This is a genomic window from Streptomyces sp. NPDC045022, from assembly GCF_056432605.1.
Map to the genome: position 1 here is coordinate 1 of NZ_JBWKIR010000006.1, position 56,309 is coordinate 56,309.

Here is a 56,309-nt window from a genome sequence, read left to right on the forward strand (position 1 = left end):
ATGGTCGAGCCGAACAGGTACAGCCAGTAGGCGAACATGTTCAGCCGCGGGAACGCCACGTCCGGCGCGCCGATCTGCAGCGGCATGATCCAGTTTGCGAAGCCGGCGAACAGCGGCGTCGCGAACATCAGCAGCATGATCGTGCCGTGCATCGTGAACGCCTGGTTGTACTGCTCGTTCGACATGATCTGCAGGCCCGGCCGGGCCAGCTCGGCACGCATGAACAACGCCATCACGCCACCGATCAGGAAGAACGCGAACGCGGTGACCAAGTAGAGCGTTCCGATCGTCTTGTGGTCGGTGGTGGTGAGCCACTGCACGGCCCTGGTGTCTCTGATCCTCTTCACGCCCCGCCTGTGTCCGCGCCCCGCCGGTGGGTCACACTCGGACGGCGCGAGGAGCATCACGGAAGAAGGGTGTGACGATCCGGGGAGTGCCGGACACCAACCGAACATGAGCAACGACGACATCTTCGCCGCTGCCTATCGCGAGCACTACTGGGCGGTCAGCCGCTATGTCGCGAGGCGACTTCAGGGGCGGGCCGGCGAGGTGGAGGAAGTGGTGGCGGAGGTGTTCACCGTCGCCTGGCGGCGCCGCGACGACCTGCCGGACGCGCCGCTGCCCTGGCTGTACGGGGTGGCCCGGAACTGCCTGGCGAACGCGGTACGCGGCTACGGGCGGCGGCGCCGGCTGGTGGACCGGCTCGGCAACGACGAGGCCGCGCACGGCCGGCACATCGTGGACAGTCCCGACGCCGACGCTCCGGGCGCCTGGGTGCACGAGGCGCTGGACCGGCTGTCCCCGGCGGACCAGGAGGTGCTGCGCCTGGCCGCGTGGGAGGAACTCGACACCGAGGGGATAGCGGTCGCCCTGGGCTGCGGCAGACGCGCGGCGGCCATGCGCCTGCACCGCGCGCGCCGCCGCCTGCGGGCCGAGATCGACCGCGAACGACCTGCGGCACCATCGACCGACTCGCCGCCCGAGCATCGCGTTCGGCCTGGGGCGACGTCGGTCGACTCGCCGCCCGAGCATCGCGTTCGGCCTGGGGCGACGTCGGTCGACTCGCCGCCCGAGCATCGCGTTCGGCCTGGGGCGACGTGGGCCGACTCGCCGCCCGAGCACCGCACGTGGCCTGCGGTGTCGGCTGGCGATTCGTTTCCCGAGCATCGCGTTCGGCCTGGGGCGACGTCGGTCGACTCGCCGCCCGAGCACCGCACGTGGCCTGCGGTGTCGGCTGGCGATTCGTTTCCCGAGCACCGCGTTCGGCCTGGGGTGACGTCGGTCGACTCGCCGCCCGGGCACCGCACGCGGCCTGCGGCGCCGTGGGCCGACTCGCTGCCCGAACACACGCGGCCCGCGGTGGCGTCGACCGGCTCCCCGCCCGAGCACCGTACTGTGCCCGCGGTGCAGGCTGTCGACTCGCTGCCCGAGCAGTTGCCCGCTGACGGTCGGCGGGCGACGGATCGCGCCCGCTCCGACGCCCCGGCGGCCGCCGGGGAGGACGGTTCCGGCCGGCGATCGCCGTACCCCGCGCCCACTGCCGACGCATGCCTGCGCAAGGACCCCCGACATGCCTGACGAACTCGACCTCCTCCGCCACGCCAACCCGGTCCCCACGGACGGCCCGCACCTGGGCGACGGCCCGCTGGACCACCGCGCCGAGCGGCAACTGCACCGCCTGCTGCACCAGCCCCGCCCGACGCGCCGTACGCCGCGCGCCCGCCTGCTGCACCAGCCCCGCCCGACGCGCCGTACGCCGCGCGCCCGCCCGCTGCACCAGCCCCGCCCGACGCGCCGTACGCCGCGCGCCCGGCTGCTGTGGGGCCTCGCCGGCACGGGGGTCGTCCTCGCGACCGCCCTGGCCGCGCTGCTCGGCGGACCGAACACCCAGCCCGCCCTCGCCGCGCCCCGGCCGCTGACCGTCCGCGCCCACTCCGCGCCCGTGCCGCTGGCGCAGCTCGCCGAACTGGCGGACGCTGCCGCTGCGGGCGGCTCGCCGGGACTGCGAAAAGGCACGCACGTGCAGTCGTGGAGCCTCAGCATGAGCGACGGCGAACCGCCCGTCACCCTCCCCGAGGAGCGTGTCGTGCGCTGGCGGGCGGACGACAGCCACACCGAACTGGTCGTGGCGACCGACCCGCGCCGTCCCGGCCGCCCGGTCGTCACCGACGAGGGCGGCGACCCGCGTGTGGTCGCGGACGGCCATGTCCTCAGCCGGACCACGTACCCGCCGAGCTGGAGTGATGCCCCGCCCGAGGCGCCCCCGCCGCACACCCCGGCCGCCCTGCGCGCCTACCTCGCCGAAACCGTCCGCGCCGACTCGCCGAACACCCTCGAACTCCTCGACGGCATCGCGGAGTTGCTGGGCCACTGGACGCTCGGTGCCCGGGAGTCCGCGGCTCTGGTGCGGGTCCTCGCGGAAGCCGACGGCCTGCGGCCCGTGGGACAGGTGACGGACCGGCTGGGCCGCCCGGGACAGGCATACGCGTACGAGGGCGACGGCGGGGGCGGCCGGCGGATGCTGATCCTCGACCCGCGCACCGGCGCCGTCCTCGGCCTGGAGACCACCTTCACCCGGGACGACCCCGAGTACGGGGTGAAGGCCGGTGACGTGATGGACTACAGCGCCTGGATGCGCTGACCCCTACGCCCCGAGCTGCCGGGCGGCGGCCTCGACGGTCTGCTCCAGCAGCGTGGCGATGGTCATCGGACCGACGCCGCCCGGCACCGGCGTGATCAGCGAGGCCCGCTCCACGGCCGAGTCGAAGTCGATGTCGCCGACGTTCCCCGCGTTGTAGCCGGCGTCGATCACGACCGCGCCGGGTTTGATGTCCTGCCCGCGGATCAGCCGCGGCCGGCCGACGGCGGCGACGACGATGTCGGCCTCGCGGACCGCCGCCGACAGGTCCCGGGTGCGCGAGTGACAGTACGTCACGGTCGCGTCCCGGGCCAGCAGCAGCATGCCCACCGGCTTCCCGAGGATCGCACTGCGGCCCACCACCACCGCCCGCTTCCCGGCCGGGTCGACGCCGTACTCGTCGAGCAGCCGCAGGATGCCGCCGGGCGTGCACGAGACGAACCCCGGCAGGCCGAAGCTCATCGTGGCGAACGAGGCGAAGGTGACGCCGTCGACGTCCTTCTCCGGCGCGATGGCCTCGAACGCGGCCCGCTCGTCGATGTGGTCGCCGACCGGGTGCTGGAGCAGAATTCCGTGCACCCGGGGATCGGCCGACAACCGGCGCAGGGTGCCGACGAGTTCGGCGGTCGTCGTGGCCGCGGGCAGCGCCACATGGCGCGACTCGATGCCGGCCTTGCGGCAACGGTTCTGCTTCATGCGGACGTACGTCACGGACGCCGGGTCCTCGCCGACCAGCACGGTCGCGAGACAGGGCGCGCTGCCCGTCCGGCCGGTGAGGTCGGCGGCCTTCTTCGCGGTGTCCTCGACGATACGGCGGGCGAGGGCGGTGCCGTCCATGAGACGGGCCTGGGTCATGCTGCACACTCCTGAGCTGGCTCGACTTCTCCTCGCCCAGGCGCGCGGCATCCACCACGGGCCGCTCCCCGGTGGTTCTCCACCTCAGCGCCAGTCACGGCCCGGGTACAGGGTAACCGAGTGTGCGTACGAGGGGTCCGTCCCGTCCGGCGCGGGCGGCGCTCCCCGCCGAAGGCGCCCCAGCGGGCCAGGACCAGGTCCGCCCGGGCCGAGAAGGTCCAGGTCAGCCGTGGCGCTGACCTGGACCCTCGCGACCTTCCCCGGCCGCCGGCCATGCCCGGAAGTGCCTACTCGTCCCAAGCCTGGATGATCAGCTGATCGGCGATCTTCCCGTCACGCAAGGTGACCATCGACTCGGCGAGAACCCGGGTGCCGTCCCCGTACTCGCAGGACTCGCTGAAGGCGGCGCGGTCGCCCTGTACGACACACTGCTCCAGTTTGTGTGTCATGTCGCGGCTGTAGATGTCGTCCAGCAACTCGGCTATCTGGCCCCGGCCGTTCAGCACGGTGGGGTGGCTGGGCTGGTTGTTGTGGTCGACGATGCGGATCTTCGCGTCGTCGGCGTAGAGCGACAGAAGGGTGTTTCCGGTGTTCCCTTCTATGCCCCGGCGCAGTGTCTCGGCGTCGAAGGCGGAGCCTGTCGTGGTGCCCATGGTGACCTCCTTCGGGCGCCCGCGGCCCGACGTGGAACGGACCGCTCGGGCCCCACCTTCGAGACTCCTCCGGCCCGGCGGCCGCGGCAAGCGCGGGCGGCGCGCTCCGCCTCACGGGTGAGCGCGGCCCGTCCCCCGTGTCCGGCCGGGGCCCGCCGCCGTTTGCTGAGGGCATGATCTCAACACGACGCATCGCCGCACCGTCGGTCTGGCCGTCGGGGTCGCGGGCCTCGCCGCACCGTCGGCGAACGCGGCCGACGCCGGCGCACCGCTCGTCGGGAAGCTCGGCGCGATGACCACGCTGGACTCGCTCGCCACCAGTGGCATCCCGGCACCGGAGAAGGACCGGCTCCCGCGGGTCTCCGAGCAGTTGCAGGCGGCGAAACACCTCAACGAGCTGAACCAGCTGAACCAGCTGAACCAGCTGAACCAGCTGGAGCAGCTCATCGCCCCCGCCGCGCCCGTGCTCGGTCTGCTGCCCGCCGTCCACTGGCGTCCGCACCTGGGCACGAGGGCCGTCCCGGCCGGGACGGCCCTCACCGTTGTCGCGGCCCCGCGGCCCCGCGGCCGTGGCGTCCCGTCCGCCGTCACGTCACGCCGGTCCGCTCCCGCGGCGCCTGCCCGTTCCGGACCAGGGCGAAGGCCGACGCCTGGGCGCCTGGCAGGCAGTCGGGCAGCATCCGGGTGAGCGGGTCGCCAGGGCCCGGCTCCAGCCAGGCGCGGGCGCCGTCCCCGTGCAGCCGGCCGGCCGCCTTCCGCGAACCGGACAGGCGCCCGGTGACACCCAGAACGCCGGCTCGGCCGTCTCGGAGCCCACCGGGCGGCCGGTGAGGCCGGAGAGAGGGGGAGACGCGGCGCCCGCGGGTGGAGGGTGGTCGGCGTACAGCCGTAGGCGTGGAGGGCCGGGCCGGGTCGCGGGGGTCCGCTGCCGGGCCGGGGGAGGCCGCCCCAGCAGCCGCGCCGGGATGCCGACCGCGTGGCCGGCGCCCGCCATGGAGAAGACGCCCGTGGCGTGATCGACCGCCATCGGCCCGGCCGCCTGGCCGAACACCATGTCCGGCCGGACGCCCCGGCCGCGCGGCAGCAGGTACCGCGCCACCTGGAGCGTGAAGAGCGCCGGACCGGCACCACGACACCCGGTCCGGCAGCGCCGTGGTGGCTGTGCCGTCCGCCGCGAACAGCACCCCTGTCCACGGCAGTTGCGGATACGGATCGAGGCACGCGCGGACCTCGTCCAGGAAACCGGTGAACACCGCGAGAAGCGCCCGGAGTTCACCTGCCGATCCGGGCCTTCCAGGCAGACATGCCCGGGCGGGTGCGGACAGACCAGGCACAAGGGCGCGGTCAGCGCGGTCTTCGGGCCCGCCGGCACCGAACCCGACGTCGTCTCCGAGAACCCCGGGTGACCGGCGGTGGACCGCCCGCCGCCGCCGGTGGCCGGAAAGATCCACGATCACCCTCGTGGTCCGCCCCGCTACCGATCGGTCGCGCGTAGGGTCGGCAGGGAAGGCAATCGTAGGAAGGGGCCAGGCCATGGCGCAGGAAGTACGCGGCGTGATCGCACCGGGCAAGGACGAGCCGGTACGGATCGAGACGATCGTGGTGCCGGACCCCGGTCCCGGTGAAGCCGTCGTACGGGTCCAGGCCTGCGGTGTCTGCCATACCGACCTGCACTACAAGCAGGGCGGCATCTCCGACGACTTCCCCTTCCTCCTCGGCCACGAGGCCGCCGGTGTCGTGGAGTCGGTAGGCGAGGGCGTCACCGACGTGGCACCCGGTGACTTCGTCGTCCTGAACTGGCGTGCCGTGTGCGGCAACTGCCGGGCCTGTCTGCGTGGCCGGCCCTGGTACTGCTTCGACACGCACAACGCCGAGCAGAAGATGACCCTCGCCGCCACCGGGCAGGAACTCTCCCCGGCGCTCGGTATCGGCGCGTTCGCCGAGAAGACGCTGGTCGCCGCGGGGCAGTGCACCAAGGTCGACCCGGCGGTCTCCCCGGCGGTCGCCGGGCTGCTGGGCTGTGGGGTGATGGCCGGCATCGGGGCCGCGATCAACACCGGAGGCGTCGGCCGGGGCGACTCGGTCGCCGTCATCGGCTGCGGCGGCGTGGGCGGCGCGGCCATCGCCGGGTCGAACCTGGCCGGCGCGGCGAAGATCATCGCCGTGGACATCGACGACCGCAAGCTGGACAAGGCCCGGACCCTGGGCGCCACCCACACCGTCAACTCCCGGAAGAACGACCCGGTCGAGGCGATCCGCGAGCTGACCGGCGGCTTCGGCGCCGACGTGGTCATCGAGGCCGTCGGCCGCCCCGAGACCTACAAACAGGCCTTCTACGCCCGCGACCTCGCCGGCACCGTCGTCCTCGTCGGCGTCCCCACTCCCGAGATGAAGCTCGAACTGCCGCTGCTGGACGTCTTCGGCCGCGGCGGCGCGCTGAAGTCGTCCTGGTACGGCGACTGCCTGCCCTCCCGTGACTTCCCCATGCTCATCGACCTGCATCTGCAAGGCCGGCTGCCGCTCGACGCGTTCGTCACCGAGACCATCCAACTGGACGAGGTGGAGAAGGCCTTCGAGCGGATGCACCACGGCGACGTGCTGCGCTCGGTGGTGGTGCTGTGATGACCACGCGCATCGAACGACTGGTCACCTCGGGACAGTTCACCCTCGACGGCGGCACCTGGGACGTCGAGAACAACGTGTGGATCGTCGGTGACGAACGCGAAGTGATCGTCATCGACGCCGCCCACGACGCCGAGGCCATCGCCGAGGCCGTGGCCGGCCGCCGGCTGAGCGCCATCGTGTGCACCCACGCCCACAACGACCACATCGACGCCGCCCCCGCCCTCGCCGACCTCACCGGCGCCGTCATCTGGCTGCACCCCGACGACCTGCCGCTGTGGAAGCTGACCCACCCGGACCGCGACCCCGACCGGCACCTCGTCGACGGCCAGGTCATCGAGACCGCCGGCGCCGACCTGACCGTCCTGCACACCCCCGGACACGCCCCCGGCGCCGTCTGCCTGTACGACCCCGGCCTCGGCACCGTCTTCACCGGCGACACCCTCTTCCGGGGCGGCCCGGGAGCGACCGGACGCTCCTACTCCAACTTCCCGACGATCATCGACTCCGTCCGCGACCGCCTCCTCACCCTGCCGCCGGAGACCAAGGTCCTCACCGGCCATGGCGACCCCACCACCATCGGCGCCGAGGCACCCCACCTGGAGGAGTGGATCGAGCGGGGGCACTGACGACCCAAAGGCGACAAGAGATGTCCGGCTTTCCCGGGACAGTGGAGGACGACAGCAGTCGTACCGCACAGGAGGCCGGACATGTCAGGACCGCTGGAGGGCAAGGTCGCACTGGTGGCCGGGGCGACCCGGGGCGCCGGACGCGGGATCGCCGTTGAACTCGGCGCGGCCGGCGCCACCGTCTACGTCACCGGCCGCAGCACCCGTGCCCACCGCTCGGAGTACGACCGCCCCGAGACGATCGAGGACACCGCCGACCTCGTCACGGCGGCCGGCGGTCACGGCATCGCCGTAGTGGCCGACCACCTGGACAAGACCGCCGTACGGGCCCTGGTGGACCGCATCGCGGACGAGCAGGGCCGCCTCGACCTCCTCGTCAACGACATCTGGGGCGGCGAGAAGCTCTTCGCGTGGGACACCCCGGTGTGGGAGCACGACCTCGACAACGGGCTCAGACTGCTCCTGCTCGCCGTCGAGACGCACGCCGTCACCAGCCACTACGCGCTGCCGCTCCTGCTCCGGCACCCCGGCGGCCTGGTCGTGGAGGTCACCGACGGCACCGCCGACTACAACCGCGACACCTACCGGGTGAACTTCTTCTACGACCTCGCCAAGGCCTCCGTCCTGCGCATGGCCTTCGCCCTCGGTCACGAACTGGGCTCACGGGGTGCCACGGCGGTGGCGCTGACCCCGGGCTGGCTGCGCTCGGAGATCATGCTCGACGAGTTCGGCGTCCGCGAGGACAACTGGCGCGACGCTCTCGACTCCGTCCCGCACTTCGCCATCTCCGAGACCCCCCGTTTCGCCGGCCGTGCCGTCGCCGCCCTGGCCGCCGACCCCGAGGTGGACCGTTTCAACGGGCAGTCCCTCTCCAGCGGCGGACTGGCCCGGGTGTACGGCTTCACCGACCTCGACGGCAGCCGCCCCGACGCCTGGCGGTACCTGGTCGAGGTGCAGGACGCGGGCAAGCCGGCGGACGTCACCGGGTATCGCTGAGCCGCGGGGTTCCCCCGGTTCCGGTGAAAGGGCGAACCCGGAGCCGTACGGTCGGCCCATGACCGATCACACCCGCTTCGCAGGACACGGAGTTCTCGTCACGGGCGCGGCCCGCGGTATCGGTGCCGCCGTCGCCCGCCGGCTCGCCGAGGAGGGGGGCCGGGTCCTGGTCACCGACCGGGATCTGCCCGAGGCCGAACGGACCGCGGCCGCGCTGCGCCAACGGGGCCTCGCCGTCGAGGCGTTCGCCTGTGACGTGGCCCACCGCGCCTCCGTCGACGCGGCCGTCGCCCGTACCGTGGCGGCCTGCGGTTCGCTCGACGTGCTGGTCAACTGTGCCGCCCACTGCACGCCGGACACCCCGCTGTTCGAGGACGACCCCGACGAGGCGTGGGCGCTCGATCTCGACATCACCCTCACCGGCGCCCACCGCTGCTGCCGCGCCGCGTTGCCGCACCTCGCCGCCTCCGGACGCGGGGCGATCGTGAGCATCGGGTCCGTCAACGGCATGCAGGACTTCGGCAACCACGCCTACAGCGCCGCCAAGGCCGGCCTCGGCTCCCTCACCCGGACCCTCGCCGGACACGCGGCGGCCCGGGGTGTCCGGGTGAACCTCGTGGTGCCGGGCACGGTCCGGACCTCGGCGTGGGAAGGGCGCGACGACGACCTCGGCGCCGTGCGGGCCCTGTACCCGCTCGGCCGGGTCGGGGAGCCCGAGGACATCGCCGCCGCGGTCGCCTTCCTCGCCTCCCGCGACGCCGCCTGGATCACCGGCACCTCCCTTGTGGTCGACGGCGGCCTGACCGCGGTGAACACCGGCTTCCACGCGGCCGTGGGGCACTCGTCCTGAGGGCCGGCCGCGCCCCGGGCAGCACGCCCGGCGCCCTGGCGTCACCCCGAGGCCGCCGCCAGCGCGTCCAGCACGCGCCCGGTATCGGCCTCGGTGGTGCGCCAGTTGCTGAACGCGGCCCGCAGCCCGGGTACCCCGTCGTACACCGTCGTCGTCACATACGCCTGCCCGGACTCGGCGACCGCCCGCGACAGCGCGTCCACCCGTTCCGGTGTGGGGTCCTCGGCGAGGGTGAAGCAGACGACGTTGAGCCGGACCGGCGCGAGCAGGCGCAGACCGGGCAGGGCGTCGATTCCCTCGCCGAGCCGCCGGGCCAGCGTCACGTTCCGCTCGACGATCTCCCGGTGCCCGGCCCGCCCGTAGGCCACCAGCGAGAACCACGTGGGCAGGGCGCGCAGCCGCCTGGAGTTCTCGGGAGTCAGGTGCAGGAAGTCCGGGTCGCCGCCCGGCAGGCCCAGGTAGGGCGACGCGTTGTGGAACACCGCCACCTGCAGATCACGGCGCCGGGTGAACTGCACGGCCGCGTCGTAGGGGACGTTGAGCCACTTGTGCAGGTCCACGCAGACCGAGTCGGCCGCGTCGAGACCGTCGACCAGGGACGCGTACGCGGGGGAGAGCGCGGCGAAGCCGCCGAACGCCGCGTCCACGTGCAGCCAGAAGTCGTAGTGTTCCTTCAGCGCGGCGATCGACCGCAGATCGTCGAAGTCGACGGTGTCCACGGTGCCCGCGTTCGCGACGACGATCGCCGGCCGGCCGTCCCGCTCGGTCAGCGCCGCCTCCAGCGCGGCCACGTCGACGGCCTCCCGGTCGCCGGGCAGCAACGGCACCCGCCGCAGCCGGTCCCGGCCGATGCCCAGCACCGACATCGCCTTGGTGATGCTGGAGTGCGGGCTGCCGGAGAGCACGTCGACCGGGCCCAGCGCGGCCGTACCCTCCCGGGAGACGTCCACGTGCAGCCGCTCACCGAGCCACTCCCGGCCGATCGCCAGCCCGACCGTGTTCGACACGGTCGCGCCGGTCACGAACGCCCCGCTGTGCGCTTCGCTCAGCCCGAACAGCTCGCGCAGCCAGGACACCGTCTCCCGCTCCAGTTCCCGCGCCCACGAACCGCCGGCCCCGGACAGGTTCTGGTCGTACGCGGACGTCAGCCAGTCCCCGGCGGCCGAGGCGGGCGTCGCGCCGCCGGTGACGAAGCCCAGGTAACGGGGCCCGGCCGAGCCGGAGAAGCCGGCCGCCCACCGCTCGGCGAACCGCGCCAGGGCGGCGTCCCCACCCGCGCCCTCGGCCGGCAGGGGAGCGGGCTCGGGCGCCCGGCCGGACGCGGCGACCGGCCGCTCGGCCAGCCCCGCCACCTCACGGGCGGCGAAGTCGCGCACGGACTGCAGGAGTTCGGGGAGCCGGGAGAGGTCATCGGCGAGTGCGGGGTGCATGCGCCGCAGCGTAGACCGGGGGATGAACCGCCCACCCGGTCCAATCTGGGATGACTGGACCGGGGGCAGTGGGGAGGCCCGTGACGAAGTTCACCGTTTCGTCACAGCCTGACCGGAACCACAACCATGGCCTTCCCGGGCAGGTCTAGTAGTCGGATGTCGCGGGAATCGCGCAGGGGGAACCCCGGGGAGGCCCTGGGGAAAAGGGGAGAAAGGGAAGTGTCCGTTATGGGGGATATACGTAGTCGAGGTGTGGTGGCGCTCGGCGTCACCGGGCTGGTGGCGCCGCTCGCGCTCGCCTTCACCGCGGCACCGGCCCAGGCCGCGAGCTGCACCACGCAGGCGGGGCCGTACCAGAAGCAGGTGGAGAAGTTCCTGGGCCGCCCGGTCGACGGCAAGCAGTCCGCCGCCGACTGCAAGGCCGTCCAGGCCTTCCAGGACAAGCACGGCATCACGCCCGACATCGGCTACGCGGGGCCCGTCACCTGGGGCGTGATGGACCTCATGAACAAGCAGAAGGCCGTCGGGAACAAGCCGAACAAGGACGGCAAGTGCCCGGTGAACAAGGGCCGGATCGCCTGTGTGAACCTCACGCTCCAGCTCAGCTGGATCCAGGACGGCAACAAGCTCGTCCACGGCCCCGTGCCGGTGCGCACCGGTCGCGACGGCTACGAGACCCGCACCGGTCTGAAGAAGATCTACTGGCGTGACATCGACCACGTCTCGAACATCTACGACGTGCCGATGCCTTACAGCCAGTTCTTCGACGGCGGCCAGGCCTTCCACTCGGTGGGCCTGAGCATGTGGAACCCGCCGGGCTCGCACGGCTGCGTCAACATGACCCCGACGGAAGCCAAGAAGTACTGGTCGCTGCTGAAGAACGGCGACGACGTCTTCGTCTACGGCCGCAAGCCGGGCACCTGAGCCCTCACGCCCCGGATGCTTCAGGAGAGCCGTGCGGGCGGGCGCGGGAACGCCGGCCCGCACGGCCCCCTCGGCCCCGGCCGCGAGCGGGGCGGCGCTGTGTCCTTGGTCACCACCGGCACCATCGGCACCTTCGGATGAGGCGTCGCCGAGCCCCGATCGAGGTGTGAACTCACCCTGTGGCTTGACAGATTGACGTGATGAGCAACACGGTCCGAAATGTCCGCATCCGGTGTACTTACTCACAGCGCCTTCACCTCGACCGGCATATGCTTCACAGCATGTCCACCACTGTTGCAACCGCCTCCGAGCGATCGGCCGCGGAGGTCAACGAGGAGATCCGGGCCCTGTGGCTCCGGTCGGGCGGGACACTGACCACCGAGCAGCGCGCGGAGTACCAGCGCCTCGTTCTGGAGTGGGCCGCCGCGGCCCCGCAGTCGCAGTCGCACCGGGCGGCCTGACCCACCCGGCGCGCACCGCGCCGTTCCGTCCCGGGCACCCGTCAGCGCACGGGTGCCCTTCTCGTCACACCTCCGGGCCCGCACCGGGCCGTGGAAGCCCCCTGGGCCCCGACCCGGCCGCCCCCCGTCAGCCCCACGTCGCCGAGTAGTACCGCTGATACGCCTTGCGGTCCTGCTCGGCCCGGATGAACCGGGTCGCGACCAGCGCGATCAGACTGCCCGCGATGACCAGCAGGCCCGGCCCGATGTTCCGGGTGTCGGTCAGCCGAGCCAGCAGGGTCCTGCCCTCCGCTGTGCCCGTGACCGGCGCCGAGGAGCCGGGCGAGGCCGCGCTGGGAGCCATCGCCCCCTGCGAGGCGGATCCCGGCGGGGCGGGGGAGGGCGGTGCGCTCTGGGCCCCGCCCGCGTTCTGCGCCGACGCGATCAGCCGGACCCCGAGGGCCGTCATCGCCTTGCTCACCGGCTGGAAGAACGTCGTCCCGCCGGTCGTGCAGTCACCGTTGCCGCCCGAGGTCACACCGAGTGCGATGCCCTCGGAGAACAGCGGGCCGCCGCTGTCGCCCGGTTCGGCGCACACATTGGTCTCGATGAGCCCGGTGACCGTCCCCTCCGGGTAGTTGACGGTGGCGTTCAGCGCGGTGACCTGGCCGTCGTGCAGTCCGCTGGTGCTGCCGCTGCGGAAGACCCGCTGCCCCACCGCCGGATCCGCGGCCCCGGTGATGCGCACACCCTTGCCACCGCCGATCGCGACGACGTCGGCGCCCGCACCGGCCTTGCCGGAGGCGTACTGCACGAGGGAGAAGTCGTTGCCGGGGAAGGCGCTGTTGACGGTCGTGCCGAGCTGCTGGTCGCCCTGGTTGTCGGCGAACCAGGTGGATCCGGCGGGACCGCAGTGACCGGCCGTCAGGATGAAGTCGCGCTGCCCGTTGGTGACGTTGAAGCCCGCCGAGCAGCGGCCGCCCGTCGACAGGATCGGCTGAGCACCGTTCAGCCGCGTGGTGAAGGTGCCCTTCATGCGTTCCATGTGCACGAAACCACCGATTCGCGTGGCCACCTGCGTCATCCGGGACCAGTCGTCGGCGGAGACCGTACTGTCCGCCCGCACCATGACCCGGTTGGTGCGGTAGTCCACCGCCCACGCCGTGCCGGCCACGCGTGGCGCCGAACGCAGCGTGGCCGTGGCCGACTTGAGTTCGTTCATGCTGTGGGAGACGACCTTCGCCTCGGCCCCCGCCCGCCGTACCGCCCGGGCCGCCGCGTCGTCGGTCACCGCCACGACCGGCCGCCCGGCCGCGTCGATCCAGCTGCCCGCCGTCCGCGCGGTGCCGAGCCGCGCCACCAGCGCGGCGCCGGTGTCCCCGGCGCCACCGGAGCTGAGCGGTCTGGCGGAGGCCGGAGGCGTCTCGCTCGCCATGGCCGCCTGGGCGACCATCGCGCCTCCCAGGAGGAGTCCGCCGACCGCCGCCAGCCGTGTCACTCGCCGGACGACCCGTCGTCGTGCGTGCCGCATGCATGGCTCCCGAAGCCGAACCCGGAGGCACGATGCCCGTCTCGGCATCGCGGAGCCCTCGGATCGTCGAGGGCCCGTTCCTCCATACGGAGCCGGCGGCGGCGGCGTTCACCCACGGCGGTGATCCTCCCGGACCTTCACCGAGGCGGGCGTTCCCCGCCGCCGGACTCGGTTCGCACGGTGCTCGATCGCGGTGCTCAGTTCTTGCGGGCCACGCCGCCGAACATGGCGACCTCCTCCGGCTCGCCCCCGTGGGCGTGGTCCGGACGCCAGCGGGAGCAGGACACCACGCCCGGCTCCAGCAGGTCCAGACCGTCGAAGAACCGGGCCACGTCCTCGGGGGTGCGCTGGGTCAGCCTCGGGGTGCCGTGCTCGTTCCAGAACTTCACCGCCTCGTCCACGTCCGGCATCGACGGGCTGGTGACGGTGTGCGACAGCACCAGGTGACTGCCCGACGGCAGCCGGTCCACCAACTGCCGTACGAGACCGTACGGGTCCTCCTCGTCACCGACGAAGATGACGACGCCGAGCAGCATCAGGGCCACCGGCTCGGTGAAGTCCAGTGTCCGTGCGGCGTGTTCCAGGATCGCGTCGACGTTGCGCAGGTCCTCGTCCAGATAGTCCGTACGGCCTTCGGGCGTGCTGGTCAGCAGGGCCCGCGCGTGGGCCAGGACCAGCGGGTCGTTGTCGACGTACACGATCCGGGACTCCGGGGCGATGCCCTGGGCGACCTCGTGCGTGTTGTCGGCGGTGGGCAGGCCGGTGCCGATGTCCAGGAACTGCCGGATGCCCACCTCACCGACCAGGTGCCGCACGGCACGGCCGAGGAACAGCCGGTCGGCACGCGCGTACTCCCCGATGCCCGGGTGCAGTTGGCGTATCTGGTCGCCGGCCGCGCGGTCGACCTCGTAGTTGTCCTTGCCGCCGAGCCAGTAGTTCCAGATCCGGGCGGTGTGCGGCTGGCCGGTGTTGATGCGGGCGCGCAGCGACACGGCCACGTCGTTGGCGGCTGCCGGGTTGTCGGTCACGAGGGTCAGCTCCTGGATGCCAGAGGGCGATGACAGCGTTCACGACGCAATCTAGACGGCCGAGTTGATCTCCGTCGCCCGTCCGGGGTTTTCCAGCGACGGGCCGCTGCCCGCCCGGTTCGCCGTCTCCCCCCGGACCGACCCGGCCCGACGCGGGACCCCCGGGAACGACCGCCCTTCCGGGCCCGTGTCCGCGTTCCCGCAGACGCCACAGCCCCCTATCTTGAGCCCCATGACCAGCACTGCGCACGACACCCCCGGCGAACCGGACCCGCTGCGCGCCCTCGACCTGGCGCGGCTGCGACGTCGTACGAGCATGAAATGGCGCACCTACCCCGAGGACGTGCTGCCGCTGTGGGTGGCCGAGATGGACGTCCCGCTCGCCGAACCCGTCATCCGCGCCGTCACCGAGGCGCTCGCCCTCGGCGACACCGGGTACCCCGCCGGCACCGCCTACGCCGAGGCGCTCGCCGCGTTCGCAGCCGAACGCTGGGACTGGCGCGGTATCGCCGTCGAGCGCACCGCGATCGTTCCGGACGTGATGCTCGGGGTGGTCGAGATGCTCAAACTGGTCACCGGGCCCGGCGATCCCGTCATCGTCAACTCACCGGTGTATCCGCCGTTCTTCCAGTTCGTCACCCATATGGACCGCCGGGTGGTCGAGGACCCGCTCGGCGCCGATCTGCGGATCGACTCGGCCTCGCTGGAGGAGACCTTCCGGGAGGCGACGGCGGGCGGCGGCCGCGCCGCCTACCTGCTGTGCAGCCCGCACAACCCCACCGGCACCGTGCACACCGCCACCGAACTGGCGGCCGTCGCCGGCCTCGCCGAACGGTACGGCGTCCGGGTCGTCGCGGACGAGATCCACGCCCCGCTCGTCGCCCCCGGCGTCACCTTCGTGCCCTACCTGAGCGTGCCCGGTGCCGAACGCGGCCTGTCCCTGATGTCGGCGAGCAAGGGCTGGAACCTGGCCGGCCTGAAGGCCGCCCTCGCCCTGGCCGGGCCCGCGGCCGCCGCCGACCTCGACCTCCTCCCCGAGGAGGTCGGCCACGGCCCCAGCCACCTCGGCGTCATCGCCCACACCGCCGCCCTGCGGGACACCACCGGCTGGCTCGACGCCCTGCTGGCCGGCATCGAGGCCAACCGGCGCCTGCTCACCGGCCTGCTCGCCGACGGCCTGCCGGCCATCCGCCTCCACGCCGCCGAGGCCACCTACCTCGCCTGGCTGGACTGCCGCGCACTCGGCCTCGGTGACGACCCCGCCCAGGTGTTCCTCGACTGCGGCCGGGTCGCCCTCAGCTCCGGCCTGCCCTTCGGCACCGGCGGCGCGGGGCACGTACGCCTGAACCTGGCCACCTCGCCCGAGATCCTCACCGAGGGCGTACGGCGCATGGCGGCGGCGCTGTCGTGACCGGATGGCCCGCTTCCGGACATCCGGCCCTCCGCGGCAGGCGGGTGGCCTCCTAGACTGCCGGACATGGACGACACGCGGCTGGAGCGGCTCGGCTCCGGGAAGTACCTGCTGGTGACCAGCTACCGCAAGAACGGCACCGCGGTCGCCACCCCCGTGTGGGTGGTCCGGGACGGTGCCACCCTGGGGGTCTGGACGGCCGCCGACAGCTTCAAGGTCAAGCGGATCCGGCGCCGCCCCGACGTCCTCGTCGGCCCCTGCGATCTGCGCGGCAACCCCACCGGCGACCAGCTGCCGGCCACCGCCGAGATCGCCGACCCGGCCACCACCGCCCGCTACCGCGATCTCATCGCCCGCAAGTACGGCCTCGTCGGCCGCCTGACCCTGCTGGGCAGCCGGCTGCGACGCGGCCTGGACGGCACGGTGGGCATCCGGGTGGCCCTGCCGGACTGAGGGCCACCCGGGCACGGCGTCCTAGGACGCGTCGACCACCGACCCGGACAGCACCAGGCCGCCGGTCCGCGGCTCACCGGTCTCCGGGTCGATCTGCTGGAACCGCACCGACTCCACGGGCTCCGTCACCCGGTCCTTCACCGTGGGCACGGTGATGTCCGCGCTGGTGCGTCCGGCGGGAACGTCCACCCACAGGTAGAGGCCGTCCACCTTGGACAGCCGGCGCTCCGGGTCCGGCTTCGCCCCGGCGATGTCCCGCAGCCAGCGCGCCGTGACGTCCTTGGTGGACAGTTCGGGCCCGCTGACCGGCACGACCGTGAACATCGTGCTCATGTCCACGTCGACCGCCTCGGACAGCGTCACCCGCCACTTCAGGGACTGCCCCTCGGAGACCCGGTCGGCGACGGGGGTGACGGTCGTCGTGGGCGCCGGATCGTCGTTGTGGACGGTGATCCCGCCCCGGTAGGAGCCCACGACCGCGCCGCGGACCGCCTTGACGAGTACCTCGTACGACACGTCGGTGCCGTACCGCGTGTTGCCCTTCACCTCGACCGGTACGTCGAGGTCGTGGCCGCCCGCCCGCACGGTGACCAACCGGTCCTTCACCCGGCCGGTGGCCGGGTCCATGACGTACACCCGGACCTGACCGCTGCCCTGGCCCGTCACCTGGACCGGGACGTGGTAGGTGCGCACGCCCGAGTCGCCCTCGTCCACGGTCGTCCGTCCGAGGTCCACGCGCGGCAGCGCGGCCGCCCGCACCGCGGGCGTCCCCGCCCGCCAACCCCAGGCGTCCATGAGCCAAGCCCGGCCCGAGCCCGAACGCGGAGTCAGCACAAGGGACCTGACCGACTTCAGATCGAGGCCCGCACGGGTGGCCGCCGTCAGCGGCACCCGGATCTCACGCGCCCAGTAGGAAGCGGTCCGCTCACTGCCCGGCAGCCCGTCGGCCCGGATGCGGCCGAGCGTCGCCTTCCGGCCGGCGCCGTCGGTGAGGCCCACGTCCAGCTGCGTCCCGCGGGAGTTCGGCGGCACGAACAGCCGCAGCGCCAGCGACTTGGCACCGGACAGCGACAGCGGTTTCCCGGCGCTCACCCGCACCGGGCCACCGGCGTGTGTCCAGCGCAGCGCGATCGCGTGCCGGCCGGCCTCCCGGTCGGTCTCCCACGGCACGAAGTGCGGCGAAGAGCCCTTCGCCCCCTGGCCCAGGCAGGCCTTGGCCGGGCTCGGATCCACCGCGTCGCACAGCTTGCCGCCGGTCACCGACACCCCGCCGTCCGGCAGGAACCCGGCACTCCGGCGCGCACCCACCGCGTGGCTGAGGACCCGCGCCGGGTCCGCCGACGGCGCCCGCTTCCCGGAACCGTCCAGCAGCGGCCGCACCCGGTCGTCGCCCGCCAGGAACAGCCGGGCCGCGGCCGCGATGTACGTGGAACCGGCCCGGTGCTGCTGGGCGGCGGTCAGCCGGGTCGCGGCACGCTTGCCGCACACCGGGTCCGGGTGCTGCGGGTCGTCGGTGAAGTCGTCCTCGGCGGGCGCCGCGGCCTGACCCGGCGTCCACTCGGAGTTGAAGAAGTTGTGGTTCGCGCCGATGACGTACACGGCGCTGTGCAGCGCGGTGCCGCTGCTGACCGCGCGCGTGCCGTCGACGTACACCTCGCCCTGCAGGTCGGAGACGTCACCGTCGCAACCCGGCAGGATCGTCATGGACGGCACGTCGGGCACCGGGTTCTGGCCGAACACGGTGGGGCCGATGAGAACCGTTCCGCGGATGTTCCAGCGGACCGGTCCGTGGTAGCCGTCCTGGTCGGCGGGCGGCGGGTACAGGCTGTCCAGGGCCGCCCGGTTCACGCCCTCACCGCCGCGCGAGTGGCCCACCAGCAGGACCCGGGACAGATCGGCGCGGGGCGCCTCCCGGACGATCGCCGGCGCAGACTCGGGGTGCTCCGCCCACCCGGCCCACCGGGCCAGGTGCTGGCGCACCAGCGAGGAACGGGCCTGCGCGCCGCCGTCCTCGGCCGCCCCGTCCTGGCCGTTGATCCCGTTCGCCGAGATCGACACGGTCACATAGCCCTGCGAGGCCAGGAGTTTCTGGTCGCGCAGATAGCCGCGGTGACTCGGTACCGGCTTCGTGCCGGCCTTGCAGGGCCAGTCACCCGTGATGCCGTGACCCTTGTAGCAGGTGTAGTGGCGGCCGTGCAGGAACAGCGCGAGCGGACGCCGGCCGGACGCGCCGACCGGGGCGACGACCACCGCGCGCATCTCCACCGGCGCCGAAAAGCCCGGCAACCGCACCGACTTCAGGCCGTACTCGCCCGTCCTGGTGTGGTACGAGCCGGGCTTGCCCGGGTCCACACCGTTCGCCGGCAGCGGGGCCGGCGGCCGGGCCGCCGAAGCGGCCCCGGCATTCTCCGGTGCGTCCAGCCGGTGTCCCCCGCCCCAGACTTGGAGACCGTCCAGCTTGTTCGTCCGCCGGGCACCGAGTGGCAACCGGAAGGTGTGTCCGTCCGTGCCCGGCTTCGGCACCCCCAACAGGCGCCCACCGGAACGGAATTCGATCCGGGCGTCCCCCATCGGCACCCGCTGGTCCGACCGCCACTCCAGCTGCGGCGCCGAGCGATCCTCGGTGATCCGCCACCCGGGCGGCAGCATCCCGGCGTCCGAAACCGTCAACGTGCTCGCCTGCGAGGGCGGTTGAGCTTGGGCGACTGTCACCCCGGGGGATGCTCCCGCCACCGCGAGCAGCGCGGCGGCGGTCACCCCTATGTACCGGGCACGGACCACTGTTCCTCCTCGAACCCCGAGCACGGGCGTCCCGTCCGGAACGGGAGCCCCTCGCCCCCGGAGGATGGGAAAGAGGACTCTGTGGGTTGCCTGTGCGCCGGAGGTGATGGATCACATCCGCGACCGGCGCAAGGGAGTTCGGTGGCCGGCGTTCACAACCGGCTGTTCGCCGAGGCGGGTGAAGCACCCGCCGCCCGGTGGGACCCCGCGCGCCCGCCGTGGTGGCCACCGGCCGGCATCCCGGGTCACCGAGGGAGTCGGTGTCAGGTCTGTACCAGGTCTGTCGCTCAGGTTGTGCGGTGGCCGGCTGCCCGCCCCAGCCGCGTACGGCCGTCAGCTCCAGGGCCGGTACGGCTCGTCGACCAGCTGGAAGACCGGCTCGCCACGCACCGGGTCCTTGGCGGTCGACAGGCGGACCCGGTCGCCGCTGTGGATGCCGATGGGCGGGCCCATGACCCGGCCCCGGACGACGAAGCCCTCGGCCATCTCTATGAGCGACACATTGCGTGCCGCCGGGGTGTTGCGGTGCACCACCGTGGAGTGGCGGACCGTGCCGATGCCCTCGCTGAGCTCCGTGCGCAACTCGCTGCCCTGACACACCGGACAGAGCAGCCGGTGGTACATCGCCGTGCCGCACCAGGTGCAGCGCTGGAAGAGGATGGCGTCCTTGGAGTCCGCGGGGGCGGGATCGAGAACACCCGCCGCGGAACCGGCCGCCGGATGCGAGGCGCTTGCTGAGTGGTGGTACACGCTGGTCAACTCCCTGCGCTCGGCCGGAATCCCGCGTGCCCGGAGCGAACCGCGCACGCGTGTGCCCGGTAGCCGTGCCACCGTGCACGCCGACAGAGTATGGCACTCAGTGTCACGCGTAAAGGCACTCCGTACCCTGACTTTCTCCAGCTCCGGAGGGTCAGGCGCGACCGAGGGCGGTCTCCCATTCCTGCACCACACGCCACACCGGGGTGTCCCGGCGGGAGACGAGCACCACCACGTCGTCGGGATTCTCGTCGCGTTCGCCCGCCGGCAGCGGCCCGATCCGGCCGGTCCGCGCGGCCGTGTCCGCCGGGTGGCCGAACGCCCGCTGCACGCACCCCAGGGCGTGGTCCACCGCCGCGCCCGGATCGTCCTCGCCGTCCGACCGGAGCCAGGAGCGCAGGGCGTTGTTGTGCGCGGCGACGACCGCGGCCGCGATCACGTCGGCCCGCAGCGTCCCGTCCGGCCACCCGGCGAACCGCCCGCGCAGATACTCGGCCAGCGCACGCTCGTAGCGCCACACCACCGACAGCTCGTAGGCGCGCAGGCCCGGCACCTTTCTGGTGAGGCGGTAGCGCTGCACGGAGAAGGCCGGGTTCTCCGCGTACATCCGCAGCACCATCCGGGCCGCGTCGCACACCCGCCGCACCGGCTCGTGTTCCTCGCCGCTCGCCGCGAGAAAAGCGGTCATGTCGGCCAGGCAGCGCTCGTGGTCGGGGAAGACCACGTCCTCCTTGGAGGGGAAGTAGCGGAAGAACGAACGCCGGCCGACCCCGGCCAGGGTCACGATGTCGTCCACGGTGGTCTGCTCGTACCCGCGTTCCAGGAAGAGCCGGAAGGCCGCCTCGACCAGTGCGTCCCGCATCGGCGGCTTCGCGGCCGGCGCCGCGCTGCTGGAGCTCATGACCGGGAACGTAGCACTCGGAACCCCCTCCTGACACTCAGTGCAGGATAAGGTGCCGTAGAGGGGAACTGAGTGCTGTGAGGGCGGCCACCCGAACGTCGGAGCGAGGTGTCGGCGTCCTCTCGGCCCGTCGTGGACGCCGTCCTGAAGACGCTCGCCGCGGCGGGCGCCCCCGACTTCGACGCCACGGTCGCCGCGGGCGAGACCCGCCGGACCAAACCCGCCCCCGACCCTACCCGGCCACCGCCCGGGCCCTGGGCGCCGACCACGCCGTGTGCCTCGCCGTCGAGGACTCACCCACCGGCGTCGCAGCGGCCGAGGCGGCGGGCTGCCGTGTGCTCGCCGTGCCGTCGTACACCCCGATCGGCCCGGCGCCCCGCCGCACGGTCCGCCGCGGCCTGACGGGACCGACCACCGGGTGGGCGGCCGGCCTCTGCCCCGTGGTGCGCGGCGCACCGAGATCATGACGCACCGCGATCACAGCGAGGCCATGACGCACCGCGGCCGCGGCCCGCTCCGGGGGCGGTCAAAGCAGCCCGTACCCTGCGACGTAACCTTTCTCCACCCGCGCCGACACCGGTCCGCTCAAGGAGATCCCGCATGCCCGCCGCCCGCCCCCGCCTGCTCTACGTCACGGACCTGGCGTACCAGGCCCGCGGGCGCCGCTACTGCGACGAGGACATCCACCTCGCCTCCCGGCTGCGCGCCCACTTCGACCTGGCCCTGTGCCATCCGCGGGACGCGGCGGCCCTCATGGACGCCTTCGACGCCGTGGTCGTCCGCAACAGCGGTCCCGTGCTCGGCTACGAAAAGGAGTACGAGGCCTTCCGCGCGAGGGCGCTCGCCACCGGCGCCCTGGTGTACAACCCGCTCACCGGGAAGGCCGACATGGCGGGCAAGCAGTATCTGCTCGACCTGAGCGCCGCCGGCTTCCCCGTCATCCCCACCGTCGGCCACGCCGAGGACCTGCACCGGCTGCCGTCCGCCGAGCGCTATGTGGTCAAGCCCAGGCTCGGCGCGGACTCCCTCGGCATGCGGATCGTTCCCGCCGGGCAGGTCGCCTTGCTCGCCACCGGTGACGTCCTGATCCAGCCGTGCGTCGACTTCGCCTACGAGGTGTCCTTCTACTTCGTGGACGACGACTTCCAGTACGCCCTCTACGCACCCGACCCGAAGCGCCGCTGGCACCTCGAGCCCTATGCGGCCACCGCCGCCGACCTGGAGTTCGCCCGGCGGTTCATCGACTGGAACGACCTCGGACACGGCGTCCAGCGAGTCGACGCCTGCCGGGCCCCCGACGGCGCGCTGCTCCTGGTCGAACTGGAGGACCTGAACCCCTATCTCTCCCTGGAGGCCCTGCCGGAGGAGGCGAGGGACGCCTTCGGCACCGTGTTCACGGCGTCCCTGAGCCGGTTCGTGCAGGGAGCGCTCAGCCCAGCCTGACGGTGATCCGCTGGGGGGGGCGCCCGCCGTGCCCGTCAGGTCGCCGAAAGCCAGCGTCAGCGCGGAGCCGGTGCCGGCGGAGGCGAGCGTGGCCGGCGCCGACGTGACCGCGCGCCGCCAGGTCAGGGTCAGTCCGGTCCGCATACGCATCGGATCGCTCACGGCGATCACGGCGGTGCCGTCCCCCATTTCACTGATCATCACGGAAAGGGATCGCTCGCGGTGAGCGTTCCGGCCGTTCCGCCGAGCCAGAAGTTGACGCCGGTGAAGCCGAGCGAGGGCACAGAAACCCCTTGCCGGCTGTCGGCGTTGGCGAGCACGCTCAGCCAGCCGGTGTCCGCGGCCCGCGCCTGCGTAGCGGCGGCGGTCGCTCCCGGCAGCAGCAGGTAGGCGTACGACGCGTTCGCCGGATCGGTGCCGTGATCGACGTACAGCGTCAGGTACTTGCGGTTCAGGACGGTCGCCGAGCCGCCCTTGTTGATGCTGCTCCAGGTGCCGTCCCGGGCCGGACGGCGGTTTCTGGCACGCGCTTACTCAAACGCTCAATGCATTGTTCCGAGTTGAGCGTTTCGATCGGACGAGGGGGCGGGGTGGCGGCTGAACGGGGCTGCCGTGCGCGTCGTATCTCAGCACGGGGAGCCCGGACTCCCGTACGCACGGGACGGAAGGAGAGCCAGGTGCCGACACCGCCCGAACCCGAACCCGAACCACCGCACCCCGGACCGCCGCATCGCGGACCGGTCCTGGAACCCATCCGGGTCCTGCGGCCCCGCCGTTTCGACGCCCTCGCGGAGCTGATGCGGGAGATGCACCCGGAGCCGGTCACCTACGAGCCCGTCGGCACGCCACCCGGGCCGCACGGCACGCCGGCCCGGACACCGGTGGCCGCGGAGGAGGAGACCCAGGAGCTGCCACCTGTGCGGGCCGCCCGCCCCCGGACCACTCCCACCACCGTCTTCGGCCCGGACCTCCGCCGGGCGACCGTCGCCGTGGCGGTGGTGGCCGCCGCGCTCGTCGGGTTCGGCTGCGCCCTGCTGCTCCCCGGCCGCCAGGAGGCCGCCGCGACCGCACGGCCCTCCGGACCCGGGACGAGCGCACCGCCCGCCGCCGCACCCACCACCCCGGCACCCACCACCCCGGCACCCACCACCCCGGCCCCCGCTGTGCCGCCCGCGGCCACCGCCGCCGACGACCCCGACGGACCCGGCACCCTGCGCCAGGGCGACACCGGCCCCGAGGTCACCGATCTGCAGGAACGCCTCCTGAACGTCCCCGACGTCTACCGCGACGGCGCCGCCAGCGGCACCTACGACGCCACCCTCACCGAAGCCGTGGCCCGCTTCCAGCTCTGGTACGGCATCAGCGGCGACGAGACCGGCGTCTACGGCGACGACACGCGTCGCGTCCTGGAGTCACGGACGAGCCCCGGCGACGATTCGTGAGCGGCATGCCGGGAACAGTGGGGAAGCGGGGCGGGCGCCCCCGCGCCCACCGCGGTGAGCGGAGGCCGGAACCCGAGCGGCGAACGGGAGCGAAGCGACATGGCGCACACACACGACACGCCGGAAACCGGCGGCAAGGCGGACACGCCGGGCAAGGCGGAGCGCCTCGGCGAGGAAACCCCCGGCGCGGCGGGCATGGACGGGTTCTTCGACCGGCTGGACCCGGACATGTGCGTGCTCACGGCGGTGGCCGATGGTGAGCGCGCCGGCTGCCTGGTCGGTTTCGCCTCGCAGTGCTCCATCCACCCGCCCCGGTTCGCCGTCTGGCTGTCCAAGGCCAACCGCACCTACCGCGTCGCCCGGGCCGCGCAGCACCTCGCCGTCCACCTGCTCACCCGGGACCAGCAGAGCCTCGCCGAACTCTTCGGGGGCGAGACGGGCGACGAGGTCGACAAGTTCGCCCGGCTGGACTGGCGCGAGGGCCCCGGTGGAACGGCCGTCCTCACGGACGTGGCGGCCTGGTTCGTCGGCACCATCCTCCACCGCACCGACGGCGGCGACCATGTCGGCTTCGTCCTCGACCCGGTGCAGTGGGGCGAGGGCCGGGGCGGGCCGCTGCTGCGCCTGTCCGACGCCTACGGCATCGAAGCCGGCCACCCGGTGGACTGAGCGGACCCGAACGCCCGGCAACGCCCCCGGCGACCGCATCCTGGCCACTGCCGCCACCCCGGTCGAAGCCGGCGAGCCCGCCGGACCGGGGCGCTCCGCGGCTCTGCGGCAGGAGGCCGGCCACCGTGCCGTCGGCTACGCGCCGGTGTCCTGCACGTCCCCCTCCAGCGGCATCCTGATGTCCAGCACGCACACGTCGTCCCGCCGCTCGTCCGCGAGCATCGTGGCGAGCAGCGCGTCCAGTGAGCCGGAGTCGCCGCAGCCATGAGCGCGTACCGCCTCGGCCAGCCGGGCGAAACCCGCGTCCAGGCCCTCGCCGGGCCGCTCGACCAGGCCGTCGGTGTACAGCAGCAGCCGGTCGCCGGGCTCCAGATGGATTTCCGCCGACTCGTAGACGGGGACCCCGCTCGCGCCGAGCAGCATGCCGCCGGGACGGTCGAGGTAGCGCACCTCACCCCGGCGTACCAGCAGGGGCGGCGGATGCCCGGCCTGGGCCCAGGCCAGCACGTGCTCGTCGGGGTCGTAGCGGGCCAGGACCATGGTGGCGGTGGTCTGGCTGTCCCGGGAGTGCAGCAGCAGCTGGTTGAGCCGCGCCAGCGCCCCGGTCAGCGAGGAACCGGTGCTGACCATGCCCTTCGCGGTGAATCGCAGCTGCGCCATCGTGGCCACGGCGTCGATGCCGTGGCCCGCCACGTCACCGACCACGAACAGCGCGTCGTAGTCGGGCAGCTCGATGGCGCTGAACCAGTCGCCGCCGACATGGATGCCCGACTGCGCGGGCAGGTACGCGACCTCGACGCGCAGCCCGGCAAGCCGTACCGGCTTGCTGGGCAGCGGCAGCAGCGCGTGCTGCATCTTGGCGGCCAGGGCCCGCTCGGCCTGCAGGATGCCGCGCTGCAGCAGCATCGCGCGCTCGCTCTCCATCAGCGCGAGTTCCGCGCTGCGCTGCGCGGTGAGGTCCTGGACGAAGCCGTGCACCTCGACCGGGGTGCCGTCCGGCTCGGTGACGGCTTCCGCGACCATCCGCAGATGCCGGACGCCCTGGGGCGTCTCGATGCGGAACGGCACGTCGAACGCGCGGGCATGGCGGATGAGTTCGCCGATGGCGTGGGCCAGGGGCCCCGCGTCCTCCGGCAGGGCCAGGTCCGGCAGCTGGTCCAGCCGGAGCGGCTCCCGCGCGGAGCCCCGGCCGAGCACCGCGTACGCCTGTGCGGACCAGGAGATCTCCTCGGTGATCAGGTTCCAGTTGGCCCAGCCGAGGTTGCCGAGCCGCTGCACGTCCGCGAGCCGCTGCTCCTGCCGCTCCACGGGGTCGTGCCGCAGCCAGGTCACCAGCAGGCCGCTGCCCAGCGGGGCCGCCCGCACCGAGTAGGTGGCGGTCATGGGCACTCCGTCGGAGCTGTCCTGGTAGGCGAACGGCTCTCCCTCGAACGGCGTACCCGTCTCGAGCGCCTGCAGATAGCCGTGCCACAGCGGTTCGCCCGCGACGGACGGGTAGCTCTCCAGGATGTGCTTGCCGATCATGTCCCGGCCGGTGCGGCCGAACACGTCGACCGCTTCCGCGGTGGCCGCCTCGATGCGGTAGTCCTCCACGCCGCCGGAGGCGTCGCGCAGCGGGGTGAGCAGGATCGCGGCGCCCGGCAACGCGTCGAACACGGCCTGGACGGTCTGGGCGATGCCGTCCTCACCGGGGTGTTCCGGCGGGGCGTCGAAGGCCCGCAGCCGGCCCGCGCACAACCGCGCCACGGCACGCAGCAGGTCCCGCTCGCGCGGCTCGAACGGCCCGCTGCGCCGGCGCAGGACGCCGAGGGCGACGCTGGCGGTGTTCCCGGCCGGCACGGGCAGCCAGGCCCGGGTGGGCCAGCGCTCGGGAGGGCCCCCGATCAGCAGGTACCGGGTTCGGTCCGTGGGGAGGTCCTCCAGCCAGCGTGGCTCGCCCGCCCGCAGGGCGTCGATCGCGGCCACCCCGCTCAGCGGGGGCACGTACCGCCACTGGGCGGCCAGGGTCGCGTCGACACCGGCGTGCCCGATCAGTTCGAGCCCCCCCTCGGGCAGCCGCTCGTAGAGCATCACGGCGTCGGCGCGCACCTCGGACGTCAGATGCTCCAGCAGGCACCCGGCCAGCTCGTGCGGCGAGCCGACCCGGACCAGGTCCCGGCCGATGTGGCCCAGCATCTCCGCCATGTCCAGGGTGCCGGCGGGCGCGCCCTCCCAGGAGCCGACGGCGGCGGGTGGTCCGGCGGGAGCCGGTGCGGTGCCGGAGGGCTGCTCCCTGGGTGGCAGCAGGGCGCCCAGGGTGAGCCAGCACTGCTCGAGAAGCGAACGGTTGCCGTCCTTCGCCCGCTGCAGCAGTTCCTCGTGGGCGGCGCCCGGCGAGCACCCGGTGACCGCCATCAGGACGCCTTTGGCCCGCTCCAGGACGGCCGAGGTCGCGGCCAGGTCCCGCAGGCGTTCCATTTCGGCGCGCTGCCGGGCCACGACCTTGGCCAGCGCCGCCAGGTCGGCGCTGTTGCCGGAGTCCATCGGGGGCACGGGCTCGCTCGTCACTCGATGAGCATTGCACACCTCGGTCCGCTCGATCACTCGTCTGCCGGATCGGCTTCGGGCGAGGTTCCCGCGGGAGGGAAAGCCGGCCGCGCGCACGGCACCGGGCGGAACCGGCGGGGGCGGGAAGGGAAGGAGGCCGCAGCTCAGCGGCCCGTGCCGCGGCCGCCGAGCGCCTCGGAGACGGCGCGGACGCTGCGCGCGATGTGCTGCAGCTGCAGGACCTCGGCGGCGTACATCTTGATCGTGTGCTCGATGACCGACTCGGGCAGCCCGAGCACCGGCAGTTCGGCCCGCGCGGTCTGCAGCGCGGTGCGCGCCACCCGGATCTCCTGCTGGACCTGGATCTGCGCGTGCCGGGCGAGCAGCACGGGATGCCGGATGAGTGCCGGATAGCTGGCGTACCGCGCGGGGATCAGTTCGCGCAGCCACTTGGCCGCCGAGCGCTCCCAGTCGAAACTGCCCGGCGTCTTGACCTGACAGGGCCAGTCGGGGCTGATGCGCGTGCTGGTCAGAGGCATGATCATCGCTTCCGGTATGCGGCGTCGTGAGGGTGGTCCGACGGGTTCGGGGCGGCCCCGGCCTAGGGGATGGCCGGGGCCGCCGCGGGCGCGTCGCGCAGACGATGCGCCCCGGTACACCCCGGGCGCCGACGTGGGTAGGAGACGGCGGCTGGGGGTGTCCGTGCAAGGACCCCGGGCGTCGGGGACCGGCGCTGCGTGCGGTGGTGCGTGCGCATGGGCGGTCCGTCGGCTCTCTCGGGGCGATGTGCGATCCGTGAGCAGTATTTATATATGCCGACCGGTTTGCAAGACGTATGAAAACATTCATGCGCGAAATGCGGTGAATGATCCCCGTCCACGGCTTGCAGGACCGCAAGATCTTCACGAGTGCCCGGCGCGGACGGAAGATAGGCCGGGCCGGTGCGGCCGTGGCGGAAGGCCGGATCAGTCCTTCTGGAAGAACTGGTGCTGTTCGGCGAGCTGTTCGTACTTCTCCAGGCGGGCCTGGGTGCGCTCCGCGTCGGCGTCCGTCATGGCCTGCAGCAGCGCCGCGGCCAGCACGCCCGGCGCGGCGTAGGAGTCGAAGACCAGCCGCGAGCCGGTGCCGGTGGCGAAGGCGACGTCGGCCTCGTCGGCCAGCGGCCCGAGCGCCAGATCGGTCACCAGGGCGACCTTCAGACCGGCGCCGCGTGCCACCCGGATCGCCTGGAGCGTCTCCTGGGAGTGCCGGGGCATGGCGAAAGCCAGCACCCAGGTGCCCCCGGCCTCGCGGGCCTGCAGCAGCGTGTCGTAGGCCACGCTGCCGCCCAGGGTCACCAGCCGCACATCGGGGTGGATACGGCGGGCGGCGTAGCCGAAGTATTCGGCCAGCGACACCGAGATGCGCAGGCCCAGCACGGTCAGCGGGGCCGAGCGGGACAGCTCGCGGCCGACGTGGATGACCCGGTCGGGGTCGGCGAAGTCGCGCCGCAGGTTCTCCAGGTTCTCGATCTCCGCGTCGACGGCCGCCTGGAGTTCGTTGGCACGGTTCTCCTCGCCGGGCCCGCCGGCGAGCTTGCTCAGCGCGATCGACTGGAGCGTCTCCCGAAGCGCGGGATAACCACTGAAGCCGACGGCGGCGGCGAAGCGGGTGACGGACGGCTGGCTGACGCCCACCCGGTCCGCCAGCTCGGTGATGGACAGGAACGCGGCCTCGGTGATGTGCTCGATCAGGTACTGGGCGATGCGCCGCTGCCCCGGCGACAGACGCGGGCCGTCGAACAGCTCTCGGAGCCGGGAGGTCGGGGCGGCCTCGCCCTCGGGCGCGGTCTTGCCCGACGTGATCGCTGATGCCTGTGCGCGGGCCTGCTGCGGCGAGGGCACCGGTCCGCCTCCTTTGTCTGCCACGAGCACTCAACATAGCTCACCGACCGCCGTGACCAGGGGGTTGAGTGGGTGGCGCTCACCGCCGGTAGAGGCTGATCGAATGCCCCACCTCGCCGGCCGGCCGACTGCTCGCGATCAGCTCGGCGAGCCGCCCGCGCGCCTTGGCGACCGCCGAGTCCGACACCACCAGCAACCCGTGGACCCGGTCCGGTGCCACCGTGCGCGGATCTGCGGCGTGGATGCCGTAGTACGACGGCACTCCGGCACCCTTGTACACCAGCCACACCCGCTCGCCCGGGTTCCGCTGCCGCAGCCGGTCCGCGAGCCGGCCCAGGTCCTGCCCCCAGTCCACGTTGGAGTCGTGCAGCAGCCGGTGGGTGTGCGCCGGGCCGCCGAACGCCTCGTTGGCGTACGGCAGGTAGTACGGGAACGCGCGCACCGAACTCACCGCCGTGGCCAGCACCAGTGCGCCGGTCAGCACCGCGGCCCACCGCCGGCGCAGCGTGAGCGCACAGGCCGCCGCCACCGCGAGGAACACCGGCACGAACAGCGCGTACCGGGTTCCGAAGTCCCGCGTCCCCGTCATCGCCACCGCCAGCAGTACCAGGGGCGGCAGCAGCAGATACGGCGCGGCGGGCCGCAGCCGCCGTACCGCCACGACCGCCACCGCGCCGGCCGCTCCCAGCGCCAGCAGCCCGAGCGGTGTCTTCACCAGCAGGGCGGCCGGCAGGTAGTACCAGCGGGAGCCCGTGTACAGGTGGCCGAACAGATAGCCCTGCCACGGGTAGTCCTCCAGCCCGAACTGCACCCGCATACCGGCCCGGTACGCCGGGGGCACGGGCAGCAGATCCACCAGCCGCCCGCGCAGCCCGTGCACGGCCGGAACGGGTTCGGCGGGGGCGAACCGCAGGCGGGGGTCGACTGCCAGGTAGGCGGCCCACACCACGGCGAGCGCCACCAGTGCCACGGCCGCGGCAGCCGCGAGCGCCGACAGCACCCGGCGCCGGCGGCCGGCGGCCACACCCGCGAGCCCCGGCAGCATCTTCCCCTGCCGCCCCGCGGCCAGCACCGACAGGGCGGCCAGCGCCATCAGCACCGGCACCGCAGGCAGCGCGCTCATCTTCGTCGCCACGGCCGCCCCCAGAGCCGCCCCGGCCGGCGGCAGGTACCGCACCGGCCGCCGCCGCGCCCGCCACACCAGCCAGGCCGACGTCAGCACGAACCCGGCCGCCGGCACATCCAGCGTGGCCAGCGAACCGTGCGCGATCACATCGGGCGAGAAGGCGTACAGCGCGAGCGCCACCAGCCCGCCCGCCGTCCCCGCCACCTCACGGGCGAACGCGAAGGCGACCAGCCCGAACAGCAGCGTCAGCGCGATCACCGGCAACCGCGCCCACAGCATCAGCCGCCAGGCGTCGTTACCCGACTCGTACAGCAGATGCCGGCCCACGTCCCCCTGCGTGCCCGGGTACGCCGGGTCGTAGTGCGGGTCGGCCACCGCCACACCGGCAGCGATCAGCAGCTTGCCGAGCGGCGGGTGCTCGGGGTTGTAGCGCAGCCGGTGCTCGTGCAGATAGTCGGTGGCCGTCGCCACGTACACCGGTTCGTCGATGGTGGGCGTCTGCTGTACGGCCGTGGTGACCATCGCCGCCGCCATCTGCGCCAGCAGCAGCACCATCAGCAGGGGCACCAGCCACCGCCGGTAGCGGCGCAGCCCGGTGGACAGGCGGGCCGGGGACGGCCGCCCGGGTCCCCCGACGCGGGCCTCACGGGTGAGGAGCGTGTGCTGTTCGCTTGCCATCAGCCGCCCCGCGGTGGCACCGGCCGGGCGATGGCGGGAGCGCTCGGGACCCGGATCATGGCCCTACTGTCGCACCGCTCCCGCCACCGGAGGCGTCACCGCTTCACGAGTCGTACCGGCAGACCCTCTGCCGTGTACACGGGTACGGCCCGCGGCCGGCCGGAGTTCACCTCGATCCGGTCGAACCGGCCGCGCAGCCGGGACACGTCGAACGGGCAGCGTGCCGCCCGCGGCGGGCGGCCGCCCGGTGTCCGGCCGGGTGGCCGTCATCCACGCCCACACCAGGAGGCACGGCCCCGGTGGCCGGATCCCCGGAACGGCCTACGGCGACGGCAGCGCGTCGGCCGGTACCACCAGGTCCGCCCGCTCCCGTGTCGCCGCGACCAGGTCGGCGTTGCGCTGGTCGGTGCCCAGCACCCAGGCCATGGCCCTCTCGTGCTCCTTGCCGAACTCCTCGTGCCGGGCCACCAGCCGGCGGATCCGCTCGTCCTCGGCGACCTCGCAGAACCACACCTCGTCCAGGCACCGCCGCACCCGCGCCCACGGACCTTCCCCGAGCAGAAGGTAGTTGCCCTCCGTCACCACCAGGCGCGCGGCCGGCGGCACCGGGATCGAGCCCGCGATCGGCTGCTCCAGCACCCGCTCGAACCCCGGCGCGTACACCACCTCGCCGGTGTCCTCGCGCAGCCGTCGCAGCAGCGCCGCGTACCCGGCCGCGTCGAAGGTGTCCGGCGCGCCCTTGCGGTCCCGGCGGCCCAGCCGGTCCAGCTCGGCGTCGGCCAGATGGAAGCCGTCCATGGGCACGTGCGCCACCCAGGGCGGACCACCGCCGTTCAGGGCACGCACCAGGTGCTCGGCGAGTGTCGACTTGCCCGCGCCGGGGCCGCCCGCGACACCGAGCACGGCCCGCCGGCCGTCCCGGGCGAGCGCGCGGGCACGGGTGAGGAGATCGTCGAAGGTCAGTGGCACAGGGAAAAGTGTGGCACCGATGAGTTGCCGAGAAGTACGCCCGGTGTGGTGTGCGCCACCCACTGGAGCGCGTCTCGTGGGGAACAGTGCTGGGTATGACTCAGCTCGGTCTGCCCGACGAAATCCAGGCCTGCCTCTTCGATCTCGACGGGGTCGTCACCAAGACGGCCGTCGTGCACGCGGCCGCCTGGAAGGAGACCTTCGACGCCTTTCTGCGCGACTACGAAGGCGAGCGGGGACGGCCGTTCGACGCGGCCGCCGAATACGACGAGTACGTCGACGGACGCCCCCGCGCCGACGGCGTCCGCGCGTTTCTCGACTCCCGCGGCATCCACCTGCCCGAGGGAACCCCCGGCGATCCACCGGACGCCCACACCGTGCACGGCCTCGGCAACCGCAAGAACGACCTGCTCCTGGAGAAGATCCGCACCGGTGGTGTGGAGGCCTACGAGGGCACCCTGCGCTATCTGGAGGCGGTGCGCGCCCAGGGACTGCGCACGGCGATCGTCTCCTCCAGCGCCAACTGCCGGGACGTCCTGCGCGCGGTCGGCGCCGAGCACTTCTTCGACGTCCGCATCGACGGCGTGGTCGCCGCCGAACGGAACCTGCCAGGCAAACCGCACCCCGACACCTTCCTCGCCGCCGCCCGCGACCTCGGCGTCGAGGCGTCCGGGGCGGCCGTCTTCGAGGACGCCCTGGCCGGCATGGACGCGGGCCGCGCGGGCGGATTCGGGTACGTCGTCGGCGTGGACCGCGTGGGACAGACCGACGCGCTGTACGCGCACGGCGCGAGTGTCGTCGTCAAGGACCTCGCCGAGCTGGGAGGCAAGCGGTGATCAGCGAGCGGTCGTACGCCGTGGAGCCGTGGGCCGTCCGGGAGACGGCCCTCGACCTGGACGTCCTCGCCCAGAGCGAGTCGGTGTTCGCCCTGTCCAACGGCCACGTCGGCTGGCGCGGCAACCTCGACGAGGGCGAACCGCACGGCCTGCCCGGCAGCTATCTCAACGGCGTGCACGAGGTGCACCCGCTGCCGTACGCGGAGGCCGGATACGGCTACCCGGAGTCGGGCCAGACGGTCATCAACGTCACCAACGGCAAGATCATCAGGCTGCTGGTGGACGACGAGCCGTTCGACCTGCGCTACGGCCGGCTCGTCACCCATGAGCGGGTGCTGGACCTGCGCCGCGGAGTGCTGGAGCGGACCTGCGAGTGGACCTCCCCGGCCGGATCGACGGTCCGGGTGCGCTCGACCCGGCTGGTGTCGCTGACCCAGCGGGCGGTGGCCGCGGTGGCGTACGAGGTGGAGGCCGTCGGCAGCCGCAGCCGGGTGGTGATCCAGTCGGAACTGGTCGCCAACGAGAGCCTGCCCGAGTCCAACGGCGACCCGCGCGCGGCGATCGCACTGAAGTCGCCCCTCGAGGAGGAGGACCACTTCGCCTCCGGCGGCCGGCTGCGGCTGGTGCACCGCACCCGGCGCAGCGGTCTCAGGGTGGCCGTCGCCGCCGACCACGTCGTCACCGGCCCGGAGCGCACCACCACCCGCAGCGAGGGCGGCATCGACGTGGCCCGGCTGACCGTCACCTCCGTGCTGGAACCCGGGCAGACGCTCAGGGTGGAGAAGCTGGTCGCCCACGGCTGGTCCGGCACCCGCTCGCTGCCCGCGATGGCCGACCAGGTCGACGCCGCGCTCGCGGCCGCCGCACACGACGGCTGGCAGGGCCTGCTGGCGGACCAGCGGGCCTGCCTGGACGACTTCTGGGCCCGCGCCGACGTCGAGGTGGAGGGCGACGAGGAGATCCAGCAGGCCGTCCGGTTCGCCCTCTTCCACGTCCTGCAGGCCGGGGCCCGCGCCGAACAGCGCGCGATCCCCGCCAAGGGGCTCACCGGCTCCGGCTACGACGGGCACGCCTTCTGGGACACCGAGATGTTCGTGCTGCCCGTGCTCACCCACACCGCGCCCGCGGCCGTCGCCGAGGCGCTGCGCTGGCGGTACAACACCCTGGACGAGGCCCGGGAACGCGCGACCCAACTGGGCCTCGACGGGGCCTCGTTCCCCTGGCGGACCATCGCCGGCTCGGAGGGCTCGGCGTACTGGCCGGCCGGCACCGCCGCCTTCCATGTGAACGCCGACATCGCCGACGCCGTCGTCCGGTACGTCGAGGCCACCGGCGACACCGCCTTCGAGCGGGAGGCCGGCGTCGAACTGCTGGTGGAGACGGCCAGGCTGTGGCGGTCGCTGGGCCACCACGACAGCCACGGCGTCTTCCACCTCGACGGTGTCACCGGCCCCGACGAGTACAGCGCGGTCGCCGACGACAACACCTACACCAACCTCATGGCCCGGCAGAACCTGCTCGCCGCGGCCGACGCCGTGGAACGCCACCCGCGCGAGGCGGAACGGCTCGGCGTGGACGAGGAGGAGAGCGCGGCCTGGCGCGACGCCGCCGAGGCCATGCACGTCCCCTACAACGACGAACTCGGCGTCCACGAACAGCACGCCGGCTTCACCCGCTACCAGCGCTGGGACTTCGCCGGCACCCGCCCCGACCAGTACCCGCTGCTGCTGCACTTCCCCTACTTCGACCTCTACCGCAAACAGGTCGTCAAGCAGGCCGACCTGGTGCTGGCCATGTACACGTGCGGTGACCACTTCGACGAGGAGCAGATCGCCCGGAACTTCGCCTACTACGAGCCGCTGACCGTCCGCGACTCCTCCCTGTCCGCCTGCTGTCAGGCCGTCATCGCCGCCCAGGCGGGCCATCTCGGGCTCGCCCACGCCTACACGACCGAGGCCGCGCTGATGGACCTGCACGACCTGGAGCACAACACCCGGGACGGGCTGCACATCGCCTCGCTGGCCGGCACCTGGATGGCGCTGGTGGCGGGCTTCGGCGGCATGCGGCACGCCGGCGACCGGCTGCGGTTCGCGCCCCGGCTGCCCGAGCGGCTGCGCCGGCTCGCCTTCAACGTCCAGTTCCGCGGGCGCCGGCTGCGTGTGGACATCGGCGCCGACAAGGCCACGTACGCCCTGCTGGACGGCCCGCCGCTGACCCTGCACCACCACGGCGAGCCGCTGACGGTGAGTACGGACGAACCGGCCGTGCGGCCCATACCGCCGGCCACCCGCCGGCCCACCCCCGAGCAACCGCCGCACCGTTCGCCGACCGGCGGCTGAGCGTCACCGTGGCCCGAGGAACCCCCGCTGCCGGTCTCGCGGCCCGGCGGCGCCTCGGGTTCGCGCCGGCCGAGCCGACGGCGGTAGGCCAGGGCGCTCGAGGGTCCGGTTCCGGACGAGGAGTCAGGCCCGGCCGTGGAGTGTGCCGGTGGTGGCGGCGGCCGGCACCCGGTGGCCCGGGCCGATGCCCCGCGAGCTTCGGGGCGGACTCCCGGCTCGCCGATCTCGCAGGCGCCGACCGGGAGCCGGTCCACCCGGCCGGCGCCGAGGCGTTCGGTCACCGTGCCGCAGGCCCCGTCGGTGCGGGATGGCGCCCGCGGGGGTCCAGCCGGTCACGGAGCCGTCGGCCTCCCGCGGTCGTCCGGCGACAACGCGGCCCGCGATCGCGGACGGCGGCCACCGGCCGCGAGCCGCTCGCGCACGCCGGCTCCGTCACAGCCCGGGTCCCGGTGCTCCCGCGGCGGTGCGGTGACGCGGCGCACCTCATACGCCGCGTTCGGCGAGTAACGCGCGCAGCGTCCGCTCCTCCTCGGCGCTGAGCCCGGTCACGAACCGCTGGAGCGCGGCGATCGGGTCCGGCCCCCGGTCCAGGGCCTCGTGCATCGCCTCGGCGGTCAGCTCGGCCGCGTCCTTGGCCGGCCGGTACGCGCCGCGCCGTCCGTCGGCGTCCCGCAGCACCAGCCCTTTGTCGTACAGGCGTTTGAGGATCGTATGGACCGTGTTGTACGCGAGTCCGTCGGCGATCTCGGTCTGGATCTCCGCCGGGGTCAGCGGCCGCTCGGTGGCCCAGAGGGCGGCCAGCACCTCGCTCTCCAGCTCCCCGGCGCTGCGTCGCTCCGCTCTGCCGCGGGACCCTGTGCCAGCCATGCCCCAACCTTACAGCGCGTAGGGTCGTCGGCCGGATGGCCGTATCCGACCGACGGATGCTCACGGTTCTGGTTAGTTTGGTGCTGTTTTTCCTGGGCTCTGCGCTGTGGTCCCTGTGGTTCCCGTCCTGGGTCCTGCCGGGGTGGAGATGGCAGTGGCCCTACCAGCTGCAGGGGAAGAGGGGTGGGTCATGGCCGGCAGCGCACACGCCACACTCGGCGGAACGCGGCGCGAGCGCTCACGGCGCCCGTCCGGCCGCCCCCGGGGCCTGAGCACCGAAGCTCCGCTCGCGGCCGTCGCGGCGGCCTTCACCCTGGCCCAACTGCTGCTCGTCCGGCCCGGCATGGGCCTCGGCTGGGACGAGACGGTGTACGTCAGCCAGGTCAGCGCACAGGCACCCGCCGCCTTTTTCAGCGCACCCCGCTCCCGGGGCGTCTCGCTGCTCGTCGCGCCCATCGCCTCCTGGTCGTCCTCGACGGCCCTGCTGCGGATCTACCTCGCGGTCCTCTCCGGCCTCGCCCTGTACCTGGCGCTGCGCGCCTGGCGCGGCCTGTTCCCGGTCCGCGTGCTGGCCCTGGCCGGCGCCCTCTTCGCCTCCCTGTGGGTCACGCTGTTCTACGGCCCGCAGGCCATGCCCAACTACTGGGTCGCCGTGGGCGCCCTGGCCGCCGTGGCCTGCTTCCTGCGCGCCGGCACCGGTCCTGCATCCCGCCCGGCCCTCCGTGCCGTCCGGGTCGCCCGTGCCGACGGGGTCGCCCCCGCCTCCGGCACCGATCCTGTCGACTGGGCTCCGCGCGCCGACCGCGCCGCCGACGCCGATCCCGCCGCCCGCGGCGCCGCCGCCCATCGTGCCGCCCGCACCGATCCTGCCGTCCGCGCCGACCGGGTCCGCCGTGCCGACCCGGCTGCTCTGTGGGGCCTGGCGGTGAGTGCGGCGCTGATGGCGTGGATGCGGCCCATGGACGCCGTCTGGGCCGTTCTGCCGCTCCTCGCCCTCGGTCTGGTACGCGGACACCGGCGGGCGCTGTGCGTGCTGCTCGCCGGGCTCGCGGCCGGGGCCGTCGAGTGGGTGATCGAGGCGTACGTGAGCTACGGCGGCCTCGCGCGCCGCCTGTCCGACGGCTCGGCGATCCAGGGCGGTCTCGGCTGGCACCTCGCCGTCGTGGACCAGCTGCGCAGCCTCGACGGGCGGGCCCTGTGCCGGCCGTGCACCGGCGCCCTGCCCCACCCGGTGTTCCTCGTCTGGTGGTTCGTACTGCCCCTGCTCGCCGTGCTCGCGCCGGCCGTCGCCCTCCGCGCCCGGCGGCGTACGGCGGCCACGGTGCTGCTCCTCTGTGCGGCGACGGCCGCCTTCCCGTACCTGTTCCTGATCGGCTACGCGGCGCCGCGCTTCCTGCTGCCCGCCTACGCCCTGTTGGCCGTTCCGGCTGCCGACGCGCTGATGACGCTGCCGGCCGTCCCGCGCCGGAGCCGGCGGCCCGTCGCCGTGACGCTGGTCTGCCTGGGCCTCGCCGCCCACCTCGCCGTACAACTGGCCGTCCTCGTGCACACGGTGCACGGCGCCACCGCCTCGCACCGCGCCTGGTCGCACACCGCGGCCGCCCTGCATCGCCTGGGCGTCCGCCCGCCGTGTCTGCTCACCGGGCATGAGGCCATTCCGGTGGCCTTCTACACCGGCTGCTCCTCGGCCGCGACGACCGGGCACAACGCCAACAGCACCACGGACGCCATCGCCCGGACCGCCCGGCGGATCCCGGCGGCCGTCATCGTGCCGGCGGGCGGCCGGCCGCCCGGATACGCCCGCGACTGGACCTCCACACCCCTCGGCGCGGTGCGGCTGTACTACGTCGTACCGGAGGCCGGCTCATGACATCCGCGGCGGAACACACCGTCTCCCTCGGCCGACGGCACGCCTGCTGGCACGCCGGAGTCTGCCTCGCCGTACTGCTCGGCGCGCTCTATCTGGCCCGCCGGCACTGGGCCGCCGTCGAGAGCGGGGCCGTACGGCTCGCCGTCGCCGACCAGGGCTGGCTGCTGGTCGCCGCCGCGGCGGCCGTGGGCACCTGGGCGGCCTCGGCACTCGCCCAACAGGGCGCCGTCCTACGGCGGCTGCCCGGGCGCCGGCTGGTCGCCGCCCAGTTCGCCGCCTCCGCCGCCAACCACCTCCTGCCCGCGGGGCTCGGCGCGGGGGCGGTGAACCTGCGGTTCCTGACCCGCTGCGGGCTGCCGGCCGGGCGCTCGGCCGGCGCGCTCGCCGTCAAGGCCACCGCGGGCGCCGCCGTCCGCCTGGCGCTGCTCACGCTGCTCGCCCCGCTCTGCCCGGGGCTGCTGCGCCTGCCGCGTGTCTCCCCGGTGGCGGTCGCCGTCGTCCTGGGCATCGCCGTACTGGTGGCGGTCCTGCCGGCCACTCCCTGGTGGCCGCGCGCCCGGCGGGCGCTCACGGCCGTCCTGGCCGACATCCGCGCCCTGCATGCCCGCCCGGCCCGCGCGGCGGCCCTGTGGGGTGGGTCCCTGGCGTTCGCCGCACTGCACGCGCTGGTCCTCATCGCCGTCACCCAGGCCGTCCGACTGCCGCTCGGCCCGCTCCAGGTGGCCCTGCTGTACCTCGCCGCGAGCAGCGCCGCCGCCCTGCTGCCCACCCCCGGCGGCCTCGGCTCGCTGGACGCCGCGCTCGCCCTCGCCCTGACCGCGTCCGGCACCCCCGCCGCGGTCGCCGCGTCCGCGGTGCTCGGCTACCGGCTGCTGACCGTGTGGCTGCCCCTGCTCCCCGGCCTCCTGGTGCTCGGCGTGCTGGTGCGCCGCAAGGACCTGTGAGGGGCCGCGAGTTTCCCGCTCGCCCACTCCAGGTAGCAGTCGGGACGGGCCACGACGGGCAACCTCATCGCCCAGGGCGACCTGGAGAAGGTGCACCCCGCCGACGGCCACACAGCCGTCGCCTTCGCCGGCACCGTCGGCCTCGCCCTCGACATGGTGCGGCTTTACCAGGTCGAGCTGACCCACTTCGAGAAGACCGAGGGCATTCCGATGACCCTGGCCGCCAGGGCGACCCGCCTCGCGGCCATGATCCGGCGAACCTCGGCCAGGCCATGCGGGGGCTCGCCGTCGTCCCGCTGCTGGTCGGCTACGACCTCACCGCGTCCGAGGGCGGAGGCCGGATCTTCGGTTTCGACGCGGCAGGCGGACTCTGCAAGAAGCGGCACTTCCACGCCGAGGGCTCGGGCTTCCCGTACGCCCGGGGCGCGCTGAAGAAGCTGTTCCGGCCGGACCTCACCCGGCGGGAGGCGGCCCTCACCGCGCTCCAGGCGCTGTACGACGCGGCGGACGACGACTCGGCACATCCCCTGCCCCGGGACGCGCTCTGCCTCTCCACAGCGGGCAGTCCGCCGGCTGTCCTGTCCGTGTGCTGCCGGGGTTAATGATCCGCAGGCGGGAAACGCGGACCGGGACCGCCCGCGAGCCGAGAAGGAGGCGACGATGAGCGACCAGCAGTCCGAGCAGACCCCGATGGCGGACGACGCCTACCAGCCCACCGGTACCAACGAGGAACAGGAGGACGCAGGGCCCCTGGATCTTCAGGACGCGATCGGCGAGCGCTCCTACGACGACATGCTCGACGAGGGCTACTCCCCGCCCGAGCGGCCGCTGGGCGTCACCAAGCACGGCACCACCGCCGCCGAGCAGCACGAGGGGGAGACCCTGGACGAGCGGCTCCGCCAGGAGGTGCCGGACGTGGACGCACCGGCCGGTGACGGGATCGGCGACCTGCCCGGCGGCCAGGGCGAGCCGGTCGACCCCGAGGCCGGCGACTCCCGCGCGGGCCGCCTGGTGGCCCCGGACGAGGGCACCCACACCGTCACGACCAAGGAGGAGGTCGCCGAGGACGTGGGCATCGACGGGGGAGCGGCAGGGGCGGAGGAGGCAGCGATGCACGTGGCGGAGGAGGAGACCTGAGCCTGCCGGCCGGCCGACGGGAGGGGATCCGATGGGCGGGCTTCCGCGCCCCGCGGCGGAGCCGTATGCACGCTCCGCGCCCCTTCGGACGGCTGCCGGATCCCCGCCGAAGGGCTCATGCCCGTACTGAGGCCGGCCGGGCGCGCCCTCGCCCGGCCGGCCTTCCCCGTGTTCGACTCGTGAGTTCCCCGGACGGCCCTAGGGCAGCAGCTTCTCGATGGCTGCCGGTCCCTCCGTCTCCAGCTTGCGACGCGCCCAGTCGAGGTTCCTCGGGGTGACGTCCCTGCCCGTCGCCATCACCAGGTCCTCAGGGGACACGTCCCTCGAGGGAGCGGAGTGGAGCAGGGCGTCCGGGGTGCAGTGGTCGTCGGACGACCGGGATTCTTCGGGTGTGGATGTCGACATGATGCCTCCTCCTCGGTCCGGATGACCGCATCCGTGCCGGTGCCTCCGAACGGGGCACACTCTCACCATTCCCCGCCTCGGCGCACCCTGCATCCGGAAGCGCCCTCGGGGCGGTGCGGAACGCCTGCCCACGCCGCGCGGGAGCACTCCCTCCTAAGCTGGATATCACCCGCACCACGCACCGGGAGGCCGCCGATGGCCGAGACCCCGTTCCCCGAGGACCTGCCCCGCCGCCCTCGCTACCTGCCGATCGCCGAGCACGGACTCATCGGCGACCTGCGCAGTGTGGCACTGGTCGGCAGCAACGGCACGATCGACTGGTACTGCTGTCCGGCGTTCGACTCCCCGAGCGTCTTCGCCGCGATCCTGGACGCCGAGCGCGGAGGCCGCTTCGAGCTGGCCGCCGCCGTGCCGGCGCGCACCAAGCAGTTCTACTTCCCCGACACCAACGTGCTGATCACCCGCTTCTTCACCGAGGACGGCGTCGGCGAAGTGCAGGACTTCATGCCGGTCGCCGGGGAGGCGCCCGTCGAGGCGAGCCGGCACCGGCTGATCCGGCGTGTGGTGTGCGTACGCGGCACCGTCCCCTTCCGGGTGCTGGTCGCCCCGCGCTTCGACTACGGCGCCGACCCGCATACCCTGCGCGCCCTGGACGGCATGGTCCTTTTCGAGTCCCCCGACCGGTCGCTGGCGCTCACCTCCACCGTGGCCCTGGAGTGCGACAGCCGCGACGCGCGCGCCGACTTCAAGCTCGGCGAGGGCGAGTCCGCGGTGTTCGCCCTCGACCAGGTCGACGGCGCGGTGGCCCCGCGCGGCTGCGCCCACACCGAGGCCGAGCACCAGTTCAACGCCACGGTCACCTACTGGCGGCGCTGGCTGCACCAGTCCCGCTACCGGGGCCGCTGGCGGGAGATGGTGCACCGCTCCGCCCTGACCCTCAAGCTCCTCACCTACGCCCCCACCGGCGCCATCGTCGCCGCTCCGACCACCAGCCTGCCCGAGCAGATCGGCGGCGAGCGCAACTGGGACTACCGGTACGTGTGGGTGCGCGACGCCGCCTTCGCCGTCTACGCGCTGCTGCGGCTCGGTTTCAGCGGCGAGGCCGAGGCGTTCATGCGCTTCCTGACCACGCACATCAGCCCGGGCAGCGACGACGGCTCCGGGCCGCTGCAGATCATGTACGGCATCGACGGCCGCGCCGAGCTGCCCGAACGCGAGCTGCCGCACCTGGAGGGCCACCAGGGCTCCGCCCCGGTCCGGGTCGGGAACGCCGCCGCCGGCCAGCTCCAGCTGGACATCTACGGCGCCCTGATCGACTCCATCTACCTCTACGACAAGTGGGCGCAGCCCATCTCCAGCGCCGAGTGGGACGACGTGTGCCGGCTGGTCGACTGGGTGTGCGACCACTGGGACCAGCCCGACGAGGGCGTGTGGGAGACCCGCGGCGGGCGGAAGACCTTCCTCTACTCGCGTCTGATGTGCTGGGTCGCCATCGAGCGCGCCATCCGCCTCGCCACCCACCGCGGGCTGCCCGCCGACCATCGCCGCTGGCGCCAGGCCCGCGACACCATCTACCGGCGGATCATGGACCGCGGCTGGTCCGAACGCCGCGGCGCCTTCGTGCAGTACGAGGGCGGCGACGTCCTCGACGCCTCGCTGCTGATGATGCCGCTCGCCAAGTTCATCGCTCCCACCGACCCCAAGTGGCTGTCCACCCTGGACGCCCTCACCGAGGACCTGGTCTCCGACTCCCTCGTCTACCGCTACGACCCGCAGGCCAGCCCCGACGGACTGCGCGGGGACGAAGGCACCTTCTCCATCTGCTCGTTCTGGTACGTCGAGGCACTGGTCCGGGCCGGCCGGCTCGACGAGGCGCGGCTGGCGTTCGAGAAGATGCTCACCTACGCCAACCATCTCGGCCTGTACGCCGAGGAGATCGGCCGCACCGGTGAGCAGCAGGGCAACTTCCCGCAGGCGTTCACCCATCTGTCGCTGATCAGTGCCGCGTTCAACCTGGACCGTGCCCTCGGCTGAACGGCCGGGCCGTGCCCGCGTTGGTCGACCGCGACGACCCGGTACCGGGGATTTCAGCCGCCGGGCCGTCGCATCCCACTCACCCGAGTGGCCGGCCAGACCGTGCAGCAGCACGACCGGAGTGCCTGGGCCGCCCCAGTCCCGGCAGACGAGTCGCACACCGTCTCGCGTCACTGTGCGCTCGGACCACGTCATGCGGATCTCCCGTGCGGCCGGTTTCGGTGCGGTCGTGGGCGAAAGAGGCCGGATCGTGCGAACCGGATGTCATCGGACGGTGTGTCCCCAGGCCGCACGGGTACCCGGGGTGTCCCAAAGCGGAATCGACACAGGGTCGACAGAGGGAGGAGACCCCGGATGACCAGCACCAGCGAGACCGGCGACGTCACCGGCACCCGCGACAAGGACTACAACCTGATCTGGTACGTCGAGGCGTGCCTGAGCAACGCGCTGCGTCTGGAGCAGTACATCCAGGACGCCGAGCGCGACAAGGACAACGAGGTCGTGGACCTGTTCCGCAAGGCCCAGGCCGACAGCCGCAAGGGCGCCGAACTGGGCAAGCAGCTGTTGCGCGCCCGGCTCAACGGCGGCTGACCGCCCGCCCGTCGCTCAGGCGAACCGGGAACTCGGGACGGGCCCGGCGGACCGCACACGTGCCCGGTCGCCGCGCAGCCATGTGCTCCTGACGGCCATGGCGAACGCGGCGAACCGCGCGTCGGGGTCCTCCGGGCCCTCGCCGTCCCCGGGATCCGCGACGGGGTCGGCGCCCACGATCACGGCGGCGATCTCCGCCGCCGTACGGTCGTCGGCCGGGCCGCGCTCCACGCCGCCGTCCGCGCCCTGACGCAACTGCTCGCCCCAGGGCGCCACGACCGACTGATGCAGCAGGCCGACGCTGTCCGCCGTGATCGCGGGCGGGTCCGTCCAGCAGCTGGCGTGTGCGTGCAGCACCTGCCCGGGGGCGCGCTCGAAGAGGGCCCCGACGAGTTCGGGGCCGCCGTCGTACTCCGCGAGCCCGTCGAGGTCGTAGGCGACCACCACCGTGTCCGCCCGGGCGGGCTCGAACGGCTCGGCCGGCAGGCCGAGTACCTCCGCCGCGGCCAGGCCGAGGATCGTCGAGTCCCGGTCCGGCAGCAGGGACACCGAACGCGGCCGTGTCTCCGTGGCGTCCAGCAGCGTCCGCAGCCGAAGCAGGCCGCGCAGGCACTGGTCCGGGCTGTCCTGCACCCAGGCGTAACGCCCGTTCATGCCCGCGTCGAAGCCGAACGGGGACAGCGTGCCGAGGACGGTGCCGCTGATCACGTACTGCCAGCCGCGCAGATCGGTCGGATCGAGCGGCCCCGCACGCTCGGCGTCGGCTGCGCGCGCGAGCATCCGGTTCTGCCGGTCCCGCGCGGGCTGCCACACGGTGTCCTCCGGTTCGCCCAGCAGGGCGTGCTGCCGCCGGGCCAGCTCGAGGTCACCAGCCATCACGGCGTTGAACACCAGCAGATAGCGGTCCGGCCAGTCCGTGAACCTCCCCTCCTGGCGAGCGAGTTCGGTCACCGCCTCACGGTGCCGGCCCTCCGCCTCGTACGCGGACACCAGCTCCCGCAGCACGGCGAGCGAGCCGTCGCTGCGGCGCAGCGCCTCGCGGAGCGCGGGGACCGCCAGGTAGGGCACACCGCGTTCGACACACGCGTATCCGAAGTCGTAGAGCGCCCGGGGGCGTTCGGCGTCGTCGGCCAGCGCCGCCGCGGCCTCGGCGAGGTCGTCGAAGCCCGCCGAGCCGGCGGCCCGCCGCACCACGAGCGCGACCTCGGCGAGCGGCTGCTCCTCGCCCGCCACCCGCAACTGCCGCAGCGCGCCTGGCACGTCCCCGGAATCCAGGGATTCCCAGGCCTTGAGGAGGTCGGCGGACTTGGGGCGGCGATTCCTGCGCGAGAACATGCCGGAGATCATCACCCGCCGCCTGCCATGTCCTCAACACATTTGCGCGGCGGGAGGGCGCCGGGAGCGGCAGGGCGCTCAGGGCAGCGGCTGCTCGGCCCAGATGATCTTGCCGTGCCGGGTGTAGCGGGTGCCCCACCGCTCGGCGAGCTGCGCGACCAGGAACAGACCCCGGCCGCCCTCGTCGGTGCTCGCCGCGTACCGCAGATGCGGCGAGGTCGTGCTGCGGTCGGAGACCTCGCAGATCAGCGTGCGGTCGCGCAGCAGCCGTACGCCGATCGGACCGCGCCCGTAGCGAATGGCGTTGGTGACCAGCTCGCTCAGGATCAGCTCGGTCGTGAAGGCCGGCTCTTCCAGGCCCCAGTCGGCCAGCTGCCGGGTCACCGAGGACCGTACCTCCGACACGGCCGCCGGGTCGGACGGCACCTGCCACTCCGCCACCCGGTCCGCGCCCAGCACGCGGGTGCGGGCCACGATCAGCGCCACGTCGTCGCTCGGCCGGTTGGGGAGCCGGTCCAGGACGGTACGGCAGGTCTCCTCCGGAGAGTCCCCCGGCGTACGGCGCAGAGCGTCGCGCAGCAGTTCGAGCCCCTCGTCGATGTCCCGCTCCCGGTCCTCCACCAGTCCGTCGGTGTACAGCACCAGGCGGCTGCCCTCAGGCAGCTCCAGCTCGGCCGTCTCGAACGGCAGCCCGCCCAGACCCAGCGGCGGGCCCGCGGGCACGTCCGGGAACTCCACACTGCCGTCGGGACGCACCAGCGCGAGCGGCGGATGGCCGGCCCGGGCGACGGTGCACACCCGGGAGACAGGGTCGTAGACCGCGTACAGACAGGTCGCGCCCGTGACCACGGCGGTGCCCTCCTCCGGCGTCTCGTCCTGGTCGATCCGGCCCACCAACTCGTCCAGCAGACCGAGGAGTTCGTCCGGCGGCAGGTCGAGCGAGGAGAAGTTGTGCACGGCCGTGCGCAGCCGGCCCATGGTCGCCGCCGCGTGCAGCCCGTGCCCCACCACATCGCCGACGACGAGCGCCACCCGGGCGCCCGACAGCGGCAGCACGTCGAACCAGTCGCCGCCCACACCGGACTGTGCCGGCAGATAGCGGTAAGCGATCTCCAGGGCCCCCTGCTCGGGCAGCGACCGCGGCAGCAGACTGCGCTGCAGGGTGACCGCCATGCTGTGCTCACGCGTGTACCGGCGGGCGTTGTCGATGGACACCGCCGCCCGCGCCACCAGCTCCTCGGCGAGGGCCAGCTCCTCGGAGTCGAACGGCTGCGGCTTCTCCGACCGCCAGAAGTTCGCCACGCCCAGCACCAGGCTGCCCGCCCGGAGCGGCACCGTGATCAGCGAATGGATGCCGTACGCCAGCACCTGGTCGGTCCGCTCCAGATCCTGCGCGCGCCAGCCGGGCGCCCTGCGCAGCCGGGGCTCCACCACCGACTGCCCGGTGGTCAGCGTGCGGGCCTGCGGCGAGGTGGGCACGAACCGGATCCGCTCGCCGACCGGGTACAGCGGGGCGTCCTTGCGGACACCGACGCACGCCGTGCGGCGCAGCGCGGTCCCCGGCTTCGGCTCCTCGCCGCAGAGCACCGCGTCGAACAGGTCCACCGTCGCGAAGTCCGCGAACCGGGGCACCGCCAGCTCGGCCAGCTCCTCGGCGGTGCGGGTCACGTCGAGGCTGGTGCCGATGCCCACCCCGGCGTCGTACAGCATGTTCAGCCGCTCGCGCGCCACCTCCGCACGGCCGGACAGGGCCCGCAGCTCGGTGGAGTCGCGCAGCGTCGTGACGCTGCCGGCCGGGCCGCCACGCAGATCGGTGGGCCGCTGGTTGATCGCCAGCAACCGGTCCTTGACCAGATGCACCTCGTCGGTGGCGACCCGCCCGGAGGCGAGCAGCGCCGCCGTCTCGCCGTCCAGGCCCAGCTCCAGCACACTCCGCCGCTCGGCGCCCTGGGGCAGGTCCAGCAGGCGGTGCGCCTCGTCGTTGGCGAGCAGCAGCCGACCGTCGCCGCCGACGATCAGCACGCCCTCCCGGACCGCGTGCAGTACCGCGTCGTGGTGCTCGTACATCCGGGTCATCTCGTACGGGCCGAGCCCGTGCGTCTGGCGCAGCAGGCGTCTGCTGACCAGGGCCGTGCCCGCGGTGGCCAGTGCCAGCGCCGCCGCGGCCGCGGCGAGCAGCAGCGGCAGTTGCCGGTCGGCGGCCCCGCCCACGTGCGCGGTGGTGATGCCGGACGAGACCAGGCCCACCACCTTGCCGGCGGAGTCCTTCACCGGCACCACGACCTGCACGAGCGGGCCTATCGTGCCGTCGACGTGCTCGGTGACCGTGCCCCCGGCCAGGGCCGGGCCGACCGTGCCGACGAACTTCTTGCCGATGCGGTCGGTCTTGGGGTGCGTGTAACGGATGCCGTCGGTGTCCATCACGACGATGAAGTCCACCCCGGACGCCTTGCGCGCGGCCTCGGCCTTGGGCTGCAGGATGGCCGTCGGATCCGGGGACCGCAGCGCGGCCGCCGTACCGGGTGCGTTGGCGAACGTCTGGGCGACCGCGAGGGAGCGGTTGCCGGCCTCGACGTCGCTGTCGTGCCGCACCTGGAGCACCTGGGCCACCACCGCCGAGACGACGAGCAGCAGCACGATCACCACTTGGAGGACGAACACCTGTCCGGCCACGCTGCGCCCGGACACAGCCCACCGAAGCACCCCCGGCCGATCGCCGTTCGCGTCGCCGGTGTCCGACCGTGGTACCAGCGGTGCGCGCGGTTGCCCGAAAGGACGGGGCGGCCGAGTCGCGGACCGGCCGGGCAGTCGCACCATGTGCCCATGTCTACACTGCCCGGCGCCGGCAGGCGAGACCGTTGCGCGAGGTGACGGCCGCCGGTCGGGGCGGCGCCCTCCCGGTCACCGGTGCCCCGGTGCCGCACGGCGGGCGGCGAGCAGCAGCGCCACGTCGTCGGGTCGGTCCCTGGCCTGCCGGGCGCTCGCGGTGAGCCGGTCGGCGACCCCGGCCAGCGACCGCCCGCCCCGTCGTCCGGCGGCGGCGCCGGCCCTGGCCAGCTCCAGTCGCAGCGCCGTGATGCCGTCGTCGATGTCGGCGCCCGGCCGCTCCACCAGGCCGTCCGTGTACAGCGCGAGGATCGCGTCCGGCTCCAGCAGCAGCTCGGTCACCGGGTACCGGGCGTGCGGATCCACCCCGAGGACCACACCGCCGGGGATGTCCAGCCGCCGGGCCCGCCCGTCGGGGGAGCGCAGCAGCGGCGGCGGATGGCCCGCCCGGGCGATCCGGGCGCGGCCGCTGGCCGGGTCCAGCCGCACATAGCAGCAGCTGGCGAACTGGCCCGGATCGAGGTCGATCAGCAGATGGTTCGTCCCGCTCAGCACCTCGTCCGGCGGCCGGTCGCCCAGCGCGAACGCCCGGACCGCACTGCGCAGCTGGCCCATGGTGGCCGCCGCCTGCACCCCGTGCCCCTGCACATCGCCGATGACCAGCGCGAGCCCGTCCCCGGCCTCCACCACGTCGTACCAGTCGCCGCCCACGTCCATGCCCTGCGTACCCGGCAGATAGCGTCCCGCGGTCTCCACCCGCGGATGCGCCGACAGCCGGCGGGGCAGCAGGGCCTGCTGCAGACCGCGGGCGAGCGCCGCCTCGCTGTCGTAGCGCTGGGCTCGCTCCATGGCGTGCGCGATCAGCCCGGCGAGCGCGGTCAGGACCGTGGATTCCTCCGTGCTGAAGCGGCGTGAGCCCTCGAAGCCGAGGATGCAGGAGCCGACCGGCCGGCCGGAGGCGATCAGCGGCAGGAAGGCGCGGGCGCCCTCGTCCGCGTCCAGCGGGACACCCGGGTAGGCGGCCGCCAGCTGCTGCATCGACTCGAAGAACAGGGGCCGGCCCGTGGTGAGGGTCTCCACGCCCGGCACGTGCGCGTCCAGGCCGATGCCGTCGAACGGCGCCAGGAAGCCCTGCGGGAAACCGGTCTCCCAGGCCAGGTACAGATGGCGTTCCTGAAGCAGGTAGATGGCCAGCCGGCGACCGCCGAACGCCGGCAGCAGCTCCTGCATGACCACCGCCGAGACCTGCCGGGCGGTCACCGCGTCCGTCAGCGCGATGGCCAGGGCGATCGGCCGGTACAGCGGCTCCATCGAGTGACCGTCCGCCACCGGGCTGCCCGGAACGTGTACGTCCGAGACCGGCTCGACCGGCGCGTCCATGCGGCTGGCCGGGACGAGGGTGCAGGTCAGCAGGTCGGTGCCGGGATGCACCGATGCGGCGAGCCAGTCACCGTCCCCGCCCTCCGCACGGTCGGCGGCCGGCCGCCGTACATGAAAATGCGCCGGGCGCGCGGACAGCAGGGCGCCCCGCAGATGGTCGTCGTACGGCGGCCCCGCCAGCCACGGCATGGCCTCCCACAACTCCTGCCCGAGCAGCCACTCCCGGTCCCGGCCCGCGAGCCGGGCCGCGGCCTGGTTGGCGTACACGATCAGCCCCAGCCGGTCGAGACAGAACACGCCCTGCGGCAGCAGATCGGCCGCGCCGTCGGCACCGGCGCCGGGACCGGGGTCGAAGACCACCCCGCCGATCCCCGTGGCACCGTCGCCCGCGGCCGGCCACAGGTCCAGCAGTCGCGGTGTGCCGTCCGGCGAGCGCAGGGTGAGCGGCGCGCCCGGCGGTTCACCGGCGGCCGTCTCGCGCAGCGCGGAAAGGATCAGGTGCGCGTCGGCCGGGGCCACGGCGGCCGCGAGCGCCGCGTCCGTCCCCGCGAACTCGCCCGGGCGCAGACCGAGAAGGGTGTGGAGCCGGTCGTCCGCGCGGACCGAGGAGGTCGCCGGGTCCCAGCTGAACCGTCCCACAGCGGCCCGCGCGGGCCGGCTCGCGGGTGGCCGCACGCACAGCGGTTCCCCGTCCCAGACGAGCGCGTCCGGGTTTCCGTCGGCGAGGCCGAGCAGTTCGGCGCCGAGCCCCTCGGCCAGCCGCGTGAGCGGCTCCCCGTCCAGCAGCTCGTCCACGGACTCGGCGACCGCCGGACGCAGCACCGTCAGCACACCGAGCGGCTCGACCCCGCCCGGCACCGGCACGTGCACCGATCCGAACGGGAAGGGCAGCCCCGCCGCGAACTGCGGATACCTGCGCATGGTCTCCGTGGCGTTCGGCAGCACCACCTGCACGCCCAGCCGGTAGGCGTCGGCGACCGGGAAGGGACGGCCCATGTGCAGCCGCCACCAGGGCTCGAACAGCGGTCCGGGCAGCCCCACGAGCACCGCGAGACGCAGCAGGCCCGGGGTACTGGCGCGCAGGTACACGCCCGCCACCCGGCCACCGGCCGCGCCGAGCGCACCGGTCGAGGCGTCGGCCAGCAGCGCGGCCAACCGGGCCCGCGTACCGACCGTCTGCTCGCCGCTGCCGGCCATCGGCCCTACCTCGTCCCGTGCGCCTCCGCGTGGATGACACAGCAAGAATGCGCCAGAAAGAGCGTGGAATGCACCTGGTAGGGAGGGGGAAACGGCCGGGGGGAGGGGAAACGGCCGGGGGGAGGGGAAACGGCCGGGGAGAGGGGAAACGGCCGGTGGGAGGGGAAACGGCCGGGGGGAGGGGAAACGGCCGGGGGGAGGGGGAGCGGTGAGAGGGCGCGGTTACCGCCCGGCCGGCCCGCCCCCACTCGCGGACGCTGCGTGCGCCCTGATCGCCCGGAGCCGCCGTTCACACCAACACCGCGTCCCGGTGCCGCCTCACACCAGTGCCTCATCCCGGTGGCGGGGCCATGCACCCGCTCCTAGTAATGGAGTGCGTAACGCCGCGCGCCGCACGCGGGGGCGCCGGTGCGGCCGCACCCTTCTCCTGGAGCCGAGATGACCACCCGCTCTTCGTCCCATTGTCCCGACGACTCCCTGATACCTCCCGCACCGGCCGCCGTCGGCGTCCCCACTCCGTCCGCTCACCTCCCGGCGCGGGCCGCGGCACCGCTCCTCGAGCAGTTCCCCGATGCCCACCATCAGGGCGATCTCCCGTACGGTGACCCGTTGCGCGAACTGGTCCACGCGGCCGTCGCCGACCGCCCCGTGGAGGACGTCGCCCGGCTCATCACGCTGCTGGAACGCTCGCCCGAGCACGCCCGGACCACGGCGGACGCGCTGCGCGCGGCCGCGATCGGCCGCTGCGTGGAGGACGTCACCCGCCTGGTGACCCTGCTCACCAAGCCGCCCCGGGGGTCCGACAGCGCGGACGCGGCGATCCGTGCCGCCGCCGAGCGCCGGTCCCTGGAGGACGTCATGCGGCTGATGCAGCTGCTGCACCGCACTCCGGTGGAACCCCGCTGCGGACAGGCGGCCGTGCGGGCGGCGGCCGTCAACCGGCCCGTCGAGGAACTCGCCGAGCTGATCAGTCGGCTGGCCGCGGACCGGTCCGTGTCCCAGAGCCCCCCGACCGGGCCGACGCTCCCCGAGTCCGCCGGCTCCACGTCCGGGTCCGCCGCTCCTACCGCCGCAGCCGCGCCCGTACCCGCATCCGCGCCCGCATCCACAGCCGCATCCGTATCCGCGCCCGTATCCGCGACGGCACCGGCACCCGCGGTCGCGACCGTGCCCGGCCTGAAGGATCGGCCCGGCAACGACCTGTCCGCGAGTGACGGGTCAGCGAAGGATCGGTCCGCGAAGGGCCGGTCGGTGAATGAGCGGTCGGCGTATGACCTGTCGGCGAACGACCGGTCCGTGCAGGGTCGGTCGGCGAAGGACCGGCCCGCGACGGACCGGGAGGCCGAGAAACGCCCCCGGGTCGGCCGGGATTCAGCGGCCTCCCTGTGGGGCGCCCGCGGCGCCGCGCTGCTGGTGTTCCTGTGCGGAGTGGCCCACACCCCGCGCTACTGGGCCGCGCTCTCCCAAGGCGTCCTCGGGGCCACGGTCGTCGTGGCGGGGCTGTGCATGCTGCTGGCCCTCGCCCTCACCGCCTGGACGGTGCAGGCCCGGCTCGTCGCGGCGACGGCCGCCGTCGGCGTCATGGCGGTGCTCGCCGTGGGACAGATGCTCGGCGGGCGGTTCGGCCCGCCCGGCCTGTCCCGGGTGTGGGACGCGACCCTGGCCGCGCCATGGCTCGCCGGTACGGCGGCGGCGGTGGCCGCGCTCGCTGCTCTGGTGGCGCTGGTGGTCACCCTGGTCGCAGGCGACTCCTCCCGCAGTCACCGCGGGCATTGAGCCAGGTCGCCCGCGCCAGGCCGGGCCCACCGGAGTCCACCGGGCGCAGCACCGGGTGACCCTCCGCCCGGACGGCCACCACGGCGAACGGCAAGGTGCCCGCCCTCCGGCACATCGCCACATCCTCGGGGCGAACACCGCTCCAGCCGCACCGGACGCCCTCCGCGAGCCGCACCGGACGCCCTCCGCGAGCCGCGCGGCGGCGTCCGCATGCCGGGCCGTCGCGCGGCAGGGGCCCGGGTCGGCGCCGCCCGCGCGGACGGGCTCCGCGATGTACCGGGCGCGGGCGAAAGCCTCCTCGGCCCGTCCGCCGTCCCCGGTGACGACGAAGGCACCGTCTCCGGCCGGGTCCGCACCTCGGCGCCGGCCCCGCCGCCACGAAGCTCGCGCACAGCAGCAGCCAGGCGCCCGCCACCACCAGCGCCCCGGCGGTGGGGTTCTGCGCGGCAGTACGGCCCCGCACACCGAGCGAGCCCAGCCTGCCGGGAGGTTGGCCGCGGCGAAGCCCGCAACGGGCGCCCCTCCTGAAACGCCGGCCGGCCCGGGTGACGGGCCTTCAGGTCCAGGCCCTCTCCGGCCCTGCGTACCGGTACCGGCGAAGACGATCCGCTCGGCACCGCGCCACAACGCCCGGGCGGACACGCTGAACGCACGCATCACCTCCACGACCACGGCCGCGCCAGGGGCTCTGGGCGCGGCGGCGACACCGCCGAGCACGGGCCGCATCGCTCCCTGATGCGGCACGCGGCGGCGGTTCAGGGCTCGGTACTCCCGGGCGGCAGCGGGTGGGCGGCGCGCAGGCTGCGCAGGGCGAGGAACAGCACACCGATGTCGTCCAGATAGACGGGGTCGGGCAATAGGTCGGTGGGCAGCAGCAGGTACGCGACCGCACCCCAGAACACCCAGCGCGGGCCCGTCGGCAACCCCGCCCGCCGCAGCGTGCGCCGGGCGCGCACCAGCCGGAGCAGCAGGGCGACGGCGACGGTGAGCAGCGCCGCCGCGACGACCGCGGCGATCACGAGCAGGGTCGTGGTGGAATCCATCCGGCCTCCTTCTCCTTCTTCGGTGGGAGGGCTACGGCGGTCCCGGAGGACGGGCTAAGACGACCGGGCCGTGCCGTCCGTGCCGTCTGTGCCGTTCGCGCGGACGGTGCTGTCCACGCGGTCCGTCTCGTCCGTGCCGTCCGGTGAGCCGTCCGGGGCGGGCGCCGGGTACCGCTGGCCCTTGGTGGTGAACTTCAGCCGTTCGAACCTCCGTGTCAACTGTTGCAGCGCGCCAGGCGTCCGGGAAGCGGACCGCTGCTGCTGAGGCAGCGCGGGCGCGGGGACGTCGCGATATGCGGACAGAGCCTCCAGGGCCTGCTCGGCGGCCTGTTTGTACAGGTCCCGGGACTTCGTCATCGCCTCGAGCGCTTCGGCGTACATGGCGACCAGCTGCCGCTCGCGCGCCAGCTCCTCCTGCGGGGTCATCAGGGTCCAGTTCTCGCGCAGGTCCGAGAGCGCCCCCTCGGCGTCCCGTGGCAGGGGCCGGGGCAGGGCGACGAAATTCCGCAGGGCCGCGACGAGTTCGATCGGCTCGGAGCCGTCCAGGAAGACGTCGCGCACACTGTGCTCCCGGCCGTCGTAGTCCTTCGGTGCCGGATCCGGGGGCAGCAGCACGGCACCGCCGCGCGGCACCTCGACGCCGAGGTCCTTCAGCGCCCAGTTGACGGCGCGCAGCTGTTGCGGGGCGGCCCGGTGCTCCACCACGCGGTGCCTCAGGCCAGGCGGCAGCAACCGCGCGAGCGGCAGCCGGCCCCGCTCGTCCGGGGTCATCGCCTCGTGCACGACGACGTTGACGCACCAGGCATCGCGGGCCGCGGCCCGCAGCCGGCGCCGCATCTCCTTGTCGTCCGCGGGCAGCGCGTTGACCTGCCGGAAGCGCACACCGGCGACCGTGGCGTGGTGGTCCCAGGAACCGTCGTCCCCCTCACCCGGGCCGCCCTCGGGCCAGAACAGGGTCGCCGGCGAGGGCCACGCCTCGTCCCACGGGCGCTCGGCCTCCGCGACGAGCTGCCACTCGTGCCCCTGCGGCCCACCCGTGAGCGGTACGAGGGTCAGCCGGGCCCGCACGGTCACCGTGCCCGCGGCACGCCAACGCGCCTCGAAAACCCGGTGCGTCGCGTCCACGGGCGCGGGCGGTTCGGCGAAGTCGTCTATGTCACCGCTGTCCTTGTGCCGGCGCAGGGTGCGTCGGACGACGTCCTCGGGAGCGGGACCGGTGTGGCGGCCGCGGGCCGCCCAGAGGGTCTGCGGGATGGTGGCGCGGTCGCTGGCGGAGTTCGACATGGGCCAATCTGCTGATGGGGGCGGGTGCGCCTCCCAGTATCACCGCTCGGCGGCGTAACACGTCCGCCGGGGCCGGGAAGCGGCGCGTGGCGGCCGGTGCGCGCCCCGCGCACGGGACGCGCGCCGGACACCCGGGGCGCGCGGGGAACGCGTCGGGAGGCCGCCGTTCACCCGTGGTGGTACCCGCGTACGGCGCCCACAATGGTCCGGCGAACGGGGCCCGCCCGTCCATCCGCTCAGGGGCGGGCCCCGTTCACACCACACCCTTCGCGTCTCGAAGTCCGCGACGCGGGAACCGGCGGAGTCCCGTGCCGACTGGGTCGGGCCCGCTCACCAGACCCGATGCCACGAGCCCTCACATCAGCGTCCTGGCCCGCCGAATAGGCAAGTTGAGCAGGCACCTGGCGGTCAGGGAGGGCAAGAACGTGTACGGCCCCTTCACCAGGCTGCTGCCGCCGGGTGCCGCTGCACGAGCTGTTCACCCAGGCTGCGGCGGCCTGACCGGCTGAGGGGGGGCCGGCGCCTCGGCACCGGCCCCCCTCAGAGCCCCTCGGAGTCCGGGACCTGTGCCCTCGGAGTGCCCCCCGAGCCGCTTGGTGCCGGGGCTTACGCCCCGCTCTCCCGCAGCATGTCCTCACGCTCGACTATCTTCACGCGCCCGCGGCCCTGCGGCTCACCCAGCGCCCGCTCGGCGGCGTCCAGCTTGTACCAGCCCTCCCAGGTGGTGCAGCGGACGTTGCGCTCGGCGAGGAAGGCGTCCACGGCCTCCGGCTCGGGCGAGGCGGGGCTGTGCAGGCGGCCGTTCGCGTGGTCGTCCAGCAGGTTGGCCACGGTCTCGTTCGCGTCACCCTTGGTGTGGCCGATCAGACCGATCGGGCCGCGCCGGATCCAGCCGGTGACGTAGGTGGACTGCAGGTGCGCGCCGCCTTCCTCGATCACCCGGCCGCCCTCGTCCGGGACGGTGCCCGAGTCGATGTCCCAGGGCAGCTTGGGCAGCTTCTCGGAGAGGTAGCCGACGGCACGGTAGACGGCGGTGACGTCCCAGTCCTTGAACTCACCGGTGCCCTTGACGTTGCCGGTGCCGTCCAGGGCGGTGCGCTCGGTGCGCAGGCCGACGACCTTGCCGTCCTCGCCGAGGATCTCCGCGGGAGACTCGAAGAAGTGCAGGAACAGCTTGTGCGGGCGGTCGCCGGTGTCCCGGATCGCCCAGTTCTCCAGCGTTTTGGCGACCATGTCGGCCTGCTTGTTGCCGCGCCGGGTCTCGATCGATCCCTCGTCGTAGTCGATGTCCTCGGGGTCGACGATGACCTCGATGTTGGGGGAGTGGTCCAGCTCGCGCAGTTCCATCGGGCTGAACTTCGCCTGTGCGGGGCCACGGCGGCCGAAGACGTGGATCTCCAGGGCCTTGTTGGCCTTCAGACCGTCGTAGACGTTCGGCGGGATCTCGGTCGGCAGCAGTTCTTCGGCGGTCTTGGCGAGAATGCGGGCCACGTCGAGCGCGACGTTGCCGACGCCGAGCACAGCGACCTTCTCGGCCTCCAGCGGCCAGGTGCGCGGCACGTCCGGGTGACCGTCGTACCAGGAGACGAAGTCGGCGGCGCCGTAGGAGCCGTCCAGGTCGATGCCGGGGAGGGCCAGTTCACGGTCGGCCATCGCGCCCGTGGAGAAGATCACCGCGTCGTAGAAGGCGCGCAGGTCGTCCAGGCTGATGTCCGTCGGGTAGTCGACGTTGCCGAACAGGCGGATCTGCGGCTTGTCCAGCACCTGGTGCAGGGCGGTGATGATGCCCTTGATGCGCGGGTGATCGGGCGCGACGCCGTACCGGATCAGGCCGAACGGGGCGGGCATCCGCTCGAAGAGGTCGATGGACACACCGGGGTCGGCGGCCACCTCGGACTTGAGCAGGGCATCGGCGGCGTAGATCCCGGCGGGGCCGGCTCCGACGATGGCTACCCGCAGGGGGCGCGACATGATCAGGTTCCCTTCGAGCGTGGACAGGCGACTCGACTGGGAAGCCTAAGCTAAGGCAGCCCTAAGTTAGTACGGGGGTCCGGTCTATGACCTCATAAGGTGATCTTATGCCTTGTCCAGGTGGCCCTTATGGGGCCGGGGTCCCGGCGGGCGCGACGACGGTGGCCCGGCGGCGCTCGAGGTCGGTGCGTCAGGGGTGGCTGTCCGCGAACCGGGCCTCACCCACAGCCCGCCGGAAGAGACCCTGATCAACCACTCGCCCGATGGCCGCCGGTGCCCGGCGTCTCAGGCGGGCCTGACGACGCGGTGGATCGCCGCTTCCCCGGCGCCGTAGACGGACTCCTCGCGGATCGACGAGCCCGGGCCGGGGGCATGGACCATCATGCCGTCGCCGATGTGAAGGCCCACGTGCCGGTCGTCGTCGAAGAAGAGGACGAGATCACCGGGCTCGAGTTCGGCGAGCGTGACCGGGGCGCCGGCCAGCGCCTGCTGGTGCGCGGCCCGCGGCAGCGTGACCCCGGCCGCCCTCCACGCGGCCTGCGTGAGGCTGGAGCAGTCGTAGGAGTCCGGCCCGGTCGCACCCCACACACAGGGCTTACCGATCTGCGCCCGAGCGAACGCGATGGCCTTGGCGGCACGGAGGGCGCGGGGTGACTCGGGGGCCGGCGGTGGGAGGGTGACGGAACCTGTGGCGGTGCCGGGTACGGCGAAGGACCCTGTGCCGGTGAGCGAGGGGAAGGATCCGGTGTCGGTGACGGCGGCAACGACGCCCGGGTATGCGAAGGAGCCGGTGTCGGTGAGGGATGCGGGGGTGGTCGGGTATGCGAAGGAGCCGGTGTA

At 73.4% G+C, this 56,309-nt stretch carries 44 protein-coding genes, 4 pseudogenes and 1 riboswitch; of the genes and pseudogenes, 23 read left to right on the forward strand and 25 right to left on the reverse strand.

The window, feature by feature from the left end; all coding sequences use genetic code 11:
- On the reverse strand, positions 1-404 hold a 404-nt coding region (locus AC07C1_RS12975; protein WP_478938738.1), incomplete at its 3' end, for a cbb3-type cytochrome c oxidase subunit I.
- 49 nt (positions 405-453) lie between these two features.
- On the opposite strand from AC07C1_RS12975, the pseudogene AC07C1_RS12980 reads away from it, so the two are divergent.
- Both AC07C1_RS12980 and AC07C1_RS12985 read left to right on the forward strand, forming a co-directional pair.
- A pseudogene (locus AC07C1_RS12980) lies at positions 454-954 on the forward strand (RNA polymerase sigma factor); the annotation flags it as partial.
- Positions 955-1,570: 616 nt separating this feature from the next.
- Entirely contained in the window at positions 1,571-2,641 is a 1,071-nt protein-coding gene (locus tag AC07C1_RS12985) for a CU044_5270 family protein (RefSeq protein WP_478938739.1), read from the forward strand.
- Positions 2,642-2,644: 3 nt separating this feature from the next.
- On the opposite strand, the gene AC07C1_RS12990 is transcribed toward AC07C1_RS12985, so the two are convergent.
- Together AC07C1_RS12990 and AC07C1_RS12995 are read right to left on the reverse strand one after the other, a co-directional pair.
- A complete protein-coding gene (locus AC07C1_RS12990; protein WP_478938740.1) occupies positions 2,645-3,493 on the reverse strand; it encodes a bifunctional 5,10-methylenetetrahydrofolate dehydrogenase/5,10-methenyltetrahydrofolate cyclohydrolase in 849 nt (282 codons plus the stop codon).
- Between the two features lie 27 nt (positions 3,494-3,520).
- Positions 3,521-3,601: riboswitch (ZMP/ZTP riboswitch) on the reverse strand.
- Positions 3,602-3,780: 179 nt separating this feature from the next.
- Positions 3,781-4,146, reverse strand: a complete 366-nt coding sequence (locus tag AC07C1_RS12995) for a nuclear transport factor 2 family protein (protein ID WP_478938741.1) — start codon at positions 4,144-4,146, stop codon at positions 3,781-3,783.
- Positions 4,147-4,438: 292 nt separating this feature from the next.
- On the opposite strand from AC07C1_RS12995, the gene AC07C1_RS13000 reads away from it, so the two are divergent.
- From AC07C1_RS13000 to AC07C1_RS13020, 5 genes are all read left to right on the forward strand, one after another.
- A complete protein-coding gene (locus AC07C1_RS13000) occupies positions 4,439-4,834 on the forward strand; it encodes a hypothetical protein (RefSeq protein ID WP_478938742.1) in 396 nt (131 codons plus the stop codon).
- Between the two features lie 845 nt (positions 4,835-5,679).
- Entirely contained in the window at positions 5,680-6,768 is a 1,089-nt protein-coding gene (locus tag AC07C1_RS13005) for an S-(hydroxymethyl)mycothiol dehydrogenase (RefSeq protein ID WP_478938743.1), read from the forward strand.
- Positions 6,768-7,397, forward strand: coding sequence for an MBL fold metallo-hydrolase (locus AC07C1_RS13010; RefSeq protein WP_478938744.1), 630 nt, complete (start codon positions 6,768-6,770; stop codon positions 7,395-7,397). Before AC07C1_RS13005 ends, AC07C1_RS13010 begins: the two co-directional genes overlap by 1 nt.
- Positions 7,398-7,478: 81 nt before the next feature.
- Complete coding sequence (locus AC07C1_RS13015) at positions 7,479-8,393, forward strand: SDR family oxidoreductase (RefSeq protein ID WP_478938745.1); 915 nt, start codon at positions 7,479-7,481, stop codon at positions 8,391-8,393.
- 58 nt (positions 8,394-8,451) lie between these two features.
- Complete coding sequence (locus AC07C1_RS13020) at positions 8,452-9,243, forward strand: SDR family NAD(P)-dependent oxidoreductase (RefSeq protein WP_478938746.1); 792 nt, start codon at positions 8,452-8,454, stop codon at positions 9,241-9,243.
- Between the two features lie 41 nt (positions 9,244-9,284).
- On the opposite strand, the gene AC07C1_RS13025 is transcribed toward AC07C1_RS13020, so the two are convergent.
- On the reverse strand, positions 9,285-10,673 hold the full coding sequence (locus AC07C1_RS13025) for a pyridoxal phosphate-dependent decarboxylase family protein (protein WP_478938747.1): 1,389 nt from the start codon (positions 10,671-10,673) through the stop codon (positions 9,285-9,287).
- Between the two features lie 228 nt (positions 10,674-10,901).
- Between AC07C1_RS13025 and AC07C1_RS13030 the strand changes: the two genes are divergently transcribed.
- Both AC07C1_RS13030 and AC07C1_RS13035 read left to right on the forward strand, forming a co-directional pair.
- Positions 10,902-11,597, forward strand: coding sequence for a L,D-transpeptidase family protein (locus AC07C1_RS13030; protein ID WP_478938748.1), 696 nt, complete (start codon positions 10,902-10,904; stop codon positions 11,595-11,597).
- 269 nt (positions 11,598-11,866) lie between these two features.
- A complete protein-coding gene (locus tag AC07C1_RS13035; RefSeq protein WP_478938749.1) occupies positions 11,867-12,058 on the forward strand; it encodes a hypothetical protein in 192 nt (63 codons plus the stop codon).
- Positions 12,059-12,185: 127 nt separating this feature from the next.
- On the opposite strand, the gene AC07C1_RS13040 is transcribed toward AC07C1_RS13035, so the two are convergent.
- The gene (locus AC07C1_RS13040; RefSeq protein WP_478938750.1) at positions 12,186-13,568 is read right to left on the reverse strand and encodes a S1 family peptidase; all 1,383 of its coding nucleotides are present in this window, start codon (positions 13,566-13,568) and stop codon (positions 12,186-12,188) included.
- Between the two features lie 197 nt (positions 13,569-13,765).
- Positions 13,766-14,596 (reverse strand): SAM-dependent methyltransferase, encoded by an 831-nt coding sequence (locus tag AC07C1_RS13045; protein ID WP_478938751.1) that lies wholly within the window; start codon positions 14,594-14,596, stop codon positions 13,766-13,768.
- A gap of 232 nt (positions 14,597-14,828) precedes the next feature.
- Here AC07C1_RS13045 and AC07C1_RS13050 point away from each other — a divergent pair, with 232 nt between their 5' ends.
- Both AC07C1_RS13050 and AC07C1_RS13055 read left to right on the forward strand, forming a co-directional pair.
- Complete coding sequence (locus AC07C1_RS13050; protein ID WP_478938752.1) at positions 14,829-16,007, forward strand: MalY/PatB family protein; 1,179 nt, start codon at positions 14,829-14,831, stop codon at positions 16,005-16,007.
- A gap of 66 nt (positions 16,008-16,073) precedes the next feature.
- On the forward strand, positions 16,074-16,460 hold the full coding sequence (locus tag AC07C1_RS13055; protein WP_478938753.1) for a PPOX class F420-dependent oxidoreductase: 387 nt from the start codon (positions 16,074-16,076) through the stop codon (positions 16,458-16,460).
- Between the two features lie 21 nt (positions 16,461-16,481).
- Here the strand turns inward: AC07C1_RS13055 and AC07C1_RS13060 are convergent, their stop codons facing one another.
- From AC07C1_RS13060 to AC07C1_RS13070, 3 genes are all read right to left on the reverse strand, one after another.
- Positions 16,482-19,241 carry an alpha/beta hydrolase gene (locus AC07C1_RS13060; protein ID WP_478938754.1) on the reverse strand — a complete coding sequence of 920 codons (2,760 nt, stop codon included), beginning with the start codon at positions 19,239-19,241 and terminating at the stop codon, positions 16,482-16,484.
- Between the two features lie 333 nt (positions 19,242-19,574).
- Positions 19,575-19,991 carry a Zn-ribbon domain-containing OB-fold protein gene (locus AC07C1_RS13065; RefSeq protein ID WP_478938755.1) on the reverse strand — a complete coding sequence of 139 codons (417 nt, stop codon included), beginning with the start codon at positions 19,989-19,991 and terminating at the stop codon, positions 19,575-19,577.
- 160 nt (positions 19,992-20,151) lie between these two features.
- Positions 20,152-20,898, reverse strand: coding sequence for a TetR family transcriptional regulator (locus AC07C1_RS13070; RefSeq protein ID WP_478938756.1), 747 nt, complete (start codon positions 20,896-20,898; stop codon positions 20,152-20,154).
- Between the two features lie 600 nt (positions 20,899-21,498).
- Here AC07C1_RS13070 and AC07C1_RS13075 point away from each other — a divergent pair.
- On the forward strand, positions 21,499-22,341 hold the full coding sequence (locus tag AC07C1_RS13075) for an ATP-grasp domain-containing protein (RefSeq protein ID WP_478938757.1): 843 nt from the start codon (positions 21,499-21,501) through the stop codon (positions 22,339-22,341).
- An 18-nt stretch (positions 22,342-22,359) separates the two neighbouring features.
- Here AC07C1_RS13075 and AC07C1_RS13080 read toward each other — a convergent pair.
- Positions 22,360-22,847: pseudogene (locus AC07C1_RS13080) on the reverse strand (polysaccharide lyase beta-sandwich domain-containing protein); the annotation flags it as partial.
- Between the two features lie 171 nt (positions 22,848-23,018).
- Here AC07C1_RS13080 and AC07C1_RS13085 point away from each other — a divergent pair.
- Together AC07C1_RS13085 and AC07C1_RS13090 are read left to right on the forward strand one after the other, a co-directional pair.
- Positions 23,019-23,783 carry a peptidoglycan-binding domain-containing protein gene (locus AC07C1_RS13085; RefSeq protein WP_478938758.1) on the forward strand — a complete coding sequence of 255 codons (765 nt, stop codon included), beginning with the start codon at positions 23,019-23,021 and terminating at the stop codon, positions 23,781-23,783.
- A 195-nt stretch (positions 23,784-23,978) separates the two neighbouring features.
- Positions 23,979-24,452, forward strand: a complete 474-nt coding sequence (locus tag AC07C1_RS13090; RefSeq protein ID WP_478939016.1) for a flavin reductase family protein — start codon at positions 23,979-23,981, stop codon at positions 24,450-24,452.
- A gap of 135 nt (positions 24,453-24,587) precedes the next feature.
- Here the strand turns inward: AC07C1_RS13090 and AC07C1_RS13095 are convergent, their stop codons facing one another.
- From AC07C1_RS13095 to AC07C1_RS13115, 5 genes are all read right to left on the reverse strand, one after another.
- Complete coding sequence (locus AC07C1_RS13095; protein ID WP_478939017.1) at positions 24,588-26,975, reverse strand: SpoIIE family protein phosphatase; 2,388 nt, start codon at positions 26,973-26,975, stop codon at positions 24,588-24,590.
- A gap of 167 nt (positions 26,976-27,142) precedes the next feature.
- Positions 27,143-27,523 carry a hypothetical protein gene (locus AC07C1_RS13100; RefSeq protein ID WP_478938759.1) on the reverse strand — a complete coding sequence of 127 codons (381 nt, stop codon included), beginning with the start codon at positions 27,521-27,523 and terminating at the stop codon, positions 27,143-27,145.
- Between the two features lie 420 nt (positions 27,524-27,943).
- The gene (locus AC07C1_RS13105; protein WP_478939018.1) at positions 27,944-28,861 is read right to left on the reverse strand and encodes a MurR/RpiR family transcriptional regulator; all 918 of its coding nucleotides are present in this window, start codon (positions 28,859-28,861) and stop codon (positions 27,944-27,946) included.
- A 79-nt stretch (positions 28,862-28,940) separates the two neighbouring features.
- The gene (locus AC07C1_RS13110) at positions 28,941-30,665 is read right to left on the reverse strand and encodes a phospholipid carrier-dependent glycosyltransferase (protein ID WP_478938760.1); all 1,725 of its coding nucleotides are present in this window, start codon (positions 30,663-30,665) and stop codon (positions 28,941-28,943) included.
- 321 nt (positions 30,666-30,986) lie between these two features.
- Positions 30,987-31,634 carry a nucleoside/nucleotide kinase family protein gene (locus AC07C1_RS13115; protein WP_478938761.1) on the reverse strand — a complete coding sequence of 216 codons (648 nt, stop codon included), beginning with the start codon at positions 31,632-31,634 and terminating at the stop codon, positions 30,987-30,989.
- Positions 31,635-31,729: 95 nt separating this feature from the next.
- Between AC07C1_RS13115 and AC07C1_RS13120 the strand changes: the two genes are divergently transcribed.
- Both AC07C1_RS13120 and AC07C1_RS13125 read left to right on the forward strand, forming a co-directional pair.
- A complete protein-coding gene (locus AC07C1_RS13120) occupies positions 31,730-32,470 on the forward strand; it encodes an HAD family hydrolase (RefSeq protein WP_478938762.1) in 741 nt (246 codons plus the stop codon).
- The gene (locus AC07C1_RS13125) at positions 32,467-34,809 is read left to right on the forward strand and encodes a glycoside hydrolase family 65 protein (RefSeq protein WP_478938763.1); all 2,343 of its coding nucleotides are present in this window, start codon (positions 32,467-32,469) and stop codon (positions 34,807-34,809) included. The genes AC07C1_RS13120 and AC07C1_RS13125 overlap by 4 nt, the downstream gene beginning before the upstream one ends.
- A gap of 483 nt (positions 34,810-35,292) precedes the next feature.
- Here the strand turns inward: AC07C1_RS13125 and AC07C1_RS13130 are convergent, their stop codons facing one another.
- Positions 35,293-35,676 carry a BlaI/MecI/CopY family transcriptional regulator gene (locus AC07C1_RS13130; protein WP_478938764.1) on the reverse strand — a complete coding sequence of 128 codons (384 nt, stop codon included), beginning with the start codon at positions 35,674-35,676 and terminating at the stop codon, positions 35,293-35,295.
- A 190-nt stretch (positions 35,677-35,866) separates the two neighbouring features.
- Between AC07C1_RS13130 and AC07C1_RS13135 the strand changes: the two genes are divergently transcribed.
- The 4 genes and pseudogenes from AC07C1_RS13135 (at position 35,867) to AC07C1_RS13150 (ending at position 39,627) form a co-directional block, all read left to right on the forward strand.
- On the forward strand, positions 35,867-37,546 hold the full coding sequence (locus AC07C1_RS13135) for a hypothetical protein (RefSeq protein WP_478938765.1): 1,680 nt from the start codon (positions 35,867-35,869) through the stop codon (positions 37,544-37,546).
- Positions 37,543-38,490: a lysylphosphatidylglycerol synthase domain-containing protein gene (locus AC07C1_RS13140; protein ID WP_478938766.1), complete on the forward strand. Its 948-nt coding sequence runs from the start codon at positions 37,543-37,545 to the stop codon at positions 38,488-38,490. Before AC07C1_RS13135 ends, AC07C1_RS13140 begins: the two co-directional genes overlap by 4 nt.
- Before the next feature lie 45 nt (positions 38,491-38,535).
- A pseudogene (gene prcB / locus AC07C1_RS13145) lies at positions 38,536-39,011 on the forward strand (proteasome subunit beta); the annotation flags it as partial.
- A 139-nt stretch (positions 39,012-39,150) separates the two neighbouring features.
- Positions 39,151-39,627 (forward strand): DUF5709 domain-containing protein, encoded by a 477-nt coding sequence (locus tag AC07C1_RS13150; protein WP_478938767.1) that lies wholly within the window; start codon positions 39,151-39,153, stop codon positions 39,625-39,627.
- Between the two features lie 198 nt (positions 39,628-39,825).
- Here the strand turns inward: AC07C1_RS13150 and AC07C1_RS13155 are convergent, their stop codons facing one another.
- A complete protein-coding gene (locus tag AC07C1_RS13155) occupies positions 39,826-40,032 on the reverse strand; it encodes a hypothetical protein (protein WP_478938768.1) in 207 nt (68 codons plus the stop codon).
- A gap of 195 nt (positions 40,033-40,227) precedes the next feature.
- Between AC07C1_RS13155 and AC07C1_RS13160 the strand changes: the two genes are divergently transcribed.
- Positions 40,228-42,066, forward strand: a complete 1,839-nt coding sequence (locus AC07C1_RS13160) for a glycoside hydrolase family 15 protein (protein WP_478938769.1) — start codon at positions 40,228-40,230, stop codon at positions 42,064-42,066.
- Here the strand turns inward: AC07C1_RS13160 and AC07C1_RS13165 are convergent.
- Positions 42,021-42,261: pseudogene (locus AC07C1_RS13165) on the reverse strand (alpha/beta fold hydrolase); the annotation flags it as partial. The gene AC07C1_RS13160 and the pseudogene AC07C1_RS13165 sit on opposite strands and share 46 nt — an antisense overlap.
- Before the next feature lie 159 nt (positions 42,262-42,420).
- Between AC07C1_RS13165 and AC07C1_RS13170 the strand changes: the two are divergent.
- The gene (locus AC07C1_RS13170) at positions 42,421-42,657 is read left to right on the forward strand and encodes a hypothetical protein (RefSeq protein ID WP_478938770.1); all 237 of its coding nucleotides are present in this window, start codon (positions 42,421-42,423) and stop codon (positions 42,655-42,657) included.
- 15 nt (positions 42,658-42,672) lie between these two features.
- Here the strand turns inward: AC07C1_RS13170 and AC07C1_RS13175 are convergent, their stop codons facing one another.
- The 3 genes from AC07C1_RS13175 to AC07C1_RS13185 all read right to left on the reverse strand — a co-directional run bounded on the left by AC07C1_RS13175 (position 42,673) and on the right by AC07C1_RS13185 (position 49,395).
- Positions 42,673-43,992 carry a hypothetical protein gene (locus AC07C1_RS13175; RefSeq protein ID WP_478938771.1) on the reverse strand — a complete coding sequence of 440 codons (1,320 nt, stop codon included), beginning with the start codon at positions 43,990-43,992 and terminating at the stop codon, positions 42,673-42,675.
- 78 nt (positions 43,993-44,070) lie between these two features.
- Positions 44,071-46,809 (reverse strand): SpoIIE family protein phosphatase, encoded by a 2,739-nt coding sequence (locus AC07C1_RS13180; RefSeq protein ID WP_478938772.1) that lies wholly within the window; start codon positions 46,807-46,809, stop codon positions 44,071-44,073.
- 84 nt (positions 46,810-46,893) lie between these two features.
- Complete coding sequence (locus tag AC07C1_RS13185; RefSeq protein WP_478938773.1) at positions 46,894-49,395, reverse strand: SpoIIE family protein phosphatase; 2,502 nt, start codon at positions 49,393-49,395, stop codon at positions 46,894-46,896.
- A 438-nt stretch (positions 49,396-49,833) separates the two neighbouring features.
- Between AC07C1_RS13185 and AC07C1_RS13190 the strand changes: the two genes are divergently transcribed.
- Positions 49,834-51,171, forward strand: a complete 1,338-nt coding sequence (locus AC07C1_RS13190; protein WP_478938774.1) for a hypothetical protein — start codon at positions 49,834-49,836, stop codon at positions 51,169-51,171.
- A 755-nt stretch (positions 51,172-51,926) separates the two neighbouring features.
- On the opposite strand, the gene AC07C1_RS13195 is transcribed toward AC07C1_RS13190, so the two are convergent.
- The 4 genes from AC07C1_RS13195 to AC07C1_RS13210 all read right to left on the reverse strand — a co-directional run.
- Entirely contained in the window at positions 51,927-52,214 is a 288-nt protein-coding gene (locus AC07C1_RS13195; RefSeq protein WP_478938775.1) for a DUF1232 domain-containing protein, read from the reverse strand.
- A gap of 54 nt (positions 52,215-52,268) precedes the next feature.
- On the reverse strand, positions 52,269-53,498 hold the full coding sequence (locus AC07C1_RS13200) for a hypothetical protein (protein WP_478938776.1): 1,230 nt from the start codon (positions 53,496-53,498) through the stop codon (positions 52,269-52,271).
- Between the two features lie 606 nt (positions 53,499-54,104).
- Entirely contained in the window at positions 54,105-55,469 is a 1,365-nt protein-coding gene (locus AC07C1_RS13205; protein ID WP_478938777.1) for an FAD-dependent oxidoreductase, read from the reverse strand.
- Positions 55,470-55,754: 285 nt separating this feature from the next.
- The coding region (locus tag AC07C1_RS13210; protein WP_478938778.1) for a C40 family peptidase at positions 55,755-56,309 on the reverse strand (555 nt) is incomplete at its 5' end.

Bases quoted from the DNA above. Each gene is read 5' to 3' on its own strand.
- AC07C1_RS13050 (WP_478938752.1), top strand. From the start codon at position 14,829: ATGACCAGCACTGCGCACGACACCCCCGGCGAACCGGACCCGCTGCGC.
- AC07C1_RS13170 (WP_478938770.1), top strand. From the start codon at position 42,421: ATGACCAGCACCAGCGAGACCGGCGACGTCACCGGCACCCGCGACAAG.
- AC07C1_RS13185 (WP_478938773.1), bottom strand. From the start codon at position 49,395: ATGGCCGGCAGCGGCGAGCAGACGGTCGGTACGCGGGCCCGGTTGGCC.
- AC07C1_RS13015 (WP_478938745.1), top strand. From the start codon at position 7,479: ATGTCAGGACCGCTGGAGGGCAAGGTCGCACTGGTGGCCGGGGCGACC.
- AC07C1_RS13000 (WP_478938742.1), top strand. From the start codon at position 4,439: ATGACCACGCTGGACTCGCTCGCCACCAGTGGCATCCCGGCACCGGAG.
- AC07C1_RS13135 (WP_478938765.1), top strand. From the start codon at position 35,867: ATGGCCGGCAGCGCACACGCCACACTCGGCGGAACGCGGCGCGAGCGC.
- AC07C1_RS13100 (WP_478938759.1), bottom strand. From the start codon at position 27,523: ATGATCATGCCTCTGACCAGCACGCGCATCAGCCCCGACTGGCCCTGT.
- AC07C1_RS13160 (WP_478938769.1), top strand. From the start codon at position 40,228: ATGGCCGAGACCCCGTTCCCCGAGGACCTGCCCCGCCGCCCTCGCTAC.
- AC07C1_RS12985 (WP_478938739.1), top strand. From the start codon at position 1,571: ATGCCTGACGAACTCGACCTCCTCCGCCACGCCAACCCGGTCCCCACG.
- AC07C1_RS13075 (WP_478938757.1), top strand. From the start codon at position 21,499: ATGCCCGCCGCCCGCCCCCGCCTGCTCTACGTCACGGACCTGGCGTAC.
- AC07C1_RS13140 (WP_478938766.1), top strand. From the start codon at position 37,543: ATGACATCCGCGGCGGAACACACCGTCTCCCTCGGCCGACGGCACGCC.
- AC07C1_RS13035 (WP_478938749.1), top strand. From the start codon at position 11,867: ATGCTTCACAGCATGTCCACCACTGTTGCAACCGCCTCCGAGCGATCG.
- AC07C1_RS13030 (WP_478938748.1), top strand. From the start codon at position 10,902: ATGGGGGATATACGTAGTCGAGGTGTGGTGGCGCTCGGCGTCACCGGG.
- AC07C1_RS13150 (WP_478938767.1), top strand. From the start codon at position 39,151: ATGAGCGACCAGCAGTCCGAGCAGACCCCGATGGCGGACGACGCCTAC.
- AC07C1_RS13130 (WP_478938764.1), bottom strand. From the start codon at position 35,676: ATGGCTGGCACAGGGTCCCGCGGCAGAGCGGAGCGACGCAGCGCCGGG.
- AC07C1_RS13090 (WP_478939016.1), top strand. From the start codon at position 23,979: ATGGACGGGTTCTTCGACCGGCTGGACCCGGACATGTGCGTGCTCACG.
- AC07C1_RS13055 (WP_478938753.1), top strand. From the start codon at position 16,074: ATGGACGACACGCGGCTGGAGCGGCTCGGCTCCGGGAAGTACCTGCTG.
- AC07C1_RS13020 (WP_478938746.1), top strand. From the start codon at position 8,452: ATGACCGATCACACCCGCTTCGCAGGACACGGAGTTCTCGTCACGGGC.
- AC07C1_RS13070 (WP_478938756.1), bottom strand. From the start codon at position 20,898: ATGAGCTCCAGCAGCGCGGCGCCGGCCGCGAAGCCGCCGATGCGGGAC.
- AC07C1_RS13180 (WP_478938772.1), bottom strand. From the start codon at position 46,809: ATGGTGCGACTGCCCGGCCGGTCCGCGACTCGGCCGCCCCGTCCTTTC.
- AC07C1_RS13025 (WP_478938747.1), bottom strand. From the start codon at position 10,673: ATGCACCCCGCACTCGCCGATGACCTCTCCCGGCTCCCCGAACTCCTG.
- AC07C1_RS13095 (WP_478939017.1), bottom strand. From the start codon at position 26,975: ATGGACTCCGGCAACAGCGCCGACCTGGCGGCGCTGGCCAAGGTCGTG.
- AC07C1_RS13120 (WP_478938762.1), top strand. From the start codon at position 31,730: ATGACTCAGCTCGGTCTGCCCGACGAAATCCAGGCCTGCCTCTTCGAT.
- AC07C1_RS13005 (WP_478938743.1), top strand. From the start codon at position 5,680: ATGGCGCAGGAAGTACGCGGCGTGATCGCACCGGGCAAGGACGAGCCG.
- AC07C1_RS13205 (WP_478938777.1), bottom strand. From the start codon at position 55,469: ATGTCGCGCCCCCTGCGGGTAGCCATCGTCGGAGCCGGCCCCGCCGGG.
- AC07C1_RS13175 (WP_478938771.1), bottom strand. From the start codon at position 43,992: ATGTTCTCGCGCAGGAATCGCCGCCCCAAGTCCGCCGACCTCCTCAAG.
- AC07C1_RS12995 (WP_478938741.1), bottom strand. From the start codon at position 4,146: ATGGGCACCACGACAGGCTCCGCCTTCGACGCCGAGACACTGCGCCGG.
- AC07C1_RS13040 (WP_478938750.1), bottom strand. From the start codon at position 13,568: ATGCGGCACGCACGACGACGGGTCGTCCGGCGAGTGACACGGCTGGCG.
- AC07C1_RS12990 (WP_478938740.1), bottom strand. From the start codon at position 3,493: ATGACCCAGGCCCGTCTCATGGACGGCACCGCCCTCGCCCGCCGTATC.
- AC07C1_RS13190 (WP_478938774.1), top strand. From the start codon at position 49,834: ATGACCACCCGCTCTTCGTCCCATTGTCCCGACGACTCCCTGATACCT.
- AC07C1_RS13155 (WP_478938768.1), bottom strand. From the start codon at position 40,032: ATGTCGACATCCACACCCGAAGAATCCCGGTCGTCCGACGACCACTGC.
- AC07C1_RS13200 (WP_478938776.1), bottom strand. From the start codon at position 53,498: ATGTCGAACTCCGCCAGCGACCGCGCCACCATCCCGCAGACCCTCTGG.
- AC07C1_RS13110 (WP_478938760.1), bottom strand. From the start codon at position 30,665: ATGGCAAGCGAACAGCACACGCTCCTCACCCGTGAGGCCCGCGTCGGG.
- AC07C1_RS13010 (WP_478938744.1), top strand. From the start codon at position 6,768: ATGACCACGCGCATCGAACGACTGGTCACCTCGGGACAGTTCACCCTC.
- AC07C1_RS13195 (WP_478938775.1), bottom strand. From the start codon at position 52,214: ATGGATTCCACCACGACCCTGCTCGTGATCGCCGCGGTCGTCGCGGCG.